At 73.3% G+C, this 57,102-nt stretch carries 48 protein-coding genes (2 of these 48 running past the window's edge); 21 read left to right on the top strand and 27 right to left on the bottom strand.

Annotation, left to right across the window (positions count from 1 at the left end; translation table 11 throughout):
* The 4 genes from AB0G16_RS07515 to AB0G16_RS07500 all read right to left on the bottom strand — a co-directional run.
* Nucleotides 1–441: the 5' portion of an ABC transporter ATP-binding protein gene (locus tag AB0G16_RS07515; RefSeq protein ID WP_362800155.1), read on the bottom strand. Its footprint begins 468 nt before the window's first position; the window shows 441 of its 909 coding nt (coding positions 1–441); it begins with the start codon at nt 439–441; its stop codon lies beyond the left edge, outside the window.
* A gap of 423 nt (nt 442–864) precedes the next feature.
* The gene (locus AB0G16_RS07510) at nt 865–1,050 is read right to left on the bottom strand and encodes a hypothetical protein (protein ID WP_362800152.1); all 186 of its coding nucleotides are present in this window, start codon (nt 1,048–1,050) and stop codon (nt 865–867) included.
* On the bottom strand, nt 1,047–2,036 hold the full coding sequence (locus tag AB0G16_RS07505) for a methyltransferase domain-containing protein (RefSeq protein ID WP_362800149.1): 990 nt from the start codon (nt 2,034–2,036) through the stop codon (nt 1,047–1,049). Before AB0G16_RS07505 ends, AB0G16_RS07510 begins: the two co-directional genes overlap by 4 nt.
* Entirely contained in the window at nt 2,033–3,295 is a 1,263-nt protein-coding gene (locus tag AB0G16_RS07500; protein ID WP_362800146.1) for a cytochrome P450, read from the bottom strand. Before AB0G16_RS07500 ends, AB0G16_RS07505 begins: the two co-directional genes overlap by 4 nt.
* 298 nt (nt 3,296–3,593) lie before the next feature.
* On the opposite strand from AB0G16_RS07500, the gene AB0G16_RS07495 reads away from it, so the two are divergent.
* From AB0G16_RS07495 to AB0G16_RS07465, 7 genes are all read left to right on the top strand, one after another.
* Nucleotides 3,594–3,983: a hypothetical protein gene (locus AB0G16_RS07495; RefSeq protein WP_362800143.1), complete on the top strand. Its 390-nt coding sequence runs from the start codon at nt 3,594–3,596 to the stop codon at nt 3,981–3,983.
* A gap of 196 nt (nt 3,984–4,179) precedes the next feature.
* Nucleotides 4,180–5,388 carry a cytochrome P450 gene (locus AB0G16_RS07490; RefSeq protein WP_362800140.1) on the top strand — a complete coding sequence of 403 codons (1,209 nt, stop codon included), beginning with the start codon at nt 4,180–4,182 and terminating at the stop codon, nt 5,386–5,388.
* Nucleotides 5,378–6,592, top strand: a complete 1,215-nt coding sequence (locus tag AB0G16_RS07485; RefSeq protein WP_362800137.1) for an NAD(P)/FAD-dependent oxidoreductase — start codon at nt 5,378–5,380, stop codon at nt 6,590–6,592. The genes AB0G16_RS07490 and AB0G16_RS07485 overlap by 11 nt, the downstream gene beginning before the upstream one ends.
* Nucleotides 6,589–7,485, top strand: coding sequence for a Rieske 2Fe-2S domain-containing protein (locus AB0G16_RS07480; protein ID WP_362800134.1), 897 nt, complete (start codon nt 6,589–6,591; stop codon nt 7,483–7,485). Before AB0G16_RS07485 ends, AB0G16_RS07480 begins: the two co-directional genes overlap by 4 nt.
* The gene (locus AB0G16_RS07475) at nt 7,482–8,279 is read left to right on the top strand and encodes an alpha/beta hydrolase (RefSeq protein ID WP_362800131.1); all 798 of its coding nucleotides are present in this window, start codon (nt 7,482–7,484) and stop codon (nt 8,277–8,279) included. Before AB0G16_RS07480 ends, AB0G16_RS07475 begins: the two co-directional genes overlap by 4 nt.
* Nucleotides 8,280–9,126: 847 nt before the next feature.
* Nucleotides 9,127–9,948, top strand: coding sequence for a VOC family protein (locus tag AB0G16_RS07470; RefSeq protein WP_362800128.1), 822 nt, complete (start codon nt 9,127–9,129; stop codon nt 9,946–9,948).
* 100 nt (nt 9,949–10,048) lie between these two features.
* Nucleotides 10,049–11,464, top strand: coding sequence for an NAD(P)/FAD-dependent oxidoreductase (locus tag AB0G16_RS07465; RefSeq protein WP_362800125.1), 1,416 nt, complete (start codon nt 10,049–10,051; stop codon nt 11,462–11,464).
* Nucleotides 11,465–11,618: 154 nt separating this feature from the next.
* Here the strand turns inward: AB0G16_RS07465 and AB0G16_RS07460 are convergent, their stop codons facing one another.
* Nucleotides 11,619–14,129, bottom strand: coding sequence for an AAA family ATPase (locus tag AB0G16_RS07460; protein ID WP_362800122.1), 2,511 nt, complete (start codon nt 14,127–14,129; stop codon nt 11,619–11,621).
* A 586-nt stretch (nt 14,130–14,715) separates the two neighbouring features.
* Between AB0G16_RS07460 and AB0G16_RS07455 the strand changes: the two genes are divergently transcribed.
* Genes AB0G16_RS07455 through AB0G16_RS07435 form a run of 5 tightly spaced genes read left to right on the top strand, consistent with a single transcriptional unit; the run spans nt 14,716 to nt 24,348 of the window.
* On the top strand, nt 14,716–16,944 hold the full coding sequence (locus AB0G16_RS07455; RefSeq protein ID WP_362800119.1) for a TOMM precursor leader peptide-binding protein: 2,229 nt from the start codon (nt 14,716–14,718) through the stop codon (nt 16,942–16,944).
* Between the two features lie 17 nt (nt 16,945–16,961).
* On the top strand, nt 16,962–18,368 hold the full coding sequence (locus AB0G16_RS07450; RefSeq protein ID WP_362800116.1) for a SagB family peptide dehydrogenase: 1,407 nt from the start codon (nt 16,962–16,964) through the stop codon (nt 18,366–18,368).
* Nucleotides 18,369–18,374: 6 nt separating this feature from the next.
* Nucleotides 18,375–19,187 carry an HlyD family efflux transporter periplasmic adaptor subunit gene (locus AB0G16_RS07445; RefSeq protein ID WP_362800113.1) on the top strand — a complete coding sequence of 271 codons (813 nt, stop codon included), beginning with the start codon at nt 18,375–18,377 and terminating at the stop codon, nt 19,185–19,187.
* A gap of 14 nt (nt 19,188–19,201) precedes the next feature.
* On the top strand, nt 19,202–21,466 hold the full coding sequence (locus AB0G16_RS07440; protein ID WP_362800110.1) for an NHLP family bacteriocin export ABC transporter peptidase/permease/ATPase subunit: 2,265 nt from the start codon (nt 19,202–19,204) through the stop codon (nt 21,464–21,466).
* Complete coding sequence (locus AB0G16_RS07435; RefSeq protein WP_362800108.1) at nt 21,463–24,348, top strand: NHLP bacteriocin export ABC transporter permease/ATPase subunit; 2,886 nt, start codon at nt 21,463–21,465, stop codon at nt 24,346–24,348. Before AB0G16_RS07440 ends, AB0G16_RS07435 begins: the two co-directional genes overlap by 4 nt.
* Nucleotides 24,349–24,400: 52 nt before the next feature.
* On the opposite strand, the gene AB0G16_RS07430 is transcribed toward AB0G16_RS07435, so the two are convergent.
* The 3 genes from AB0G16_RS07430 to AB0G16_RS07420 form a co-directional block, all read right to left on the bottom strand.
* Nucleotides 24,401–25,486, bottom strand: a complete 1,086-nt coding sequence (locus tag AB0G16_RS07430; protein WP_362800105.1) for a polysaccharide deacetylase family protein — start codon at nt 25,484–25,486, stop codon at nt 24,401–24,403.
* A 235-nt stretch (nt 25,487–25,721) separates the two neighbouring features.
* On the bottom strand, nt 25,722–26,876 hold the full coding sequence (locus AB0G16_RS07425; protein WP_362800102.1) for a HAMP domain-containing sensor histidine kinase: 1,155 nt from the start codon (nt 26,874–26,876) through the stop codon (nt 25,722–25,724).
* Between the two features lie 125 nt (nt 26,877–27,001).
* On the bottom strand, nt 27,002–27,658 hold the full coding sequence (locus tag AB0G16_RS07420; RefSeq protein WP_362800099.1) for a response regulator transcription factor: 657 nt from the start codon (nt 27,656–27,658) through the stop codon (nt 27,002–27,004).
* Nucleotides 27,659–27,804: 146 nt separating this feature from the next.
* Here AB0G16_RS07420 and AB0G16_RS07415 point away from each other — a divergent pair, with 146 nt between their 5' ends.
* On the top strand, nt 27,805–29,283 hold the full coding sequence (locus tag AB0G16_RS07415) for a phospholipid carrier-dependent glycosyltransferase (protein ID WP_362800096.1): 1,479 nt from the start codon (nt 27,805–27,807) through the stop codon (nt 29,281–29,283).
* On the opposite strand, the gene AB0G16_RS07410 is transcribed toward AB0G16_RS07415, so the two are convergent.
* Nucleotides 29,252–29,827, bottom strand: coding sequence for an XRE family transcriptional regulator (locus AB0G16_RS07410; protein ID WP_362800093.1), 576 nt, complete (start codon nt 29,825–29,827; stop codon nt 29,252–29,254). The two genes, AB0G16_RS07415 and AB0G16_RS07410, sit on opposite strands and share 32 nt — an antisense overlap.
* An 86-nt stretch (nt 29,828–29,913) precedes the next feature.
* Here AB0G16_RS07410 and AB0G16_RS07405 point away from each other — a divergent pair, with 86 nt between their 5' ends.
* Nucleotides 29,914–30,750, top strand: a complete 837-nt coding sequence (locus AB0G16_RS07405; RefSeq protein WP_362800091.1) for an EamA family transporter — start codon at nt 29,914–29,916, stop codon at nt 30,748–30,750.
* 144 nt (nt 30,751–30,894) lie between these two features.
* Here the strand turns inward: AB0G16_RS07405 and AB0G16_RS07400 are convergent, their stop codons facing one another.
* On the bottom strand, nt 30,895–31,491 hold the full coding sequence (locus tag AB0G16_RS07400) for a sigma-70 family RNA polymerase sigma factor (RefSeq protein WP_362800089.1): 597 nt from the start codon (nt 31,489–31,491) through the stop codon (nt 30,895–30,897).
* A 729-nt stretch (nt 31,492–32,220) separates the two neighbouring features.
* On the bottom strand, nt 32,221–33,240 hold the full coding sequence (locus AB0G16_RS07395) for an iron-siderophore ABC transporter substrate-binding protein (protein WP_362800086.1): 1,020 nt from the start codon (nt 33,238–33,240) through the stop codon (nt 32,221–32,223).
* 99 nt (nt 33,241–33,339) lie between these two features.
* Between AB0G16_RS07395 and AB0G16_RS07390 the strand changes: the two genes are divergently transcribed.
* Genes AB0G16_RS07390 through AB0G16_RS07380 form a run of 3 tightly spaced genes read left to right on the top strand, consistent with a single transcriptional unit; the run spans nt 33,340 to nt 36,295 of the window.
* Entirely contained in the window at nt 33,340–34,392 is a 1,053-nt protein-coding gene (locus AB0G16_RS07390; protein ID WP_362800083.1) for an iron ABC transporter permease, read from the top strand.
* Nucleotides 34,393–34,400: 8 nt separating this feature from the next.
* Nucleotides 34,401–35,489, top strand: coding sequence for an iron chelate uptake ABC transporter family permease subunit (locus AB0G16_RS07385; protein ID WP_362800080.1), 1,089 nt, complete (start codon nt 34,401–34,403; stop codon nt 35,487–35,489).
* Complete coding sequence (locus tag AB0G16_RS07380) at nt 35,486–36,295, top strand: ABC transporter ATP-binding protein (RefSeq protein WP_362800078.1); 810 nt, start codon at nt 35,486–35,488, stop codon at nt 36,293–36,295. Before AB0G16_RS07385 ends, AB0G16_RS07380 begins: the two co-directional genes overlap by 4 nt.
* 4 nt (nt 36,296–36,299) lie before the next feature.
* On the opposite strand, the gene ftsY is transcribed toward AB0G16_RS07380, so the two are convergent.
* On the bottom strand, nt 36,300–37,484 hold the full coding sequence (gene ftsY, locus AB0G16_RS07375; protein WP_362800075.1) for a signal recognition particle-docking protein FtsY: 1,185 nt from the start codon (nt 37,482–37,484) through the stop codon (nt 36,300–36,302).
* Nucleotides 37,485–37,542: 58 nt separating this feature from the next.
* Nucleotides 37,543–41,226: a chromosome segregation protein SMC gene (gene smc / locus AB0G16_RS07370; RefSeq protein ID WP_362800072.1), complete on the bottom strand. Its 3,684-nt coding sequence runs from the start codon at nt 41,224–41,226 to the stop codon at nt 37,543–37,545.
* Between the two features lie 650 nt (nt 41,227–41,876).
* On the opposite strand from smc, the gene AB0G16_RS07365 reads away from it, so the two are divergent.
* Nucleotides 41,877–42,485, top strand: coding sequence for an alpha/beta hydrolase-fold protein (locus AB0G16_RS07365; protein WP_362800069.1), 609 nt, complete (start codon nt 41,877–41,879; stop codon nt 42,483–42,485).
* Between the two features lie 84 nt (nt 42,486–42,569).
* On the opposite strand, the gene AB0G16_RS07360 is transcribed toward AB0G16_RS07365, so the two are convergent.
* The 10 genes from AB0G16_RS07360 to AB0G16_RS07315 form a co-directional block, all read right to left on the bottom strand.
* Nucleotides 42,570–42,764, bottom strand: a complete 195-nt coding sequence (locus AB0G16_RS07360; RefSeq protein WP_344894261.1) for a hypothetical protein — start codon at nt 42,762–42,764, stop codon at nt 42,570–42,572.
* A 191-nt stretch (nt 42,765–42,955) separates the two neighbouring features.
* The gene (locus AB0G16_RS07355) at nt 42,956–43,222 is read right to left on the bottom strand and encodes an acylphosphatase (RefSeq protein ID WP_362800213.1); all 267 of its coding nucleotides are present in this window, start codon (nt 43,220–43,222) and stop codon (nt 42,956–42,958) included.
* Nucleotides 43,223–43,377: 155 nt separating this feature from the next.
* On the bottom strand, nt 43,378–44,244 hold the full coding sequence (gene mutM / locus AB0G16_RS07350) for a bifunctional DNA-formamidopyrimidine glycosylase/DNA-(apurinic or apyrimidinic site) lyase (protein WP_362800065.1): 867 nt from the start codon (nt 44,242–44,244) through the stop codon (nt 43,378–43,380).
* A 55-nt stretch (nt 44,245–44,299) separates the two neighbouring features.
* Nucleotides 44,300–45,031 carry a ribonuclease III gene (rnc, locus tag AB0G16_RS07345; RefSeq protein ID WP_362800062.1) on the bottom strand — a complete coding sequence of 244 codons (732 nt, stop codon included), beginning with the start codon at nt 45,029–45,031 and terminating at the stop codon, nt 44,300–44,302.
* Between the two features lie 228 nt (nt 45,032–45,259).
* On the bottom strand, nt 45,260–45,439 hold the full coding sequence (gene rpmF / locus AB0G16_RS07340) for a 50S ribosomal protein L32 (RefSeq protein ID WP_012894381.1): 180 nt from the start codon (nt 45,437–45,439) through the stop codon (nt 45,260–45,262).
* Between the two features lies 1 nt (nt 45,440).
* Entirely contained in the window at nt 45,441–45,995 is a 555-nt protein-coding gene (locus tag AB0G16_RS07335) for a YceD family protein (RefSeq protein ID WP_362800059.1), read from the bottom strand.
* 66 nt (nt 45,996–46,061) lie between these two features.
* Nucleotides 46,062–46,538 carry a pantetheine-phosphate adenylyltransferase gene (gene coaD / locus AB0G16_RS07330; protein ID WP_344967716.1) on the bottom strand — a complete coding sequence of 159 codons (477 nt, stop codon included), beginning with the start codon at nt 46,536–46,538 and terminating at the stop codon, nt 46,062–46,064.
* A gap of 18 nt (nt 46,539–46,556) precedes the next feature.
* A complete protein-coding gene (locus AB0G16_RS07325; protein ID WP_362800055.1) occupies nt 46,557–47,243 on the bottom strand; it encodes an RsmD family RNA methyltransferase in 687 nt (228 codons plus the stop codon).
* Between the two features lie 618 nt (nt 47,244–47,861).
* Nucleotides 47,862–50,033, bottom strand: a complete 2,172-nt coding sequence (gene recG, locus AB0G16_RS07320) for an ATP-dependent DNA helicase RecG (RefSeq protein ID WP_362800052.1) — start codon at nt 50,031–50,033, stop codon at nt 47,862–47,864.
* 46 nt (nt 50,034–50,079) lie between these two features.
* Nucleotides 50,080–51,759: a DAK2 domain-containing protein gene (locus AB0G16_RS07315; protein ID WP_362800049.1), complete on the bottom strand. Its 1,680-nt coding sequence runs from the start codon at nt 51,757–51,759 to the stop codon at nt 50,080–50,082.
* A gap of 256 nt (nt 51,760–52,015) precedes the next feature.
* On the opposite strand from AB0G16_RS07315, the gene rpmB reads away from it, so the two are divergent.
* Nucleotides 52,016–52,201 (top strand): 50S ribosomal protein L28, encoded by a 186-nt coding sequence (gene rpmB, locus AB0G16_RS07310; protein WP_362800046.1) that lies wholly within the window; start codon nt 52,016–52,018, stop codon nt 52,199–52,201.
* Nucleotides 52,202–52,264: 63 nt separating this feature from the next.
* On the opposite strand, the gene thiD is transcribed toward rpmB, so the two are convergent.
* From thiD to AB0G16_RS07295, 3 genes are all read right to left on the bottom strand, one after another.
* On the bottom strand, nt 52,265–53,074 hold the full coding sequence (thiD, locus tag AB0G16_RS07305) for a bifunctional hydroxymethylpyrimidine kinase/phosphomethylpyrimidine kinase (RefSeq protein WP_362800043.1): 810 nt from the start codon (nt 53,072–53,074) through the stop codon (nt 52,265–52,267).
* 200 nt (nt 53,075–53,274) lie between these two features.
* The gene (locus tag AB0G16_RS07300; RefSeq protein ID WP_362800039.1) at nt 53,275–54,231 is read right to left on the bottom strand and encodes a hypothetical protein; all 957 of its coding nucleotides are present in this window, start codon (nt 54,229–54,231) and stop codon (nt 53,275–53,277) included.
* Between the two features lie 236 nt (nt 54,232–54,467).
* Nucleotides 54,468–55,487, bottom strand: coding sequence for a thiamine-phosphate kinase (locus AB0G16_RS07295; RefSeq protein ID WP_362800036.1), 1,020 nt, complete (start codon nt 55,485–55,487; stop codon nt 54,468–54,470).
* A 51-nt stretch (nt 55,488–55,538) separates the two neighbouring features.
* On the opposite strand from AB0G16_RS07295, the gene AB0G16_RS07290 reads away from it, so the two are divergent.
* A complete protein-coding gene (locus AB0G16_RS07290; RefSeq protein ID WP_362800033.1) occupies nt 55,539–55,772 on the top strand; it encodes an Lrp/AsnC ligand binding domain-containing protein in 234 nt (77 codons plus the stop codon).
* A gap of 16 nt (nt 55,773–55,788) precedes the next feature.
* The gene (locus AB0G16_RS07285) at nt 55,789–56,241 is read left to right on the top strand and encodes a DUF3515 family protein (RefSeq protein ID WP_362800030.1); all 453 of its coding nucleotides are present in this window, start codon (nt 55,789–55,791) and stop codon (nt 56,239–56,241) included.
* Nucleotides 56,242–56,335: 94 nt separating this feature from the next.
* Here AB0G16_RS07285 and AB0G16_RS07280 read toward each other — a convergent pair whose 3' ends face one another.
* Nucleotides 56,336–57,102, bottom strand: the 3' portion of a protein-coding gene (locus AB0G16_RS07280; RefSeq protein ID WP_362800027.1) for a D-alanine--D-alanine ligase family protein. Its footprint extends 343 nt past the window's final position; 767 of the gene's 1,110 nt are visible here — the last part of the coding sequence; the start codon falls outside the window, past its right edge — the gene reads right to left on this strand; it ends in the stop codon at nt 56,336–56,338.

The raw sequence follows: 57,102 nt of genomic DNA, 5'->3' as shown, positions 1-57,102 counted from the left end.
GAAGATGAGATCGGGGTCGCCGACCACTCCCACGGCCACGTCCAGCCTGCGCAACTGGCCGCCGGAGAGCTGCTGCGCCTGCTTGCGCCGCTGGGACGTCAGCCCGACCATGTCGATGACCTCGTCGGGCGGGAGCGGCGCCGGGTAGAAGGCGGCGAAGTGCTCGACCACCTCGCGTACCGTGAGGTCGAGGTAGGCGCCGGTCGTCTGCGGCACCACCCCGATCCGTGCCCGCCAGGAGGGGTCGTCCTCGGCGGGGTCGTACCCCAGCACCCGGACGTCTCCGCCGGTCCGGCGGCGCACCCCCTCGAGGATCTCGACCGTGGTGGTCTTGCCCGCGCCGTTCGGCCCGAGCAGCGCGAAGACCTCGCCGGAACGTACCTCGAAATCGATGCCGTCCACGACGACCGTCGAGCCGTACTTCTTTTTCAATGCATTCACATAAATTGGGCTATCAGCCTCAACAGCGGACACGGCTTACCTCTCGAACTCGACGCGCTTCCGGCGCAGCAGCAAGATCAGAACAGCAGGATTCGCCATCGTCGCCCTCATCAACGCCACTCCCTGTCGAATCGCATCTTTCGGCCCGCGTCCCCTCGTGAACCCCCGAAGTGCCCGATCGTCGCGACACGCCGGCCCCGTTCCCGGAAATCCGGCGATTCCGATTCCGATTCCGATTCCGGTTTCGTGCCGCCGCGCCGTGACCGGCGCGGCGGACGGGGACGGGCGCCCACCGCGGACCCACCGGAACGGCCCGGTCCGTGACGGGCGGGTCCGTGACGGGCGGGTCCGTGACGGGTGCCCGCCGCGGACCCGTGATGGGCCCGGCGGGGGATCCGGACGCGGAGCCCTGCCGGTCGCGGGTCAGTACCGGGGCCTGCGGCTGAGGGCCACCCCCGCCACCAGGAACAGAGCGCCGATGACCCCGGCGATCAGCGCCGCGGTGCTGTTGGCGGGGGTGGCGCTGGCCTGCATGACGGCGGTGACGACGCCCATCACCCCGCTGATGTAGCAGAAGATCGTGATGAAGATCTTGACGTTGGTGCTCATGTGCTTCCTTCGGTGGGGGGACGTCCCTCGGGGAGGGGGCCGGGAGCGGTGCCGGCTGCGGTGAAGCCCAGGAGCATCACCCAGGCGTCTGGGTCTGACCGGAACCTGTTCCAGCGATCGGCGGCGAGAGCCACCTCCTGAAAGGACAGCACACCGGAGGCCAGGAGCGGTTGCAGCCGCCCCGGGCCGAGGTGGGGGGCGAAGTCGTCCGTCGGCCGGGTGTCGTTGGTGGTGGCGAAGGGGCGGATGGTGACGTCGGTGAAACCCGCGCCGCGGAGCAGGCGGGTGAGGCGGCGGCCGATCGCGCGGTCGCCGCCGGCGGCCTGCTGGGTGACCGCGATCTTGGCGTGGATGCCGGCCAGCTCCGGGTGGACCGGGTCGGCCAGCCCCCAGCAGGAGGCGTCCACCTCGGTGATCATGATGCGGCCCCCCGGGCGGAGGATCCTGCGTGCCTCGGCCAGGGCGGGGGCCGGGTCGGAGAGGTGCTGCAGGACATACCTAAGCAGTACGTAACCCGCGCTCCCCGTCTCCATCGGCAGGTCGGCGGCGTCGGCGACGACCAGTTCCGCGCCCGCGCCCCCGGCGTGGGCGAGCAGGCCGGGATCGATGTCCACCGCGACCAGCGACAGGTCGGGAAGGGCCCGCCGCAGCCGCCTGGTGATCGCGCCCGAACCCGCGCCGACCTCGACCAGCGGACCCTTCGACGGGGTCAGGCCCAGCTCGCGGAGCAGGCACAGCTCCTCCTCGAAGGAGAGCTCCGCCTGCGCCTCCAGCCGCGCCAGCTCTCCCGCCAGGCCGCCCGCCGTGGTCGTGGCGGGATCGTACGAACCTGCGTCCGGCCTCGTGGCCGCGGAGGACGCCGGCGCGGCGAAGGACGCCGGGACCGAGGAGGTCGCCGGGATGTCGGAGGTCGCCCCGGCGGAGGAGGGCGCCGGGGCGGAGGAGGGCGCCGGGGCGGAGGAGGGCGCCGGGGTGTCGAGGGTCATCGGGGGCTCACCACCATGCGCATGCCGTGCTTGGGGCGCAGCGTCACCAGCGCCTCGGGCTCCACCGGGAAACCGGGTTCCAGCTCCAGCCGTACCGACTGCGAGACCGTCGCCAGGACCAGCGTCGCCTCGATGAGCGCCAGGTGCTGGCCGATGCAGATGCGCTCGCCGCCGCCGAACGGCAGGTACAGGTGGCTGGGCAGGTCGGCGTTCTCGAAACGGTCGGGTACGTACTCCTCGGGCCGGTCCCAGTAGCGGGGATGGCGGTGCAGCACCCACTGGCTGACGCAGACCAGCGCGCCGGGCGGTACGTGGTGGCCGTCGATCTCGTCGGCGCCGGTGGCCCGGCGCGAGATCAGCCAGACCGGCGGGTAGAGCCGCATCGCCTCCTGCACGGCCCGCCGGCAGAGCGGCAGGTCGGGCAGGTCCGCGGCCGTCGGCGGGCGGCCGCCCAGGACCCGGTCCACCTCGGCGCGGATCCTCCCGGCCTCCCCGGGGTGGCGGTCCAGCAGGTAGAAGGTCCAGGTCAGGCTCTTGGCGGTGGTCTCGTGACCCGCCATGATCAGGGTCAGCACCTGGTCGCGGAGGTCGGTGTCGCCGAGCTCACCGAGCATGCTGTCGAGCAGGGTCCCGGTGGCCTGCGGGCAGGAGCGGCGGGAGGCGATGACGGTGCGCGTGACCATGTCCAGCAGGGCGCGGGCACGTACGTAACCCCGCCGCCGGCTCTCCGTGTCCGCCGGGTCCGGGTCGGGGTCGGGGACGTAGTGGCCGATGTGACGGTTGACCGCGTCCACCGCGCGGCCGAACCCGTCACCGGCCGCGCCGAGGTCCACGTCCAGCACCGCGCGGGTCAGGATCGACAGGGTCAGCGAGGTGAGCTGGTGGTCGATCGGCTGGGACACGCCCGTCCCGGCGGCGCGCCACCGCGCCAGCAGGGCCTCGGTCTCCTCGACGATGATCCCGTCGAAGGAGGCCACCTCGCTGCGGCGGAAGGCCGGCGCGCACAGCCTGCGCTGCCGCGCCCACTCCTCGCCGTCGCTGGTGAGCAACCCGTTTCCCAGCAGCGGGCGCAGCATGTGGTCGTCGGGCGTGTTCTCCTTCGTGTAGTTCCCCACGTTGTCCTTGAGGACGTACCGGGCGAGGTCCGGGCGGTGCAGCATGAACACGGTCTCGCCGTCCGCGTCGTGCACGCTGACGTCGCCGTGGTCGCGTGCCAGGCCGGTGACGAACCCCAGCGGGTCGTTACGCATGCGTTCCATGTCCACCGGGCCCGGCGGCCCGGGGGGTGCTTTCGTGCTGACGGTCGTCACCGACACCTCCGGATGGCGTACGTAAGTATTTTCAATACGTATTCACAGGCGTCGGACATACGTATTTCTCGTCATTGATGGGACGATCCCGACCATGGGATGCTCGCAATGTAACACCACGTCGGCGACGGTATCAATGCTTACATTAATTGCCGCAAAATTAAGTCTTGGTATGCGGCGCAGGTCATGCGACAGTTCAATCAGTCACCGGCACGGAGAGCGCCGGTGAAAAACAAAGGAGAACGACATGGCACTTGCGCAGCAGGAGCGAGCGGAATTCATCAACTCCTACACCCGCACCCTGATCAACGCGTGGTCCGACGAGGGCTACTCCACCAGGCTGAGCGAGAACCCGCGTGAGGCGCTGGCCGAGTCGGGCCTGACGATCCCCTCGGGCAGCGAGGTCGTCATCGTGCGCAACATCCCCGACGGGCACGAGGAGGGCAACATGGACGTCCAGGTCGCCCTCTGGGAGAAGGGGATGGAGAGCGGCGTCTTCGAGCTCCACATCCCCGAGACCCCGGTGGTCGACGCGACCGAGCTGAGCGAGGGCGACCTGGCCGCCGTCACGGCCGGCGTGCAGGCGCCCTCCGAGTCCTGCTACTACTGCTGCTGCCCCTGCTGCTGCTGCACCTGATCGGCGGCACGGCCGGCACGGCCGGCAGAGCCGGCATCGCCGGCGGAGCGTGAGAGAAGCGTTGAAGAGGTACGGGTCCTCGGCCAGAGTCCGGTCAGGGACCCGCGAGGACGACGGGCGCCGGTCGGGGGGGTGGCCGCCCGTCGCGGGCGTGGACCCCGGTGCCGTCCGTGCATATCGAAGGAGAGTTCCACGCGTGACGGTCAGCACCCAGGTCCGCCTTCCCGCCCACATCCCCCACCCGTTCTCCCCGGCGGGGCGGGCCGACCCCTACCCCGCCTACGACTGGCTGCGTTCCCGCTCCCCGGTCCACCACGACCCCATGGCGCGGCTGTGGCTGGTGACCGGGCACGCCGACTGCGCCGCCGTCCTGCGTGACCGGGCCTTCTCCGCGAGCGCGGGCCAGCAGGGACGGGCGCGCGACGAGGACCTGCCGCCGTCGATGCTCACCACGGACCCGCCCGACCACACCAGGTTGCGCACGCCGGGCCTGCTCCTGCTGGGCCCCGCCGCGATCGCCTCGGTGGCCGAGGGGATCGCCGCCGACGTGGACGACCTCCTCGACGGCCTGGCGGCCGAGACCGTGGTCGACGCGATCGAGCGGATCGGGAGCCCGCTGGCCACCTCGGTCTTCCTGCGGCTGTTCGGGCTGGCCGAGAGCGACCGGAAGGTCTTCTCACAGCTCGCCCAGGCGGCCTCGATCAATCTGGACCCGCTGGCCGGACCGCAGGTGGCGGCACTGGGCCGGTCCGCCATGAAGGAGCTGACCCGGTTCCTCCAGGCGCACTGCGCCGCCCTGTCCTCGGACGCGGCCGGCCCGCCGAGCCCGCTGGCCGGTCTGGTCGCCGACGACCGGCTGACCGACGCCGAGACGCTCGGGGTGCTCGGGCTGGCGGTGGTCGGCGGGTGGCAGCCGCTGGCCGAGGCGATCGGCAACGCGATGTACTGGCTGCTGCCCCGGCCCGAGGCGCTGGCCGCGCTCCGTACCGGCGGGCAGGAGCTGGCGCGCACCGCCGTGGACGAGCTGCTGCGGCTGGAGGCGCCGATCCCGTTCACCGCCAGGGTCGCGCTCACGGACGTGACGCTGCCCGGCGGCGAGGTGCCCCGGGGCTCCCGGGTGCTGGCGATCGTGGCCGCGGCCAACCGGGACCCGGCCGTCTTCGACAGACCCGGCGACCTGGTGCTCGACCGTTCGCCCAACCCGCACATGGCCTTCGGCGGCGGGCCGCACTTCTGCCTGGCGGCGCAGCTCGTCCGGCAGACCGGAGCGGTGCTGCTGTCCCGGCTGGCCGAACGGTTCCCGGCCGCGTCGCTGGCCGACCCGCGGCCCGCCTGGGCCTCGACGCTGATCCCCCGGCGGCTCCGCGCCCTTCCGGTGGACCTGGGAGGCGGGGATGCGCGCTGACGTCGCCGACGTCCTCGTCATCGGAGCCGGGGTCAGCGGGCTGACCTGCGCCTCCATCCTGGACCGGGCCGGGGTGCGCACCGTCGTCCTGGAGGCCAGGCCGCGGATCGGGGGGCGGGTGCGTACCTTCCGTCCCGCGGACGGCGGGCCGTCGCTGGAGCTGGGCGCGCAGGTCGTGCACGGCGACCGCAACCCCGCCCGCGCGCTCGTGGAGACCGAGACCGCGCCGCGCCCCACCGCCGCGCGGGTGATCAGCGGCCGGGTCGGCCGCCCCATGGGGACGCTGGCCCGTACGCCGTGCCCGCCGTGGACGATGGAGGCCAGGCTGAACGCCGAGGGGGCCGCCGACGGCGTTTCCGTGAACGACTGGCTCCGCGACAACGGCGGGCCCGCGCCGGTGGCGAGCGAGTGGCTCCGCCAGATCTGGGCGACCGACCCCGACCGGCTCAGTGCCCGGGGCGTGTCCTCGGCCCAGCGGGGCGACACCGCCGGGCACGGGGAGTTCGTCGTCCCCGACGGCTTCGACCGCCTGCCGCGACGGCTCGCGCGGGGCCTTCAGGTGCACGTCGGCCGCCCCGTCGAGGTGCTCGGCTGGTCGCCGGGACGGGTCGGCGCGCGAACGGCCGGCGGGACCGTGGAGGCCGGCCGGGTGGTCGTGACCGTCCCGCCCGCCGTCGTGGCCTGCGGCACGCTCACCATCGAGGACCTTCCCGCGCACAAGGCCGAGGCCGCGCGGGAGCTGACGCCCGGGGACGGCTGCTGCGTGGTCGCGACCCTGTCCGCCCCGGCGCCGGAGACGGCGTCGGTGTTCGACGCCGACGGCGTCAGCGGCTTCGTGAGCTGCCGCGAGGGACGCCCCGAGGTGCTGATCGTGGCCAGGGACGCGGCCGCCGCCTGCGTACGGGCCGCCACCGGCCCCGACCTGGCGGCCATGCTCGTCGTGGCCCTGCCCTGGACGGCGGGGGCCCGGGTGCTGGATACCGAGGTCGCCGACTGGGGAAGCGACCCGTGGAGCCGGGGCGCGTTCACCGCGCCGCGGCTCGGCGCCGAGGGGGCTTCGGCCCGCTGGGCCGAACCGGTCGAGGACACGCTCTTCTTCGCGGGAGAGGCGACGGTCTCGGGAACGCGGCCGCCGTGGGTCCAGGGAGCGATCGTCAGCGGGACGAACGCCGCCGAACGGCTACTGAAGGCGATGGGCAGATGACGGCACCGCACTCCGGCTGGCACCTGCCGGTCTTCACCTCCGAACTGAACGCCGAGGTGACCCCCCTGGAGCTAGGGACCCGGCGGCTGGTGGCCGTGCGGGACGGGACCGGGATACGGGTCTTCGACGCCGACTGCCCGCACCGGGGCGCGCACCTGGGCTACGGGGGCCGGCTCGCCGACGGCTGCCTGGTCTGCCCCTTCCACGGCCGGCGGATCGGGCTGGGCGACACCTCCAGGCGGTTGTCGGTGGCCGAGCACCACGTGCTCGTCTCCGGCGAGGCCGTGTTCGTACGGCTCTCCGACGGCCCCGACGACGACCGCGGGTTCACCCGGGCGATCAAGGAGCTGGCCGACGGCCACCCGCTGACCGCGGCCGTGAGCAGGCCGATGGAGGCCGACCCCCTGCTGGTCGTGGAGAACGCCTTCGACATCGACCACTTCACCGAGGTGCACAAGGTGCCGAGGGTGCGGGCGATGGCGCACCGCGACGGGGACGAGGGCGAGCTGGTCATGGAGGGCGAGTTCGTCATGGGCGCCCGGCCGGGGGCGGACACCGGCGGCCCCCGGATCATCCGCTCCCGTTTCCTGGCCCGCGCCTACAGCCCCGGCGTGGTCGTCACCCTGTTCGGGCCACCGGGCCGGGAACAGGTGATCGTCACCGCGGCCGTGCCGCGGGAGAGGGGCGGGTGCGCGGTGCGGGTGGCGATCGGGGTCGGCGCCGAGCAGCGGGGGGAACTGCCGCTGCTCGTCCAGGGCAGCGAGCGGGCGCTGGACGAGGACGCGGTCATCTGGGAACGGCTGAACCCGCGGGCGGTGCCGCGCCTGGACGTCAGGGACGCGGCGGTCGTGGCCTACCGGGAGTTCTGCGCGACCTTCCGGGAGCAGGCGTGAACGGGCTGCGCGTCATCGAGTCGGGAACGGGTCCCGCGGTGCTGTGGGTGCACGGCTACACCATGGACTCCACGCTGTGGCGACCCCTGTGGGAGCTGCTCCCCGGCTGGCGTCACCTGGGTGTGGACCTTCCCGGTCACGGCGGGTCCGAGCCGCTGCGGCGCGGCCAGACGCTGCCCGCGCTCGCCCTGCGGCTGGCCGCCTTCGCCGAGGCCGAGGGGGCGCACCGGGTCGTGGGGCTCTCCTTCGGTTCCAGCGTCACGCTGCAGATGGCCCTGGAGGCGCCCGGGGTGGTGCGGAACCTGGTGCTCGCGGCGCCGACGCTCGGCGGCGCGCCCCCCGACCCCGCGGCCCGGCGCCGGTACCTGGAGCTGATGACGCTGCGCCGGGCCCGCGGCGCGCCCGAGCAGATGGCCGAGCTGTGGATGGACTCCCCTCCCGACATCTTCCGCGGCACCGAGGCGCGTCCCGCGCTGCGGGCCCGGCTGCGGGAGGTGATCGGCAGGCACTCCTGGGCCGAGCTGGACACCGGGGCGATGGCGATGCTCGGCATGCACCGGCACCCGCCCGAGGACCTCGCGCGGGTCAGGGCCAGGACGACGGTGATCGTCGGTGACTCCGACATGCCGGCCTTCACGGCCAACGCCGAGACCCTGCGCCGTAACGTCCCTGGATGCGAGGTGCGAGTGATCCCCGATTCGGCACATCTCCCCCTACTGGAACGCCCAGAAATAGCATCTGCTGCCGTATTTCAAGGGCTGTCACTACCTGAGATGGTAGGGAAAGTCAGCTGATCGTACGGGTCGAACGAGAAGTGGTAAGGGGAAGTAGCTTGTCCCTGTTGTTGGAGTTCTTCGGCCTGACAGTCCTCGCCGTGACGCACATGGACACGTCCGAGATGGCCTTCCTGTTCGGCTCCCACATGGTGAAGGCCGGTAAGCCGCATCTGGCGGTGAAGCTCCTCAGCAACGAGGCGTCCGGCGGGGAGCTGCTGGTCCACCGGGAGGACGGGATGCTGCTGCAGCGCCGCGCGTTCCGGGGGTGGGGCACCATGCCCCCGCCCGTCCCCCCGTTCGCCGTGCTGGAGGATCACTTCCTGGTGATGCGCGCCGTCGTCCTGGCCAAGGGTGACGCCACGGTGGCACTGATCGGCAGCGCCTGCTCGCCCTGCGCCGAGGTCGCGGTCTCGCTGGCCGCGCAGTCCTGGCGGCCGGTCTCGGGCCAGCTCCTCGTGGTCGACCGGGCCACCGGCCACACCCTCCCCTTCCTCACCCCGCTGGACCTGCGCGGCGACGCCCTGGACGCGGCCCGCGCGAGCGGGCTGATCGGCCTGGAGGCCGACCCCGCTCTCTGGCGCCCGGCCCGGCCGACGCTGGCCGGGCAGTCCGTCCTGGTCCGCCCGGAGCGGCTGGGCACGCCGGTGCCGATCACCGCCAGGCTCGCCCCGCCCACGCTGATCAGGCTCTGCCAGGGAGACAGCGACCGCTGCAGGCTGGAGCCGTCGGACTTCCAGGCGCACGTCTGGCCCCCGACCGCCACGGAGCTGGCCGGCGTGCCCCGCTACCGGCTGCGCATGCCCGAGTCCGGCGGCGCCGAGGCGGCCGCGGCGCTCATCGACGACCGGCTCCTGAAGGAGTTCTCATGCCCCGGCGGCTCTCGTACGGCCCTGGAACACCCTGCTGGGTCGATCACGTCACCGTCGATCCGACCGGCGCGAAACGGTTCTACGGCGACCTCTTCGGCTGGGAGTTCGTCAAGGAGAACGGCCGCGGCTACCACCTGATCACCCTGCGGGGAGAGATCATCGGCGGGCTCGGCCCCAGCCCGATGGGCCCGGCCTTCGGCTCGTCCTGGAACGTCTACCTGGCCTCCAAGGACCTCGCCCGCACCCGGGAGGAGGTCGGGCGCCTGGGCGGTCGCGTGCTGGTGGGCCCGGTTCCCGCGGGCGGCGACGGCCGCCTCTGCCTGGCCGTCGACGCCACCGGCGCGGCGGTCGGCTTCTGGGAGGGCGGCAGGGACGAGGGCGTGGTCCTGGTCGACGAGCCCGGCGCCCTGTGCGCGGCCGAGCTGCACACCCCCGCCCCGGACGCCGCCGAGGAGTTCTACCGGAACCTGTACGGCGGGACGACCCCGGTGATCCGCTCCTCTCCCCGGGGTGCCTGGGTGCCCTTCTTCGGCGCCGGGGACCCGGCGCCGGACCGGGCGGACCGGACCGACCAGGCGGACCGGGCGGACCGGACGGACCGGGCCGACCGGATGGACCGGGTCACCCGGGCGGCTCGGGCGGCCGGGGCCCGCCCGCTGGGGGACGGCCTGTTCGCCGATCCGCTGGGCGCGGTCTTCGGCCTCGCCGCGGCCCTCTCCTCCGGCGGCTCCGTCTCCTCGGTCACCGGCACCGGCACCGCCACCGATCCCGCCACCGGCCCCGCGGCCGGTTCCATCGCTCCCCGCATCGGCGGCTGAAGGAAAATGCGCATCAAAATGCGTATAAATGCGTATTAACTAATTTCATCCCTTTCTGCGAAAATTCGCTGCAGTGGTCATCGCGTGGGAAGGGAATTTCATGGCGCCTGACGTAGTGGTGATAGGCGGGGGTCCCGCCGGATCGATATCCTCGGCCCTGCTGGCGCGAGCCGGTGCCAGGGTCCGTCTCCTGGAAAGGGATTCGTTCCCGCGCTACCACGTCGGCGAGTCCATCTCCTCCTCCTGCCGCGCCATCATCGACCTCGTCGGCGTACGGGAGAAGATCGAGGCCCGCGGCTACACCGTCAAGGAGGGCCTGCTGCTGCGCTGGGGCGCCGAGCGGGACTGGACCATCAACTGGCCGGACCTCTTCGGCGACAAGGTGCGCTCCTGGCAGGTCGACCGGGCCGACTTCGACGACGTCCTGCTCAAGCACGCCGCCGAGCAGGGCGTCGAGGTGGTCCACGGGGCCCACGTGAAGAAGGTGCGTTTCGACGAGGGCCGCGCGGTGGGCGTGGACTGGGTGCTCGACGGACAGGCCCGCCGGAGCACGGCCGACTACGTGGTGGACGCCTCCGGCCGCGCCGGGGTGCTCTCCGCCCAGCACTTCCGCGACCGGACCCAGCTCGACGTCTTCCGCAACGTCGCCATCTGGGGGTACTACCAGGGCGGCGGCCTGCTGCCCAGGACCCCCCGGGGCGGCATCAACGTGATCTCCTCCCCGCACGGCTGGTACTGGGTCATCCCGCTCAGCGGCGACGTCTACAGCGTGGGCTTCGTCACCCACCAGGACAACTTCCTGGCCCGCAGGCCCGAGTTCCCCACCTCGAACGAGATGTTCCTGGCGCTGGTCGCGGAGTCGGAGACGGTCTCGGAGCTGATCTCGGGCGGCCGTTTCAAGGGCAAGGCCCGCATCGAGCAGGACTTCTCGTACTCGGCCGCCAGCTTCTGCGGCCCCGGCTACTTCCTGGCGGGCGACTCGGCGTGCTTCCTGGACCCCCTCCTGTCCACCGGCGTGCACCTGGCCATGTACAGCGGCACGCTGGCCGCGGCGTCCATCCTGTCCGCGCACGCCGGGGAGGTCACCGAGTCCGAGGCGCTGGGGTTCTACGAGTCCCTGTACCGCAACGCCTACGGCCGGATGTTCTCCATGGTGGCCGGGTTCTACGAGCAGTACCGCGGCAAGGCCGAGTACTTCTGGCTGGCACAGCGCCTGGCCAGGGGCCAGTACCCGAAGCTGATGCGCAAGAGGGGCGTCGAGGTGGCCCCGGACAGCGCCTTCGCCTCGATCACCTCCGGCCTGACCGACCTGGACGACGCCACCCGCTCCGGCGGCGCGACCCCGCTGGACGCGATGGTGCTGGCCACCGAGCTGACCGCGCGGGACGCCGTGGCCGCGGAGACGCCCGAGCCGGACCTCGGTGTCCGCCAGGACCCCGACGCCGCCGGGTTGTACCTGGTCACCGAGCCCAGGCTGGGCATCGGGCGCGCCGCCGAACCGGCGACGCCGCGCTGAACGAACCCCCCACCTGACGAGGACCGCGCCGAACGGCGCGGTCCTCGTCAGGCCGGTCGCCCTTCGGGGCCGTCCGGTCAAGGGCCTTCACGGTCTTCCGGCCGTTCACGGTCGTCCGGCGGGACGCCCGCCTCTCGTCCGATCGACCGGCCGGTCAGACGCCGAGGGCGGCGGCGAGCTGGTGCCGCCCCCGGATGCCGAGCTTGCGGTAGATGCGGCCCAGGTGAGTGTCGATGGTGCGCTTGCTCAGGCAGAGCCGCTCGGCGACCTCCAGGCTGCTCATGCCCTGGCGTACCAGCTCGACGACGCGCTGCTCGGCGGGGGTGAGCAGGATCTGGCCCCGCGTCCGCTCCTGCGTCCGGTCGTGCATCTGGATCTGTGCCGGTTCCTGTGCCCGCGTCTCCCCCTGGACCCGCGCGTGCGAGGCGTCCGGCGCGTGGCCGGTGGCCGCCGGCGGCTCGGCGGCGATCGTCCGGGCCGCGGCGTGCTCGCCCAGCGCGCTGTACGCCTTGGCCGCGTGCGCGCGCCAGGGCAGGCAGGTGGGGTTGGTGACGCCGCGCGCCGAGAGCCGTTGCCCGCAGTCGAGGAACAGGCTCAGCGCGGTGACGTGATCGTCCGCCGCCGCGGCGATCATTCCCTGGGCCTCCCGGATCAGGCTCTTGATCAGCGGATGGGCGTCCACCGGGATCGTCATCTCGCGCATCAGCACGGTGGCGTCCTGCGTCTCGCCCATCTGGATCAGGGCGCGCGCGCCGCAGGCGCGGGCCGCCGCGGTCAGCGCGCTCGCGCCGATCCGCTCGGCCCCGTCCCGCGCGTCGATCGCGTCCCGCAGGCTGTCGGCCGAGTCCCCCCGCCGGTAGGCGACGTCCGAGCGGATCAGCAGCCCGAGCACGCGCAGTTCCGGCTGCTGCCAGGCGCGGGCGTGCTCCAGGATCCTTGAGCACGTCGCCATGGCCTCCTCCGGCTGCCCGGTCCAGGCGAACGCCAGCGCGGCGCCCACCAGCCCGCTCCCGGCGGAACGGCCCAGGTGGGAGCTGGACAGTGTGGCGCGCGCCGCCAGCCGCCCGGCGGTGCCCGGGTGCCGTCCGCCCGCCGCGACCATCGCCGCGAGCGCGCCGGAGAACTCCCTGGAGGCGGCGTCCGGGGCGCCCGTCACGGCCATCCGGGCCGCCCTGCGCAACCCGGCGCGGTGTCCCGAGAGCAGGACCTGCGCGCCCAGCCGGAGCAGCGACTCACGCGGCGGGTCCGGCGCGGTCGCCAGTTCCTGCACCACGGTGACGAACGGCCGGGCCCCCACCGTGCTGGCGGCCAGCGCGGGACTGGCCAGGTACAGCAGCGACCTGGACGGCTGGACGGTGTCGGGGGCGCCGGTGACCAGCGCCTCGGCGTGCCGGGCACAGGAGTCGAGGTCGTGGTGGAGCTCTGTCCTGCCCAGTTGCAGGGTCAGCTCGTGCACGACGGCGGGGTCGTCGGAGCAGGACAGCGCGCGGCGCAGGTAGCGGGCCGCGTCGGCGTACCTGCGGGCCGTGACCGCCTCAGTGGCCGCGGCGCGCAGCACCGGGACCCCCCAGGCCGAGGTGGTGAGCATCAGGTGCTCGGCGGTCTGGGCCGCCGGCGCGCCCATCCTGGCCAGCAGCGCGGCCACCCGCTCGTGCAGGTCGAGCCGGGTCCGGGTGTCGAGGCGCGACAGGGCCGCCGCCCGGACCAGGGTGCTGCTGAACCGTACGGGCGGCTCCGCGGTGATGAGACCCGCCTGGACGAGCGTCCGGCGGGCCTTCTGGAGCTCCAGCTCTCCCTGGCCGGAGAGCATCGCCGCCACGTCGACGTCGGTGTCGGGCCCCATGACGGCGAGCTGGGTGAGCAGGTCGGAGGCCACCGCGTCGTCGTCGTGCAGCCATTCGAGCACGGTGTCGGACAGGGCCGCCGCGCCGATCTCCAGCACCCGGTCGAGGTCGGGCAGGCCCGGGATGACCCTGGCGTGCCGCATCCGGGTGGTGAGCTCGCGCAGCACGCGCGGGTTGCCCTGGGAGAGCGTGTGGCAGAACGCCGACAGCTCCTCGTCGGGCGGCGCGCCCAGCGTCTGCCCGACGAAGTCGGCCGTGCAGGTGGCGCAGATCGGCCGGAGCTGGATGAACCGCGCGTACGGCAGCCGGGACAGCTCGGCGAGCGGCCCCGACGGGGCGCCCTCGCGCAACGTGGCGACCATCATGACCGGCAGGTCGTCCAGACGGCGGGCGATGTAGGAGAACCAGCGCAGCGACGGCAGGTCGGCGAAGGACAGGTCGTCGATCGCGATGACCACCGGCTGCTCGGCGACCAGGTCGCGGGTGATGTGGAACAGATCCGTCAGCAGATCGTAGGTGGCGACGCCGTCGTCGGTGGCGGCGCGGTCGAACTGCCTGCGGGGGCGCCCGCCGGCGGACAGGACCGGGTCGAAGAGCTGGCGGACCATGCCGTAGGCGAAACGGCTCTCGCTGGGATGACAGCGGGCCCGCAGCACCAGGCTGCGGGAGGGCAGCAGGTCGGTCACGGCACTGAGCAGGGCGCTCTTGCCGATTCCGTTCTCCCCCAGGATCGTCGCGACGGTCGGCCGGCCGATACGGAGCTCGTCGATAGCCTCACGAAATACAGCCAGTTCTCTGTCCCTGTGGAGAAGGGGGGCCATGCGTCCATCGTCCATTACCTCGATCTGGATCTCAACGATCTCTTTCTTAATGACTGGAAAGCGTACGCTTTGTTGACAGGCGCGAGTCGCGGCGCGTGAGGACGTCTCCGGGCCCGCGCGCGGGGTCCGCGGCGCCCTCCCCCAGGCCGGGCCCGTTTTTTCCCGGCGCACGACCCGCGCCGCCGCTCCGCGCCGCGCCGCCGCGGCCTCGCTCCCCGCCGCGTTCGCGCCGGGTCGGCGCCGGAACGCGCCGCCTCCCCCCTTGAGAGCCGTCATCACCAGCGAAAACGCCGTTCCCGGTCATCCGGGGGCCCGCCCGCGCCGCCGGAGGACCCCGGACGGGACCGGCCCGCGCCCGGGCGGACCCGGCACGTGCCCCCGTCCGGCGGCGCTCCCTCCGGAGCGCCACGAACCCTCACCGGCCGTGCCGATACTGACGCCGGACCGTCGATACCTAAGTATCGGGCCGGACGATGCGTATGGTTTTTTTACGCATTCTCCCACCCCGTACCGCCGTGTTTAAATTCGCGTGAAGCCGGTTGTCCGGAAGCGTGGAAAAAGGGGAATGCCGATGGAGAGCCCGCGATTGAAAGCTCATTTCCATGTGGACGTCGTGGACGGCGAGCGGGTCTTCCTGTTCGCCGAGGGCAAGGATTTCCTGGTGCCGGGAAAGGCCGCCGTGGCGGTGCTGCCCTACCTCGACGGCCGCAGGACGGTCAGTGAGATCGTCCAGGAGCTGACCGGGACCCTGCCGTTCACCACCGTGCTGGCCACGCTGCGCCGCTACGAGGCGGCCGGGCACCTCGCCGAGGGCAGGCCCGACCTGCCGGAGGAGGTGCTGGCCTACTGGGACGCGCTGAACGTCGACCCGGCCGCCGTCGCCGCGGGCGCGCCGGTCACCGTCTCCGCCGCCGAGGGGGTCGACCCCGCCCCCGTCGTGGACGCCCTGGCCGCGCTGGGACTGACGGTGCGCTCCGGCCCGATCGACGAGGTGCCCGGCGAGGGCGTGTCGGTGGTGCTCGTCGACGACTACCTCGACCGTGCCCTGGAGCACCGCAACACGCTGCAGCTCGCGGCCGGACGGCCCTGGCTGCTGGCCAGGCCGGGCGGCGTCAGCCCCTGGCTCGGCCCCTTCTTCGACCCCGACCACACCGGGTGCTGGTCGTGCCTGGAGCAGCGGCTCGCCGGCAACCGCCAGCTCGAGCGCTACCTGGCCGGCAAGCGCGGCGAGCGGGTGCCGTACAGCCCGGCCCGCGCGCGGACCGCGGCGGGACCGCTGGCGCTGTCCGGGATGCTCGCGTCCGAGATCGCCCGCATCGTGGCGACCGGCGAGCCCGGGGCGATCTGCGGCACCATGGTCACCCTCGACATGAGCACCCTGGAGACCGCCAGGCACTCCCTCGTCCGCCAGCCGCAGTGCCCCTCGTGCGGCGTGCCGGTCGAGCGCAACCCCAAGATCGTGCTCGCCCCCCGGCAGGCGAGCCACACCACCGACGGCGGCTACCGCGTCGACAAGCCGCAGCAGACCCTGGACAGGCTGCAGAAGCACATCAGCCCCCTGCTGGGCGCGATCACCAAGCTGATGCCGATCGGCGACGAGGCCAACGGCCTGACCTACAGCTACGCCGCCGGCCACAACTTCGCCATGGTCAACGACAGCATGGACCTGCTCCGCCGCAACCTGCGCGGGCAGAGCGGCGGCAAGGGACGCTCGGAGATCCAGGCGAAGGTCAGCGCGGTCTGCGAGGCGATCGAGCGCTACTCGGGGGTGTGGCGGGGGGACGAGCCGGTCGTCCGGGCCGCCTTCGCCGACCTGGACCCGGCGACGGCCGTGCACCCGGACCGGCTGCTGCTCTTCTCCGACGAGCAGCGGGCCGGGCGCAAGGAGTGGAACGCCGACCCGGCGCACCGGCTGCAGCTCGTGCCCGACCCCTTCGACGAGACCGCGCCGTTCGACTGGTCGCGGGCCTGGTCGCTGACCCGCGACGAGGAGCGGCTGGTCCCGGCCGCCTACGCCTGGTACGGCCACCCCGACCTCAACGAGCACTTCTTCTGCATCGGCGACTCCAACGGCAGCGCGGCCGGCAACACCCTGGAGGAGGCGATCCTGCAGGGCCTGTGCGAGCTGGTGGAGCGCGACTCCGTGGCGCTGTGGTGGTACAACCGGGCGCGCGTCCGCGGCTTCGACCTCGACTCCCTGAACGACCCCTACGTGGGCGAGCTGCGGGCCTTCTACGACGGCATGGACCGCGACCTGTGGATGCTCGACCTCACCACCGACCTGGGCATCCCGGTGTACGCCGCGCTCTCGCGCCGCCGCCACGAGGTGGAGGACATCATGGTGGGCTTCGGCGCCCACCCCGACTCGCGCATCGCGGCCTTCCGCGCGCTCACCGAGCTCAACCAGTTCCTGCCGACGATCGAGGGACGCGACGAGCAGGGCAACACGAGGTACCGCGCCGACGACCCGGGGTTGCTGACCTGGTGCAAGGAGGCCAAGCTCGCCTCCGAGCCCTGGCTTCTGCCCCACCCCGACCTCCCGCCGGTCACGGTCGGCCCGCCGGCCCCCAACGAGCTCGCCGCCGTCGTGCGCCGGTGCGTGGACACGATCGCCGAGGCCGGTTCCGAGGTGATCGTCGTCGACCAGACCCGCCCCGACCTGGAGCTGAGCGTCGTCAAGGTGATGGCGCCCGGCCTGCGGCACTTCTGGCGCCGGCTCGGCCCCGGCCGCATCTACGACACGCCGGTGAGACTCGGCTGGCTCGACCGTCCCACACCCCAGGAGGAGATGAACTCCTGGAACGTGTTCTTCTGAGACGGGCGGCCGGACACATGAACCCCACCATCGTCTCCCGGTTCCGCCGTGACGTGTCGTTCACCGGCGAGCACCTCGACCTGGCCGGTACGGCCGTCCCGCTCAAGGCGCTGACGCCGGGTCAGGGCGCGGCCCTGAAGCTCCTGGCCGACGGCGACCGCGACGACGCCGAGCTGGCCGCCGCGGTGACCGCGCTGGACGGCGAGACCGGACTGCTCCGCTGGCACATGCTGTTCCGCGGCCTGAACACCTCGGGGCTGGTCGAGCACGCCGTACGCGAGGACCGCGAGGACCGCGCGGACGGCGAGGACGGCGGGACCCGCGAGAGCCGTGAGGTCATCGCCAGGCTCCGCCTGGTCGGCCGGGGGACGACGCTGCTCGCCCCGGCCCCGGCCGGACCCGCGCGGCTGTCGCGCTTCGCCGAGGCCCGGGTCGTCGACGGCACGCTGACCCTTCAGGCGCCGGGCCGTCACCTGGCCGTCGAGCTGGCGCCGCGGGCCGCCGGCCTGCTCGGCGAACTGGCGGCCTGGAGCACCGGCGTCCCCGCCCCGATCCTGCGGCTGCTGGCCACGGCCGGCCTGCTGGCCCCGGGCGGACCCGGGGAGGACGTGGAGACCGCCGAGCGTTCCCACGCCCAGTGGCACCCCGGCGACCTGGCCTTCCACGCCCGTACCCGCACCCCCGCCTCGGCCTCCGGCTACGGCGGCACCCACCCCCTGGGCGACCGCTTCCCGCCGGAGCCGGTCTCCCCGCCGCCGGCGGGCACCCGGACGGTCGCGTTGCCCGTACCGGACCTGGAGCGGATCGCCGCCGCCGACCCCTCCCTCACCGAGGTGCTGGAGCGGCGCCGCTCGATCCGCGCCCAGGACACGGAGGCGCCGATCACCCTCGACCAGCTCGGCGAGCTGCTCTACCGGTCCCTGCGCAGGCGGGGCACCATGACGGGCGGCGACGGCCAGGAGCTGGCCGACCGGCCCTACCCCAGCGGCGGGGCCGTGCACGAGCTTGAGGTCTACCCGCTGGTGACGGCGTGCGAGGGGGTGCCGCCGGGGCTGTGGCACTACGCGACCGACCGCCACGAGCTGGAGCTCGTCGCCGAGCCGGGCAGGGCCACGGCGGCGCTGGTCTCCGAGGCGCGCGGCGCGGCCATGCTGGAGGCCGACCCGCAGGTGGTGCTGCTGGTGGCGGCCCGGTTCGGCCGGGTGATGTGGAAGTACGAGACCGTCGCCTACCCCCTGGTGCTCAAACACGTGGGCGTGCTCTACCAGACCCTCTACCTGGTCGCCACCGCGATGAACCTGGCCGTGTGCGGCCTGGGCGGCGGCGACGCCGCGGCCTTCGCCACCGCCTCGGGGCGCGACCCGCTCCTCGAGGGCACCGTCGGGGAGCTCGTCCTCGGCTCCCGCCCCCGCATGGAAGGGTGAACCGCGTTGCAATTCCGATACAAGGCCCTGCAACGGGCCCGCGAACCCGATGAGCTGGACTCCCCCACGCTGCTGGTGACCCCGCGCGGCTGGATCGCGGTGTTCGTGGTGATGATCACCATGGCGGGCGGACTGTTCTGGTCGTTCGCCGACGAGCTGCGCATCTCGGTCAGCGCGCCGGGCCTTCTCACCCACCCCGGCGGTACGGCCCGTATCCAGAGCCTGCACACCGGCATGGCCCGCCGCGTCCTGGTGAGGCCGGGCGAATCGGTGACCGTCGGCCAGGGCATCGTGGAGCTGCAGGACGCCGAGGGCGAGCTGCGGACGGTGGCCAGCCCGTTCGCCGGCCAGGTGGTCGACACCACGATCAGCGACGGCCAGGTCGTCCCGGTCGGCACCACGGTGGCCACGGTCGAGCGGACCGACGTCGCCGGTGACCGCCTGGTCGCCATGCTGTTCGTTCCCGCGGACCGGACGGCGCTGATCTCCCCCGGCCGCCTGGTCGACCTGTCGGTCGCCACCGCGCCCGCCGCCGTCTTCGGGCTGCTGCGCGGCAAGGTCACCTCGGTCAGCCGCTACCCGCTGACCGAGGAGGCGCTGGCCGGACTGGTGGGCGGCGAGCTGGCCGCCAGGAAGTACAGCGCCGGCCACGCCCCCCTGATGATCATCGTGGACCTGATCCCCGACTCCGGAACGCGCTCGGGGTACGCCTGGTCGACCGCGCAGGGCCCGCCCGTGCGTCTCGACTCCCAGGTGAGCGTGACGGCCTCCATCCACCTGGGTGAGCAGAGGCCGTTCGACCTGCTGCTCGGGCGCTGACGAAGGAGCCACCGATGACGAACACCACCCTGCCCGCCCCGCCACCGCCCACCCCCGCCACCGCGCCCGAACGGGGGCGGGGGCGGCGGCCCTCACGTCCGCGCGGCAGGCGCCCCCACCGGGTACCGACCGTGATGCAGATGGAGGCCGTCGAGTGCGGGGCGGCCGCGCTGGCGATGGTCCTGGCCCACTACGGCAGGCACGTGCCCCTGGAGGAGCTGCGCGGCCGGTGCGGGGTGTCCAGGGACGGCTCCAGGGCGTCCTCGGTGATGGCCGCGGCACGTTCCTACGGGCTGGTCGCCCGGGGCTTCCAGGTCGAGGCCGAGCACGTGCGCAAGCAGACCGGACCGGTGATCATCTTCTGGGCGTTCAACCACTTCCTGGTGGTCGAGGGGGTGACGACCCGGTTCGGCCGCACCATGGTCGCGGTCAACGACCCCTCCGGGGGACCCCGGCTGATGGAGTGGTCGGACTTCGACTCCGGCTTCACCGGCATCATGCTGACGTTCGAGCGCGGACCGGACTTCACGCCCGGCGGCGAGCGCAGCAGGCTGGGCGCGGCGCTGCTGCGGTGGCGGCTGCCGAGCGGGCGGGCGCTGCCGCTGGTGCTGCTGGCCAGCGCGCTGCTGGTGATCCCCGGCATCGCCGGGCCCGCCTACTCCCGGGTCTTCATCGACCAGGTGCTCAGCGGCCACGCGCCGGGCTACCTGCCGGCGCTGCTGGTCGCCATGGCGTTCACCGCGCTGGTCGTCTTCGTCCTGACCTCGGTGCAGCAGTTCTACCTGCTGCGGCTGGAGATCAGGATCGGGCTGGCCGGTTCCGCCCGCTTCTTCCGCCACCTGCTCCGGCTGCCCATCGAGTTCTTCCTGCAACGCCGCCCGGCCGAGGTGTCGCGGCGGGTCTCCACCAACGACACCGTGGCCGAGGTGCTCTCCCGCGACCTCACGCTGACGGTCATCAACCTGGTGCTGGTGGTGTTCTACGCCGCCCTGCTGGTCCGCTACGACGTGCTGCTCGGCGTCATCGGCGTCGGCATGGCGGCGCTGAACATGGTGGTGCTGCGCTGGGTCTCCCGGGTGCGCAAGGACGCGGTCGCCACGCTCCGCAACGACCGGGGCAACCTCACCGGCACCACCTTCGCCACGCTCAGCATGATCGAGACGGTGAAGGCCACCGGCGGCGAGCCCGACGCCTTCACCCGCTGGGCGGGCTTCCTGGCCAAGGCCGTGACCGCGCAGCAGCGGCTCGGCGTGCCCACCGCCCTGCTGATCGTCGTCCCTCCGCTGCTGGCCACGGTCAACACCGGGCTGATGCTGCTGGTCGGCGGGCTGCGGGTGGTGGAGGGCGTGCTCAGCATCGGCATCCTGGTGTCCTTCCAGACCCTGCTGGCCGCGCTCAGCAGGCCGGTCACCCAGCTCACCAACCTCGGCGGCCGCCTGCAGGACCTCACCATCGACATCAAGCGCATCCAGGACGTGGAGCGCTACCCGATCGCCCGCTGCTTCGAGCGCGCGGAAGGCGCCGAGGACGGTGTCGCGCTCGGCACCCGCCTGGAGGGGCGCCTCGACCTGCAGGACATCACCTTCGGGTACGGCCCGCTGTCCGCCCCCATGATCCACGGTCTCTCGCTGACCGTGATGCCGGGCAGCAGGATCGCGATCGTGGGCGGCTCGGGCAGCGGCAAGTCCACCCTGGGCCGCCTGCTGACCGGCCTGTACGAGCCGCGCTCGGGACGGATCCTGCTGGACGGACGCCCGGTGGAGGAGATCCCGCGCACCGTGCTGGCGGCCTCGATGGCCTACGTCGACCAGGAGATCGCCCTGTTCTCCGGGACCGTGCGCGACAACCTGACGCTGTGGAACGACGCCGTCCCCGACGAGGTGGTGGTCGCCGCGCTGCGCGACGCCGCCGTCTTCGACACCGTCCAGGCCCGCGCCGGCGGGATCAACTCCTTCGTCCGCGAGGACGGCCGCAACTTCAGCGGCGGTCAGCGGCAGCGGCTGGAGCTGGCCCGCGCCCTGGCCGCCGAACCGACCCTGCTGATCCTCGACGAGGCCACCAGCGCCCTGGACCCAGAGACGGAACGTGTCATCATGGACAACCTGCGCCGCCGCGGCTGCGCCTGCCTGCTGATGGCCCACCGGCTGTCCACCGTCCGCGACGCGGACGAGATCATCGTCCTGGACCGCGGCCGGATCGCCGAGCGCGGCACCCACGAGGAACTGCTCGCCGCCGACGGCCCCTACGCCCGGCTGTTCGAGACCGGGGGCGGCGCGTGATCCCCGCCGGCCTCCTGGGGGCCACCACCCGGGTGGACCTCGGCACCGAACGATTCATGATCCTCGACGATCCCCGGCGGCTGCTGCTGGTCGAGGCCGGCGCGGTCGACCTGTTCGCGGTACGGACGGCCGGCGGCGAGCTGGAGGGGCGCTGGAACTTCCTGGGCCGGGCCGAGACGGGCACGGTCCTGGCCTGGGGGGTGCGTTCGGGACCGCGGCACGTGATCGTGGCCCGCCCGGTGCCCGGCGCCGTGCTCTCCGGCGTCCCGATCGCGGAGACGGGCGGGCTGCCCGCCGAGGCGACCGACTGGCTGATGAAGGGGCTCGGTCACGGCGTCGAACTGCTCGCGGGCGCGCTGCGCGGAACCCTGCCGCCCCGCCAGTTCGTCCCGCTGCCCGCCGACGGGACGGCCGAGCTGGACGCGGACACCACCGTGCGGTCGGTCGACGGTGTCCTGTGCGTGCGCGTCGAGGCCGGCGAGCTGGAGATCGGCGACAGCGACGGCACGCTGCTCGGCGCGGGCGACGACGTCTGCCTGACCGAGGGGGAGTGGCTGGTCGCCCGCACCGGCACCCGGCTGCGGGCCCGCACGCTGCGTTCCGTCTCCGGCGAGGGCGAGGGGGCGCTCGGCGAGCTGCTGAGCTCCCACGCCGTCCGCCTGCTGACCCGCATCGACGCGCGCATCGACCGCCGGCGCGACGAGGAGCGCGCCACCCTGGCCGCGCTCAGCGAACACGACGGCACCGTGCTGACGCAGGCCGTGCGGAGCTTCGACGCCGTGCTGCGGGACACCGACTCCCAGGTACGGCTGGCCGACGTGGCCGCCGACCCGCCCTCGCTGGCCTCGGCCCGGCTGGTGGGCGCGCACCTGGGTTTCGAGGTCCGGCCGCCGGTGCGGCACGGCGGCCAGGGCCGTACCGTGGACGACCTGCAGGCCATCGCGCTGGCCTCCGGCGTGCGGACCCGCGTCGTACGGCTGGAGGGCCCGTGGTGGAAGAAGGACCTGGGGCCGATGGTGGGCACCCACTCCACGGGCCGCCACGTGGCGCTGCTCCCGCTGAGCCGCGGCTACGTCATGGTGGACGACGGCGTGGTCACCCCGGTCACCGCCGTCGTCGCCCGCAACGTGACCGAACGGGCGCACGTGCTGTACCGCCCGCTGCCCGCCTCGGTCAGGTCGGTCGGCGCGCTGCTGCGCCTGGGCCTGTTCAGCGGCAGCCGCGGTGACCTGCTGCGGTTCGCGGCCATGGGGGTGCTGGTCGCCCTGCTCGGACTGATCGTCCCGATCATGACGGGCCAGGTGCTCGGCGTGTTCACGGTCCGCGCCGAGGTCGACCTCATCGTGCACGGCTCCCTGGTGGTCATCGCCTCCGGGATGGTGATCGCGGCCCTGTCGGTGGTGCAGAACATCGCCGTGCTCAGGATCGAGAGCCGCTCCACCTCGGCCATGCAGTCGGGCCTGTGGACCCGGCTGCTCTCCCTGCCCGCCGGGTTCTTCACCCGCTACTCCACCGGCGAGCTGGGCACCACCGTGCTGGGCATCAGCTCGGCGCAGGAGATGCTGTCGGGCATGCTGACCACGGCCACGCTGGGCCTGCTCACCGGGTCGGCCAACCTGGTCCTGGTGTTCTTCTACGACGTGCGGCTGGCCCTGATCGCCATGGCGCTCACACTGTTCGGGGTCGGGTTCGCCCTCGGCGCCGGGCGGGCGCAGCTGCGCTGGCAGCGGGAGGCGTACCGGCACGAGCAGACCCTGTCGGCCCGGGTCTTCCAGATGCTCACCGCGATGCCGAAGCTGCGGGCCGCCGCCGCCGAGGAGCGGGCGTTCGCCGAGTGGACGCGCGAGGTCACCAGGGGCCGCGCGCTGATCGCCTCGGCCCGCCGCGTGCAGAACGTGGTGACCACGTTCAACGCCGGGTTCCCGCTGGTGTGCACGGCGATCGTGTTCGCGGTGGTGGCGGGCCCGCTGAAGGGCGAGGTCCCGATCGCGGCGTTCCTGCCGTTCTTCACCGCGTTCAGCCTGCTGCTGGCCTCCAGCCTGCAGTTCACCGCCGCCGCCGTCACCGCCATGGGCGTGGTGCCGATGATGGAGAACATCAAACCCATCCTGGAGGCCCGGCCGGAGACCGACGGCACCAAGGCCGACCCCGGCGACCTGTCGGGACGGCTCGCGCTCAGCCGGGTGTCGTTCCGCTACGGCACCGACGGACCGCTGACCCTGGACGACATCGCCCTGTCGATCGAGCCCGGCGAGTTCGTGGCCCTGGTCGGCCCCTCGGGCAGCGGCAAGTCCACGGTGCTGCGCCTGCTGCTCGGCTTCGAGACGCCCCTGTCCGGCACCGTCCTGTACGACGGCCAGGACCTCGCCGAGCTCGACGTCTCCGCCGTCCGCCGCCAGTGCGGGGTGGTGCTGCAGAACGGCGCGCTGCAGGCGGGCAGCATCCAGGCCAACATCATCGGCAGCAGCACCTACACCGTGGACGACGCGTGGGCCGCCGCCGAGATGGCCGGGCTCGCCGCCGACATCAAGGCCATGCCGATGGGCATGCACACCGTGCTCTCGGAGGGCACCACCACGTTCTCCGGCGGCCAGCGGCAGCGCATCATGATCGCCCGCGCGCTGATCGCCAGGCCTCGTATCGTGTTCTTCGACGAGGCCACCAGCGCGCTGGACAACCCCACGCAGAGCCTGGTCGCCGAGAGCACCCACCGGCTCAACGCCACCCGGGTGGTGATCGCCCACCGGCTCTCCACCGTGGTGGACGCCGACCGCATCGTGGTGATGGACGAGGGGCGGATCGTCCAGCAGGGCACCTACGAGGAGCTGCTGGCCGTGCCGGACGGGCTCTTCGCCCGGCTGGCCGCCCGCCAGCTCTGCTGACCGGCGGGCGCCCCGTCCCCGGGGAGGACCTGACCGCGGCCGGGCGTGGCGGTCAGGGGTTGTGGTAGTGCCTCCTCCCCGGCGCGGGGCGCCGCCCGTACAGCTCCGACAGCGTCACGAAGCGGTAGCCCCGGCCCGCCAGGTCGTCCAGGAGGCGCGGGACGGCCCTGACCGTGGAGGGGTGGATGTCGTGCAGCAGCACGATGGAGCCCGGTCCGGCCCCGGCCGCGCGGTGGGCGACGACCGAGACGTCCCGGTCGTGCCAGTCGCGCGTGTCGACGTTCCACAGGATCTGGGCGAGCCCCAGGTGGCGGCTCTCCGCGGCCACCCGCGGGTCGGTCAGCCCGTACGGCGGGCGCATCAGGTTCATCGTCACCCCGGTCACCCGCTTGACCAGCCACTGGGTGCGGCCCAGCTCCTGCCTGATGTCCCCGTACGGCAGCCGGGTCAGCTGCGGATGGTTCCAGGTGTGGTTCCCCAGCTCGTGCCCCTCGGCCACCATCCTGCGCAGGACGGCCTCGTCCTCCCCGGACACCATCCGCCCGACGACGAAGAAGCTCGCCCTGACCCGGCGCTCGGCGAGGATGTCGAGCAACCACCCGGTGTAGGGTCCCGGGCCGTCGTCGAAGGTGAGCGCCACGCACCTGACCCGCTCGCAGTCGACGCGACGGGGCGGGCGCGGCACGGGCGGCACGAGCGTCCCGGACGGCTCTGGCGGCTCGGACGGCGCGAGCGTCTCGGGTGTGTCGGGCGGCTCGGGACCTCGTCGGGGCGTCCGGTCCTCGGCCCGCCGCGTCACGACGTCCCACGGCGCCCCGGCCCGGACCGATCCCGCACCCGGCAGCGGCCCGGGGACCGGCGCGGACCCGGCGCGGGCCTCTGTCCCGGCGCCGGTCCCGGCGCCGGTACCGGTGGCAGACCCCGGCACGGTGGTGGGCACAGTGGTGGGCACGGTGGTCGACACGGTGGTGGGCACGGTGGTCGACACGGCCTCCGGCACCGGCACGGGCACCGCTGATACGGCGGACACCGCGGACACGGTGGTCGTCGCCGGTTCCACCGATCCCACCAGGCTGATCGGAGAGGGACCCCCCGTGACCGCGATCAGCATCACCATGGGCACCGTCCAGACCCGCATGCTTCCCCCCGAAAGCGGCGCGGAGGCGACGATCGATCCCGGCCGGCTCCCCCGCGTGATCTTGGCCGGGCACATCACCAGGATGGGACATCGACCGCCGGTTCACCGCGCCGACGCGCCACCACGACGCCACGACGGCACCGGCCGTCACCCGTTCCCGGCCCTCAGGACCCCGCGCGCGGCGGCTCGACGCCGTCAGGACTCCTCAACGCGACGGCTCGACGGCCCGGCGGCGTCAGGGCTCCTCGCGCGGCAGCTCGACGGCGATCGTCAGACCGCCCTCCTCCCGTGAGCTCGCGGTCACGGTGCCGCCGTGGGCCTCGGCGACGACCCTGACGATCGACAGTCCCAGGCCGCTGCCGCGATCGGAGCGCAGCCGGTCCCCGTGGAGCCGCCGGAACGGCTCGAAGATCGTCTCGATCTCGTAGGGCGGGACGGGCAACCCGGTGTTCGCCACCACCAGCTCCACGCGGTCGGCGCGCTGCCGGGTGGACACCCACACCTGGCCGCCGTCGTGGTTGTGCCGGATCGCGTTCTCCACGAGGTTCTGCACGAGCCTCTCGACCAGCACCGGCTCACCGGCGGTCGGCGCCGGGTCCAGCAGCCGGTGCATGACCACCTCGCGTTCCCCGGCCTCCTTGCCCGCCAGGTCGAGCACGTGCTCGACCACGTCGGTCAGGTCGAAGGGACGGCGGTGGAGGACGGCCTGCTCCCCCTCGGTCAGCGCGAGCAGGCCGTCGATCAGCCGCTCGTGCCGGGCGTTGACCAGCAGCAGCGACTCGCCGAGCCGCCTGACGTCCTCGGTCGCGTCGGGACGCCGGACCGCCACGTCCACCAGGGTGCGGTTGATGGTGAGCGGGGTGCGCAGTTCGTGGGAGGCGTTGGCGACGAAGCGCCGCTGGCCGTCGAAGGAACGGGCCAGGCGGGCCAGGACGGTGTCGACGGTGTCGGCGAGCTCCTTGACCTCGTCCTGCGGACCGTCGTGGGCGATGCGCCCGGTGAGATCGTGGCTCTGGGCGATGCTCCGGGCGCTCACGGCCACCGACCGCACGGGGCGGAGCGTCCAGCCCGCGAACAACCGCCACCCGGCCGCCGTGGCCACCCCGGCGGTCACGAGGAGGGCGAGGCCGCCCACGGTGAGGACGTTCTGGACCGTGTCGGCCTGGTAGACGCGCCTGACCTGCGCGACCCGCTGCTCGGCCACCCGGTACTCGTGGTTCCACTCCATGTAGCGGACGTAGGCGACATCGATGTACCGGGGGTGCCGCAGCCCGTCGCGAGGCTCCAGGTTGTGCCGTACGACGAGGGCGACCGTGGCGAGCAGCAGGGCGCCGGCGAGGAGGAACACCATGCCGCAGGCCAGGGCCACCCTCAGGCGCACGCTCGCCACCGCCGGCCACCTCGAACCCCTCGTCCCCCTCGAACCCCTCGAATCCCCTGCCCTCTTCGGCCCGGCGGACCCCGGAGCACCCTCGGACCCCGCGGAGACCGGGGAGACCGCGGAGGTTCGGTCGCTCATGGGATGCGGTACCCGGCGCCCGTGACGGTCTCGATGACCGGCGGGTCACCGAGCTTGCGGCGCAGCTTCATCATCGTGGTCCTCACGGTGTTGGTGAACGGGTCGGTGTGCTCGTCCCACACCTTCTCCAGCAGCGTCTCGCTGGAGACCACCGCCCCGCCGGCGCGCAGCAGCTCGGCCAGCACGCCGAACTCCTTACGGGCGAGCGGTACGTAGAGCCCGTCGCGGAACACCTGCCGGTGCGCCCGGTCCAGGCTGATGCCCGCCCGTTTCAGCAACGGCGGATCGGCGGGCCGCGCCCGGCGCCCCAGCGCGTGCACGCGGGCCGTCAGCTCCTCGAACGCGAACGGCTTGGGCAGGTAGTCGTCGGCGCCGAGGGACAGGCCCGTCACCCGCGAGCGGACGTCGCCCGCCGCGGTGAGCATGATGATCCGCACGTGGGCCCCGTCGGCGACCACGGTCCTGCACACCTCGTCGCCGTGCACGCCCGGCAGGTCCCGGTCGAGGACGAGCACGTCGTAGTCGTGGAGCCGCAGCCGTTCCAGCGCGGCCTCCCCGTCGTAGGCGACGTCGACGGCGAGCGCCTCCCCGCGCAGTCCCTCCGCGATCGAGTCGGCGAGCATCGGCTCGTCCTCGACGACCAGTACCCGCATGACACCCCCGGCTCCGAGTCGCGTCAGCGTCGCACAGACGGCATAACGCGGGCATAACCGAACTTGGTGACGGCAAGATTATCGGTCGATCGCTGGACTGCTCCCACCGTGCCGGGAATCCCCCGGCCCCGTGACGGGGGACGTCCATGCTCATCCCACCCGGCGAGGTCCGGCCCGCACCCGCCCCGCGCGAAGGGAGCGGACGGCGTGGCGCCCCCGGCGCCCGCGCCACCCGTGCCGCCCGTGCCGCCCGCGCCGCCCTCGGTGCTTCCGGCGCCCACCGGCCGTTCATCGTGGTGGCCGTCCTGGCGGCGGGACTGCGCGTCCTCGTCATGCTCGGCTACGACACCGCGCAGCTCTACTGGTACGACTCCTTCACCTACCTGGACACGGCCGTCCACCTGGCGCCCTCCGGCGCGTTCCATCCGGCCGGCTACCCCTTCCTGCTGAGGCTGCTGCTGCCCTTCCACAGCGTGGAGCTCGTCGCGGGCGTCCAGCACGCCATGGGCCTCGGCACCGGAGTGATGATCTACCTGCTGCTGCGCCGTCACACGCTCCCCCGGTGGGGGGCGACCCTGGCGACCCTGCCCGTGCTGTTCAACCCCGCCTTCCTGCGGCTCGAACACGCCGTGCTCTCCGACACCCAGCTCATCTTCCTCATCACCGCCGCCCTGACGGTCCTGATGTGGCGGGCCCGGCCGTCCACGCGGACGGTCGCCGTGGCGGGCCTGCTGCTGGCGCTGGCCGGCCTCACCCGTACGGTCGCGGTGCCGCTGCTGGGGCTGGTCCTGCTCCACCTGCTCCTGCGGCGCGCCGGCCGGCGGCGGGTGGTGGCGCTGGCCGTCGCCGGGCTGGTCCCGCTGGCCGCGTACGCGGGCTGGTACCAGCAGCACCACGGGCGGTTCGCGCTCAGCGGCTCCGACGGCGTGGCGCTGTGGGCGCGCACGATGACGTTCGCCGACTGCTCGGTGATCAGGCCTCCGGCCGGGGAGGCGGTCCTCTGCCCGAACGGCACCGTCGTCGACGCCGCGTCCGAGTACGTCTGGACCGCCGGCGCCTCGCTCAACAGGCTGCCGGGAGGCCGGTTCGCCCACAACGACCTGGCCAGGTCCTTCGCGCTGCGCGCCATCGCCGCCCAGCCGCTGGACTACCTGCGCGAGGTGGCCCGCGACACCGCGCTCACCTTCTCGCCGACCCCCGTCCGCCACCCCCTGCGCGTCTCCCCCGCCCTGACGTTCCCGGTCGGCTCCTGGCCGTTGCCGTCCTTCCCGCTGATCGACAAGGTGCGCCGGGACTACGACGGCGACATCCGGGGGATGTCGTCGGTCCAGCCGTACGGGAACCTCCTGGGCGCGTACCCCTATCCCGAGGTCCTGCACGGCCCGCTGCTCGGGGCGCTCCTGCTGCTCGGCGCGGCCGGGGCGGCCGGGCGGCGCCGGGCGGCCCTGCTGCCGTGGGCGGCGGCCGTCTTCCTGCTCGTCGCCCCGGTCGCCGCGCTGGACTTCGACCACCGGTACGTGCTGCCCTCGATCCCCGTGGCCTGCCTCGCCGCGGCCCTGTCCGGGGCGGCCCTGGCCCGCCGGGCCCGCGTCCTCAGCGGTCGGGGGTCTCCCGCGGCTCGGTGACCACCATCATGAACCGCAGCGGGTCGTCGCCCTCGTTGGCGTAGCGGTGCGGGCGGTCGGCGCTGAACACGACGGCGTCGCCGGTGTGCACGAGGTGGCTCCTGCCGTACACCGAGAGGGTGAGCGTCCCCTCCAGCACGGTCAGCATCTCGCGGGTGCCGGGCGGGTGGGCGTCGCCGTCGTGGTGGTCGCCGGGCGCCAGCCGCCAGTCCCACAGCTCCAGGATGGCGGGGGCGTCGGTGCCGACCAGCAGCCGCGCCGTGCTGGACCGGCCGTGCGGGAACGTGATGACGTCGGCGCCGTTGACCACCCTGACCACGGGGGTGTCGGACACCTCGACCATCCGCGCGACCGTCACCCCGAGCGCGTCGGCGATGCGGGTCAGCGTGCTGATGCTCGGGTTGGTCCTGGCCTGCTCGACCTGGACCAGCATGCCCCGGCTCACCCCCGAGCGGGCGGCGAGCTCGTCGAGGGTCATCTGCCGGTGCGCCCGCTGGGCCCTCACGTTGTTGGCGACCGCCGCGGTGATCGTCTCTGGGTCCATGGGTTCATTGTAGTGAACTCATTTGGCACTCTATTGCACTTCGTATATTGTCCGGAAAGTTCACTGTATTGAACTAGGGGGACGGCATGACGGCAGTGATCCTCGCGACGGCCTGCGCGGCGGTGTACGGCACCGCCGACTTCCTCGGCGGCCTGGCGACCCGCCGGGCGCGGGTGTTCGCGGTGGTGGTGCTCTCCCAGGCCGCCGGGCTGGTGCTGGCCCTCGCCCTGCTGCCGGTCCTGCCGGGGACGCCCACCCTCGCGACCCTGGCCTGGGGTGCGGCCTCCGGGATCTCCGGCGCGCTGGCGGTGCTGCTGTTCTACCAGGCGCTGGCCACCGGGGTGATGTCGGTGGTGGCGCCGATCACTGCCACGGTCTCGGCGGTGCTGCCGGTGCTGTTCGGGCTCGCCGTCGGCGAGCGCCCGTCACCGGTGGCGCTCGGCGGGGTGGCCCTGGCGCTGCTGGCGGTGCTGCTGGTGAGCCGCGCCTCCTCCGACGGGAAGGCGAGCGGGGGATACCGCCCGGTCCTGACCTCGATGGCCGCGGGAGCGGGTTTCGGCGGCTTCTTCATCCTGCTCGCCCAGGTTCCCGAGGGGGGCGGCATCTGGCCCCTGATCGGCGCCCGCGTGGCCTCGGTCGCCGCCATCGGGCTGCTGGCCCTGGCCACCGGCCGTGCCCTGCGCCCGGAATCGGGGGCGCTGCCCTTCATCATCGGGGCCGGGGTCCTCGACATGACGGCGAACGTGCTCTTCATGCTCGCCCAGCAGCGCGGGATGCTGAGCCTGGTCGGCGTCCTCGTCTCGCTGTACCCGGCGAGCACCCTGCTGCTGGCCCGTCAGGTGCTCGGGGAACGGCTCAACACCGTGCAGGTGGTGGGGGTGGGCTTCACCCTGGGCGCGGTCGCGCTGATCGCGGCCGGGTGACCGGGTGCCGGCGGCGCGTCCGGCCGATCACGTTCCGCCGGCGCGTCCGGACACGTCCCGCGGATCACGCTTCACCGGCGCGTGCGGCCACGGTGACCGGACGGGCGACGGGCCCTGGTCGCCGGGATCCGGGCGGACGGCGGCTCAGGCCGCCTGGATCTGGGCGGACGACCGGAAGCCGCCCTCCTCGCGGGCGTACTCCTCGAGCATGGTGCGGAGCTGGCGGCGGCCACGGTGCAGGCGCGACATGACCGTGCCGATGGGGGTGCCCATCCGCTCGGCGATCTCCTTGTAGGCGAAGCCCTCGACGTCGGCCAGGTAGACGGCCACCCGGAAGTCCTCCGGCAGGGCGCGCAGGGCGTTCATCACCGCGCTGTCGGGAAGCTGGTCCAGCGCCTCGGTCTCGGCGGACTTCAGCCCGGTGGAGGTGTGGGACTCGGCGGCGGCGAGCTGCCAGTCCTCGATCTCCTCGGTGGCCGAGAGCTTGGGCGAACGCTGCTTCTTGCGGTAGTCGTTGATGAAGTTGTTGGTCAGGATGCGGTGGAGCCACGCCTTGAGGTTGGTCCCCTCACGGAACTGGTGGTACGAGGTGAACGCCTTGGTGACGGTCTCCTGGACCAGGTCCTCGGCATCGGCGGTGTTGCGGGTCAGACGCATCGCGGACGCGTAAAGCTGGCTGGTCACCGGCACGACGTCACGCTCGAACCAGTCCTGGCGCTGCTCTTCCGTCATCGTGATCATTCGATCCCCCTCGCGCTCTTCCCCCCACTACCGCCCGGCACAGTCGCGATCCACTCTTCCTTGCGGCGTACTCGATGCTCGCAGACACCCCGTAAGGGGGCCGTTAAAAGCTTCACGAGGCCAGGGGGATCATCGATGACTGCGTCCACGGCGGGTGCGACACGCCCTACAGCCGAACAAGTCTCAGTAGCGTAACATCGTTCTCTTGCTTTGGTAGGAGATGTGTCCATCATCACATAACCGCTGGTAGATCCGCTTTTCGGGGTCCTCGGCGGGACGGATCGCACGGCAGCCGAGCCGGACCGGGCCCGTACCGCCACCGGACGCGCCGGCACACGGCCGTGAGCGCCCGCCGGGACGTGCCCCGCGTTCACAGAAGCTGTGACACCCGTATTCACGTCTCCCCGCTTCCCGTGCGCCGAGGACTTAATCTCCTCTTCAGGAGACGACGAGCAAGGCCCGTCGGTTCATCCCCCGGGCGCCCTTTTCCGGTTCTTCGGTGGTACGTCTCAGAAAGATGCCGGTTTTATCCTTTTTCTCGCGGTCGCGAGCGCCCGGTCCCGTGGGCGCGGGCATCCGGGGGAGCCTGCGCCACGCCCGCGGCCGGTGCCCGGCCGGGGTCGTGAGGACCGTGGCACGGACCGGCCGCGGGCGGGCCGGGGTGTGAGGGGACGGGCCCGGTCATGTGGGGGACGGGCCGCGAGAGGGACGGGCCGGGGCGCCGAAGGGTCAGGAGGCCTTCGCCGGGTCGACCTTGAAGATCTCGGCGACGTCGTCCAGCAGGGCGTGCGCGCCCTGCATGCCGACGGCGCTCATCCAGACGGTGTCGTCGACGTCGTGCCGGGCCCCCTTGAGCTTCCCCCACAGCGGATTGGACTCGAACTTCTTCTTGACCGCCCCGACCGCCGGGTCGGGATAGGCCGCGACGAAGATGTGGTCGGCGTCGAGCTGGGAGATGTTCTCCTGGCTGATCGGCACGATGATGGTGTCGGTGACGGTCGGCTGGTCCTCGGGCCGCGGGAAGCCGACGTCCTTCAGCACCAGGCCCGAGTAGGAGTTCTCCACGTACAGGCGGACGGTCGGCTCGCCCGCGAAGCGGACCACGGAGACGGTGGGCAGCTCGCCGTCCCTGGCCTTGATCGACTCGCCGATCGCGGCGGCGCGGTCCCCGTACTCCTTGATCTTCGTCGCGGCGAGCTCCTCCTTGCCCAGGGCCCGGCCCACGAGCGTGAGGTTGTCCTTCCAGAGGGCGCCGGTGGTCTCGCTGAACACGGTCGGCGCGATCTGCGAGAGCTTCTCGTACAGCGCCTCGTGGCGGACCTTGGCCGAGACGATCAGGTCGGGCTTGAGCGCGACGATCCGCTCCAGGCTGGGCTGCTCCAGGGTGCCGACCGACGTGGCCTGCGCGGCGTGGCCGAGGACCGGGGTCAGGTACTCGGGGAGCTTCTCCTCGATCGCCCGGTAGGTGGTGTAGCCGACCACGTCCGTCTCCAGGGTCAGCACCGCGTCGACGAAGCTCTGGTCGAGGGCGACGACCCGCCTGGGCTGGACCGGGATCTCGGCCTTGCCCATCGCGTGCTCGACCGTGCGGGGGAACGCCGCCGTGGAGCCCGTCGCCGGAGCGGCGGAGGAGCCCAAGGAGCCGGAGGTGCCCGCCACGGGGCCGGAGGTGTTCGAACCGCAGGCGGCGAGACCGGCGGACAGCACCGCTCCCGCCACTCCGACGGCCAGGACGCGCAGCGCTCTCATCTGGATGGTCTCCTCGAAAAGATTAGGTAAGCCTTATTTAGCTTAGCGTTACCTAAGGTGGCATACTCGACCGGGTCCGGCAACAAAAGGGGAGCTCAGGTGATCGCGACGACGGCCGCCGCCGACCGCGCGTCGTTTCCGGCCGGCCGAAACGTCCGTCGCCGGCGGCTCCTCGTGCTCGGCGGCCTGTTCGCCGCGCTCGCGGTGGCGGTCGCGCTGAGCGTCACCGTCGGCGCCAGACCGGTCCCCGTGGCCGACGTCTGGCACGCGCTCACCGCCCCCACCGGCACCGAGAACGACATCGTCGTCCGCTCCCTGCGCCTGCCCAGGACCGCCATCGGCGTCATGGCCGGCGTCGCCCTCGGCGTCGCGGGCGCCCTCATGCAGGGCCACACCCGCAACCCGCTGGCCGATCCCGGCCTGCTCGGCGTCACCCAGGGCGCGGCGTTCGCCATGGTCCTCGCCATCCTGGCGCTGGGCGTCACCAGCCCGTACGGCTACATCTGGTTCGGCCTCGCCGGAGCCCTCCTGGCCAGCGCGGGCGTGTTCGCCCTCGGCATGGTCGGCGGGCGGGGCGGGCCCACACCGGTGACCCTGGCCCTGGCCGGCACCGCCGTCAGCGCCTTCCTGTACGCGCTCACCTCGGCCCTGGTGCTCCTGGACGAGCAGACCATGGACATCTTCCGCTTCTGGCAGGCGGGCTCCATCGCCGCCAAGGGACCGGACGTGGCCTGGCAGGTGCTCCCCTTCATCGTCGCCGGCCTCGTCGTGGCGCTGGTCAACGCGCCCGGCCTGAACGCGCTCTCGCTGGGCGAGGACGTCGCCCGCTCGCTCGGCCAGAACGTCACCCTGACCCGCGCCGTGGGCATCACCGCGATCACCCTGCTCACCGGCGCCTCGGTGGCCGCCTGCGGGTCGCTGGCCTTCATCGGCCTGATCGTCCCGCACCTGGTCCGGCCGCTCTCCGGCCCCGACCATCGCTGGCTGCTGCCGTACGCCGGCCTCGCCGGGGCCGCGACCCTGCTCCTGGCCGACGTGGTCGGCCGCGTGGTCGCCCACCCGGGCGAGCTGGAGGTCGGCGTGGTCCTCGCGCTCGCCGGCGCCCCGTTCTTCATCGTCCTGGTACGACGCAGGAAGCCGGTGCGGTTGTGATCGGCGCCGTGTCCCCGCAGACACCCCGGAAGCCGGGGGCCTCGCCGGGCGGGCGGGCGCTGCGCGCCGGGCCCGTCTCCTGGGTCCTGCGGCCGCGCTCCGTCACCGCGACGCTGGTCCTGCTGGCGCTCACGCTGCTGTTCATGGCGCTCAGCATGCGTCTCGGCGACATCCCGATGGGCGTCCTGGACGTCCTCGCCGCGATCGCCGGCGACGGCCCCGACCACTTCGTCGTCATGGAGCTCCGCCTCCCCCGCGCGCTGACCGGCGCCCTCGTCGGCGCGGCGTTCGCCCTGGCCGGCGCGATCACCCAGGCCGTCGCCCGCAACCCGCTGGCCAGCCCCGACATCCTGGGCGTCACCGGGGGCGCCAGCGTCACCGTGGTGGCGATCATCGTGGCGGCCGGGAACACCTGGGGCGGCACGAGCGGCGCCCTCGCCGGGGTGGGCGTCCCGGTCATGGCCCTGGCGGGCGGCCTCGCCGGCGCGCTGACCGTCTACCTGCTGGCCTGGCGGCGGGGCCTGGACGGCTACCGGCTCGTCCTGATCGGCATCGGCGTCTCGGCGGTCTGCGTCAACCTCAAGTACTGGCTGCTGACCGTCGGCGACGTCAACGACAGCGGCCGGGCCATGGTCTGGATCAGCGGCTCGCTGCACGGCAGGGGCTGGGAACACGTCCTGCCGGTCGCGCTCGCGCTCGCCGTGCTCGTCCCGCCGACGCTGATCGGCACCCGCTCGCTGGGCGCGCTGCGCTTCGGCGACGACACCGTGACCGGTCTGGGCGTCCGGATGAACCTGGCCAGGAGCCTGATGATCCTCGCCGCCGTGCTGCTGGCCGCCACGGCGACGGCGTCGGCCGGGCCGATCTCGTTCGTGGCCCTGGCCGCCCCGCAGATCGCGCTCCGCCTGGCCGGGGTGGCACAGCCCCCGCTGATCGTGTCGGCCCTGACCGGCGCGGTCCTCACCAGCGGCGCCGACCTGGTCTCCCGCACCGCCTTCAGCCCCGTGGAGCTGCCGGTGGGCGTGGTCACCGCGGTCCTCGGCGCCCCCTACCTGATCTATCTCCTCGTCCGTGTGCGCAGAAGGGGCCGTACGTGAGACTGCGAGCCGTCGACGTCAGGCTGGGGTACGGCGAGCGCGTGGTCGTCGACGGCCTCGACCTCGGGATCGAGAGCGGGACGGTGACCGCCGTCATCGGGCCCAACGGGTGCGGCAAGTCCACCCTGCTGCGCGCCCTGGGCCGGCTGCTCAAGCCCTCGGGCGGCGAGGTGCTGCTGGACGGCAAGCGCATCGACCGGATGCCCAGCAGGGAGGTCGCCAGGATCCTGGGCGTGCTGCCGCAGGCGCCGTCGGCCCCCGAGGGACTGACGGTCTCCGACCTCGTGGCCAGGGGGCGGCACCCGCACCAGACCTGGTACCGGCAGTGGTCCTCCGACGACGAGTCCGCGATCGGCGAGGCCCTCGCCATGACCGGCCTGCTCGACCTGGGCGACCGCCCGCTGGACGAGCTGTCCGGCGGGCAGCGCCAGCGGGCCTGGATCTCCATGGCCCTCGCGCAGGGCACCGACCTGCTGCTGCTCGACGAGCCGACGACCTTCCTGGACCTGGCCCACCAGATCGAGGTGCTGGAGCTCGTGCGCAGGCTCCACCGCGAGCTGGGCCGCACCGTGGTGATGGTCCTGCACGACCTCAACCTCGCCGCCCGCTACGCCGACCGCCTGGTGGCCATGCGCGGCGGCGAGATCGTCGCCGCGGGGACCCCCGCCGAGGTCCTCACCGAGGCCCTGCTGGCCGAGGTGTTCGAGCTGGAGGCCAGGGTCATCGAGGACCCGGTGGCCGGCACCCCCCTGGTGATCCCCGTCGCCACCCTCTCCCCGGGACGGGCCCGGGGAGAGGAGGGCTAGGGGGTCACTCGCCCAGGAGCGCGTCCACGAAGACCTCGGGGTCGAAGGGGGCCAGGTCGTCCGGGCCCTCGCCGAGACCGACCAGCTTGACCGGGACGCCCAGCTCGCGCTGGACGGAGATGATGATCCCGCCCTTGGCGGTGCCGTCGAGCTTGGTCAGCGCGATGCCGGTGATGTTGACCACCTCGGCGAACACCCGGGCCTGGCGCATGCCGTTCTGGCCGGTGGTCGCGTCCAGGACGAGCAGCACCTCGTCGACCGTGGCCTTCTTCTCGATGACGCGCTTGACCTTGCCGAGCTCGTCCATCAGGCCGGTCTTGGTGTGCAGCCGCCCGGCGGTGTCGACGATCACCACGTCGGCCTTCTCCCTGATGCCCTCGGCGACGGCGTCGAAGGCCACCGAGGCCGGGTCGCCGCCCTCGGGGCCGCGCACCACCCCGGCCCCGACCCGGTCGCCCCAGGTCTGGAGCTGGTCGGCGGCGGCGGCGCGGAAGGTGTCGGCCGCCCCCAGCACGACCTTGCCGCCGTCGCCGATGAGGACGCGCGCCAGCTTGCCGGTCGTGGTGGTCTTGCCGGTGCCGTTGACGCCGACCACCAGGACCACCGCCGGGCGCTCGCCGTGCGGGGAGACGTGCAGCGTACGGTCCATGTCGGTGCCGATCTGGGCGAGCAGCTGCTCCCGCAGCAGGGCGCGCGCCTCCTCGGGCGTCCGGCTGCCCAGCACCTTGACGCGGGTGCGCAGCTCCTCGACCATCGCCCGGGTCGGCGCCACGCCGACGTCGGCGGTGATCAGGGTCTCCTCGATCTCGTCCCAGGCGTCGTCGTCGAGGCGGTCGCGGGAGAGCAGCTCCAGCAGGCCCTTGCCCAGGGTGCTCTGCGAGCGGGCCAGGCGGGCGCGCAGCCGCACCATCCGGCCGGCCGACGGCGGCGGGACCTCGACCGGCGGCAGGACGGTGACGTCCGCGGGGTCGATCGGCCTGGCCGGCGGCGGCACGGTGGTCGTCGCCGCGTCCTCGTCCACGGCCGTGCCGCCCCCGGGCGCCTGCGGCTGCCCGGAGACCGGCGGCGCCTGGGGCGGTTCGACCCGCGGCGGCGTCCTGCGCACCGACCGGAACAGCAGGAGCATGCCGCCGCCCGTCAGCAGGGCGATGACGGCGATGATCGCGATTATGCCGAGATAGGCTTCCACAAGACCACAGTTTTCCAGACGTCCCGGGATGCTCGCTCCCCGGTGTACGCGCCCACGCTCAGGCGGGCTCGTGTTCCCGCAGGCGCTGGCTGATGACCTGGGTGACGCCGTCCCCGCGCATCGACACCCCGTAGAGCGCGTCGGCGATCTCCATCGTGCGCTTCTGGTGGGTGATGATGATGATCTGCGAGGTCTGCCGCAGCTCCTCGAAGAGCGTCAGCAGGCGCTGGGTGTTGGTGTCGTCCAGCGCGGCCTCCACCTCGTCCATCACGTAGAACGGCGAGGGCCGGGCCTTGAAGATGGACACCAGGAACGCCACCGCGGTCAGCGACCGCTCGCCGCCCGACAGCAGCGAGAGCCGCTTGACCTTCTTGCCCGGCGGGCGGGCCTCGACCTCGACGCCGGTGGTCAGCATGTCCTCCGGATCGGTGAGCAGCAGCCTGCCCTCCCCGCCGGGGAACACCCGCGTGAAGATCGTCTCGAACTCGCGGGCCACGTCGGCGAAGGCCGCCCCGAAGACCTGCTCGACCCGCTCGTCGACCTCCTTGACCACCAGCAGCAGGTCACGGCGGGTCTTCTTGAGGTCCTCCAGCTGCGAGGTGAGGAAGGAGTGGCGCTCCTCCAGGGCCGCGAACTCCTCCAGCGCGAGCGGGTTGACCTTGCCGAGCTGGGCCATCTGGCGGTCGGCCGCCTTGGCGCGCCTGAGCTGCTCGTCGCGGTCGTAGGGCACGGGGTCGCCGTCGGCGACCGGCACCGGTTCGTCCGGGCCGTACTCGGCGACGAGGGTCTCGGTCTCGACCCCGTACTCCTCCACCGCCCGCGCCTGGAGCTGCTCCAGGCGCAGGCGCTGCTCGGTGCGCGCCATCTCGCTGCCGTGCGCCCGGTTGACGAGCTTGTCCAGCTCCCCGGAGAGCTCGCGCACGCGGACCCGGACGGCCTTGAGCGAGGCGTCGATCCGGCCGCGCGCCAGCTCCGCCTCGTCGCGCTCGGCGGCGGCGGCCGTCAGCGAGGACTCCAGCGCGCGCAACGTCAGCTCGGTGCCCCGCACGACCGCCTGGGCCGTACGGGCCTGCTCGCGGCGGCGCATCCGGCGCTCGGCCGCCCTGGCGCGCTCCTCGCGCTCGCGCTCGGCGGCGCGCGTCAGCTCCTCGGCCCTGCCCTCGATGCCCCGGACCCGCTCCTCGGCGGTCCGTACGGCGAGGCGGGCCTCCATCTCCTCCTGCCGGGCCGTCGCGCAGATCGCGGCGAGCTCGTCGCGCAGGTCGGTGGCGGGCTCGGTCTCGACCTCCTCGGCCCCGAGGGCCGCGGCGAGCCGCTCCTCCAGCTCGGCGAGGCCGGCCGCGTCCCGGTCGCGCGCCTCCTCGGCGGCCCGTACGCCCCGGGCGAGCCGCTCGCACTCGTCGCGGGCGGCCTTGGCGGCGGCGCCGAGCTGGGCGAGCCGCCTGGCCACCGCGGCCACCTGCTGGTCGGCCTCGCGCTGCCTGGCCCGCAGGCGGTCCAGCGCGGCCTGGGCGGCGTCGAGGCCGCCCTGGGCGTTCTGCACGCCGGTCTGGGCCTCGGCGACCCGGGCCCGCGCGGTCTCGACCGCCCCCTGCGCCTCGGCCTCGACCTCGGCCGCCTCCTCCAGCCCGTCCGCGGCGAGCTCGGCCGCGGTCCGGGCCCCGGCCAGGTCGGCGGCGGCCTCGTCCAGCGCGGCCCGCATCTGCAGGGCGGAGGTGCCGCCGGGCGAGCCTCCCCTGGCGGCGTGGGCGCCCAGCAGGTCGCCCGAGCGGGTGACGGCCCGCAGGCCGGGCAGCTGCTCCACCGCCTTCCTGGCGGCCGCGAGGTCGTCCACCACCAGCACGCCCCCCAGCAGGGCGGCGACGGCCGCGCGGAGCTCGGCGGGGACGACGACCAGGTCGGCGGCCCACTCGGTGCCCTCCAGCGGCACCCGGCCCGCCGGGGCCGCCGCCTCGCCCGAGGTGACGACCAGGGACGCCTGGCCCGCCTCGCGGCTCCTGAGGAACTCCAGCGCGTCGGCCGCGTCCTGCAGCGACCCGACCGCGACGGCCTCGGCCGCCGCGCCGAGCACGGCGGCGACGGCCACCTCGGCGCCGGGCCGTACCGAGAGCATGGTGGCCAGCGGGCCGATCACACCGGCCGGTCCCTCGGCGAGCAGCGCCGCGGCCCCGTCGGCGCCCTGGGCCAGGCCCATCTCCAGCGCCTCGAACCTGGCCTCCAGCGCGGCCACCTGGCGCTGCGCCCGCTGGTCGGCCTCCCGGGCCGCGGTCAGGGCGGCCCTGGCCGCGCCGAGCGCGCCGTCCGGGCCGGCGACCGCCGCGCGGGCGGCCTCGACCCCGGCCCTGGCCGCCTCGACCGACTCCCTGGCCTGCTCGACGGTCTCCAGAGCGATCTCCAGCTCCTCGGCGAGGGCGGGATCGGCGGCCGGCTCGGCGCGTTCCTGACCGTCGTGCTCGGCCCGGGCCGCCTCGGCGCGCTGCTCGGCCTCCTCCAGCGAGCGGCGCAGCCTGCCGATCTCCTCCTCGGCCGCGGTGGCGCGGCTGCGCGCGGCCCCGGCCTGCCCCCTGAGCCTGGCCAGGCCCTCGCGCCGGTCGGCGGCGGCCCTGGCCTCGGCGGCGAGCCGCCGTTCCTCCGCGGCGAGCGCCCCCTCGGTCTCGGTACGCGCGGCCACGGCCGTGGCGAGCGTCTCCTGCTCCTGGGCCAGGAGCTCGGCCAGGACGCGTTCCTGCTCGCGCGCCTCCTCGGCCTCGCGCTCCAGGTCCTCCGGGTCGCGCCCGCGCCGCTCCACGGCGGTGTCGGAGGCGTTCCGGTGTCGCTCGGCGGCGAGACCGGCCAGGCCTCGCAGGCGCTCACGCAGGGAGGAGAGCCGGAAGAAGGTCTCCTGGGCGGCGGCCAGCCGCGGCTGGGCCTGGGCCTCGGCGGCCTCCAGCTCGGCCTCGGCGACCTGGCCCTGTTCGAGCTCGGTCTCCACCGCGGCGCGGCGGGCCAGCACGGCGGCCTCGTCGGCCATCTCCCGCTCCAGCGCGGTGCGCAGGGTGAGCACGTCGTCGGCGAGCAGGCGGAGCCTGGCGTCGCGCAGGTCGGCCTGGATGACCGCGGCCTTCCTGGCGATCTCGGCCTGGCGGCCCAGCGGCTTGAGCTGGCGGCGCAGCTCGGTGGTCAGGTCCTGCACCCGGGTCATGTTGGCCTGCATGGCGTCCAGCTTCCGCAGCGCCTTCTCCTTGCGCTTGCGGTGCTTCAGGACGCCCGCGGCCTCCTCGATGAACGCCCGGCGCTCCTCGGGACCGGCGTGCAGCACCTGGTCGAGCTGGCCCTGGCCGACGATGACGTGCATCTCGCGGCCGATGCCGGAGTCGGAGAGCAGCTCCTGGATGTCGAGCAGGCGGCAGGTGTCACCGTTGATCGCGTACTCGCTCTGGCCGGCCCGGAACATCAGCCTGCTGATCGTCACCTCGGTGTAGTCGATCGGGAGCATGCCGTCGGTGTTGTCGATGGTCAGGGTGACCTCGGCCCGGCCCAGCGGCGCCCGCGAGGAGGTGCCGGCGAAGATGACGTCCTCCATCTTGCCGCCGCGCAGCGACTTGGCGCTGTGCTCGCCCATCACCCAGGCCAGGGCGTCGACCACGTTGGACTTGCCCGACCCGTTGGGGCCGACGACCGCGGTGATGCCCGGCTCGAACCGGAGCGTGGTGGCCGAGGCGAAGGACTTGAACCCGCGCAGGGTGAGGGTCTTCAGATACACCCCGGCACCCCCTCCCCGGTCCGGCCGCGCCCCCCGGCGGGGCGCGCCCTGTGCCATCGGCCGCCCTCGGCCGTCCCCGGCCCGCTCCCGGCCGGCCTGCTCCCGGTCTGCTCCCGGCGGCGACGAGCGTGTCCTCCCTCGTCAGCCCGCGGCTCCGTTCACGCGGGGAAGACTACCGTTCTTCACCCCCGCCCGCCCGCGCACCGCCTATCGTGCCCTGCATGGACGCGGAACGCGGTGAGAGCGAGGCTCCGTCACACCCGCCGAGACCACACCCGCCGAGGTCGTGCCCCCCGGGGTCCCGGCCGCCCGGGTACGAGCCGCCCGGGACCGGATCACCGGGCTCCCGGCCCGCCGGAGCGGGGCTTCCCGGCCCTCGGACGACCGGATCCCAGACGTCGGACCTCAGGACGGCCGGATCCCGGACGTCGGGACCCCCCACGGCCGGCCCCGAGGCTCCGGGACCCCGGACGGCCGGTTCGCGGGAGGCGGGAGCGGCGGGCGGTGAGCGCGGGCCGGGGCGGCGCGCCTTCCTGGCGGGCGCCGGGCTGACCACGCTGAGCCTGGGAGCGGCCGCGCTGGCGCTCGGCCCCGAGGGCATCCGGAGCGCGTACGCCCAGATCGTCTGCGGGCCGCTCCCCCGGCCTCCGGTGACGTCCCCTGGAACGCTCCAGCGCAGCCGCGTGGACCGGCGACGGGTGATCGTCGGGTTGCCGCCGGGGGCCGGGGACGGGCTCCCCGTCGTGATCATGCTTCACGGGGCCGCCGGTGACGCGCGCACGCCGTTCGGCACCTACGCCGTCCATCGTTACCTGGCCGCGGGCGGCGGGCGCTTCGCGGTCGTCTCGATCGACGACTGGCCGTCCGCCGACATCCCGGGCGCGCTGCTGCCGTACCTGACCTCGAACGGGATGGACACCGCGAAGATCGGCCTGATGGGGTGGTCGTCGGGGGGCGCGGGGGCGCTGAGGCTGGCCGCCGAGCTCGGTCCCGAGCAGGTGGGAGCGGTCGTCGCGGCGTCGCCCGCGGTGAGCGCGGCCCAGGCCCCGCTGCGCGAGCTCGTGGACATCCCGGTCTGGCTGGGGTGCGGCGAGCACGACGCGTGGGCCCGGCAGACCCAGACCATGCTCAAGGCCCTCAAGGCGCTGGGCGCCACGGCCGAGGGTGGGATCGCCGACGGGTGCCAGGACACGGCCTACCGCCGCAGGGTGTTACCCGAGCAGCTCGCCTTCCTGGCACGACATATAGGACGCTTATGACCCACATAAGGCCATATACAGCGTCATATGACAAGGGACGCCCCGATGAGGCGTCCCTGGACAGTTCCTTCCGCCCCGGCCCCGTTAGGTGAGAGCCGGCTCGCGATCCTGCAGACGGTTGAACTCCTCATCGCGACTGCCTGCCGCGAGTTCGTCGTTCTGGGCCTGGAGCCGGGTGAGCTCTCCCTCGAGATCACGGATGCGCTGCTGAAGGCGACGCATTTCCGAGACCATCCGAGGGTCGGGACCGCCGACGTGGCCGAGTAGAGCCTTCGCCATAGTAAAGGGTCCTCCACGCTGAGTGACCAGACTGGTTCGCGCACTTCTTTGCCGCGGGAGGGGTGCGCGTGGTTCTTTATCAAGAGTCGCACCGGTGAGGGAGACGGTCAAGTTGAACGCTCCGTATGGATGCACCGATGGGCACTCTCGACGGTCAAATATACCTTATTTTGGGTGGTTTAGGGAAGTGGTCAGCGCTCGACGAACCCCTCGGGACTACCTTTGGGCTCGCTCCAGCGCTCGACGACCCCGTCGACCCGCCCGGGCGTGTCGCCCCCGCGCAGGAGCCCCAGCAGATCGGCGCACGCCCGCCGCGGCCCCTGGGCGACCACCTCGACCCGGCCGTCGGCCGTGTTGCGCGCCCAGCCGGCCAGGCCGAGCTCCAGGGCGCGGGACCGCGTCCACCAGCGGAAGCCCACCCCCTGCACGCGTCCCCGCACCCAGGCCGTGAGCCGCACCCGCGCCGTGTCCGCCGTCCCGGCCGCGCCCGTCCCGGCCGTGCCCGTTCCGGTCGCGTCCGTCCTCGGCGTGCCCGTCCGCGCGCCGGCCGTCGCGGTCGTGTCCGTCCCGGCGCCGGTCACCCCGGCCTCCTCCGGACCGTCCCCGGCCCGCGTCACCGCGCCGTCCTTCTCGGCCTGGGCTGGCAGCGGGGGCAGCTGTAGGAGGAGCGGTTCATGAACGCCTCGCGGACGATCGGCGCCCCGCACCGGGAACAGGGCAGGTCACGCCTGCCGTAGACGGCCAGGGACCGGTCGAAGTAGCCGCTCTCCCCGTTGACGTTCACGTACAGGCTGTCGAAGGAGGTGCCGCCCTCGGACAGCGCCGCGGCCATCACCTGCCGGGCCGCCGCCAGCAACTCGGCGATCTTCGGCCCGGTCAGCGCCCCGGTGGGCCTGGCGCCGTGCAGCCTGGCCCGCCAGAGCGCCTCGTCGGCGTAGATGTTGCCGACACCGCTGATCAGCGACTGGTCCAGCAGCGCCCGTTTGATCTCGGTCTGGCGGAGTCGCAGCCGCCGGGCGAACCCCGCCTCGTCGAAGTGCTCCTCGAACGGGTCGGCCGCGATGTGCGCGATCGGCTCGGGAACCGCCCGGCCGCTCGCGTGCGCCATCGGGGTGACCAGCACGTGGCCGAAGGTCCGCTGGTCGACGAAGCGCAGCTCCGGGCCGCCGTCGGTGAAGGACATCCGGACGCGCAGGTGCTTCTCCGGCGGGGAACCGGGCTCCACGACCAGCAGCTGGCCGCTCATCCCCAGGTGCGCCAGGACCGCGTCGGATCCGTCCAGGGGCAGCCAGAGGTACTTGCCCCGGCGCTCGGCGACCCCGACGGTGCGGCCCCTGAGACGGAAGGAGAACTCCTCGGCGCCGGGCAGGTGCCGCCTGATCGCCCGGGGGTGGAGCACCTCGGCGTGGGCGACCACCCGTCCTGAGACCCACCGCTCCAGGCCGCGGCGGACCACCTCGACCTCGGGCAGCTCGGGCATGGCCCCTCCTCCGTCGGATCGGCAGCGTCGGCAGCGTCGGAACGGCAGCGCCGGATCAGCCGGCGTCGCGTCGTTCGCGGTCCTGGCGGATCCGGTTCCAGGCCGCCTCGGCGGCCTGCTGCTCCGCCTCCTTCTTCGAACGCCCCGAGCCCGCGCCGTATGCCTCCCCGCCGACCCTGACGACCGCCGTGAAGGACTTGGCGTGGTCGGGCCCGCTCTCCTCGACGTGGTACTCGGGCACGCCGAGCGACTCCGAGGCGGTGAGCTCCTGCAGGGAGGTCTTCCAGTCGAGCCCGGCGCCGAGCGAGGCCGAACGGGTGATGAGCGGGTCGAAGAGCAGGTGGACGACGCGGAACGCCTCGTCCAGGCCCCTGTTCACGTAGACCGCGCCGATCAGCGCCTCGAGGGTGTCGGCGAGGATCGAGGACTTGTCGCGTCCCCCGGTGCCCTCCTCGCCCCGGCCCAGCCGCAGGAACCGGCCCAGGCCCAGCGAGCGGGCCACGTCGGCCAGGGCGCGCATGTTGACCACTGCGGCCCTGAGCTTGGCGAGCTGGCCCTCGGGCAGGTCGGGGTGGTTGCGGTAGAGGGTGTCGGTGACGACCAGGCCCAGCACCGAGTCGCCCAGGAACTCCAGGCGCTCGTTGGTGGGCAGCCCGCCGTTCTCGTACGCGTAGGAGCGGTGGGTCAGCGCCCGCTCCAGGATGGCGACGTCCAGGTGGACCGCCAGCAGGCGCTCCAGCTCGTCCTTGACGAACTCGACGGCGACCGGCTTGACGCTCGTGGCCATGACTTCTCCTCGCACGTTCTGTGATCGAATGCGCGATGGCGAAGATGAGGACCGAAGAGATGCCCGAAGACCCCGAAGACGTGGTGGGCGCCGGGAAAGAGGGTACGCGTTCTACCGCGAACCCCGGCGTCCACCACAGCCGCGGGCGGACCGCCATCGCAGGGGTGAGCACGGTGGCGCCGGCCGGATCCGTGAGGACCCGGCCGGCGACCGTCGGTCAGCGTGCGATCAGGCGGAGGGCTCGATCACCTGACGGCGGTTGTACGTGCCGCAGGTCGGACATGCCACGTGCGGACGCTTCGGCGAGCGGCACTGGGGGCAGCTCACGAGCGAAACCGCGGCGGCCTTCCACTGCGACCTGCGGGAGCGAGTGTTGCTCCGCGACATCTTGCGCTTTGGGACAGCCACGTCAGCTCTCCTGATCGTTGTTATGTTCCGGAACCAGGCCCTGCAGCTTGGCCCAGCGGGCGTCGATGACTTCGTGGCCGTGGTCGGGCTCGGCGTCCGCCAGCCTGACCCCGCACTCCACGCAGAGCCCGGCGCAGTCCTCACTGCAGACCGGGCTCAGCGGAAGCGTGAGCACGACCGCGTCGCGAAACGCGGGTTCGAGATCGAGAAGTTCACCGTCGAGAAGCGAGTCACCCTCGGCAGCATCCTCTGCCGAGTAGAAGAACAGCTCCTGGAACTCCACCTCGGTGTGCGAGGTGACCGGTTCCAGGCAGCGTGCGCACTCCCCCCGCAGCGGGGACCGCGCAGTGCCCGTGACGAGCACACCCTCCATGACCGCCTCAAGCCGGATCTCCAGCTCGACGTCGGCGTCCTTGGGGACGCCGATCATGTCGACGCCGATGTCCGCCGGTGCCGGGAGGGTGAGACTCATCCGGCGCATCGACCCTGGCCGCCGCCCCAGGTCATGGGTAGAGATCACCCATGGGGCTCGGGGGTCAAGGGTACGCTGGTTCATTTCACTCTCATCAGGCATGGCGCATCACCGCCGTCGTGCAAGGCCGAAACAAGAGAATACCAGTGCCTAGCCCCTGAGCCGTTCGACCAGGAGTTCCTGCACGAGGTCCGGGACCAGTCCGGCCACGTTGCCGCCGTACTTGGCGATCTCCTTGATGCGGCTGGACGACAGGAAGGAGACCTCGGGGCCGGTGGCCATGAACAGGGTCTCCACCCCCGACATCCGGTAGTTGAGCTGGGCCATCTGGAGCTCGTAGTCGAAGTCGCTGACCGCGCGCAGCCCCTTGACGATGGCCGGGATCTCCTGCTGTCTGCAGTAGTCGACCAGCAGGCCGTGGAACTTGTCCACGCGGACGTTCCCGTACTCCTTGGTGACGGTCTGGAGCATCTGGATGCGCTCCTCCACCGTGAAGAGGCTCTTCTTCTCGATGTTGATCAGCACCGCCACGACGACCTCGTCGTACTGCCGGGAGGCCCGGCCGATGATGTCGAGATGACCGTTCGTGACGGGATCGAACGATCCCGGACAGACAACGCGACGCAAGGTGGACCCCCTGCTGCTCTAAGGATTCCCGGCGGCGCGACCGTACCAAACGGACGCTTCGCCATAACGACGGCCCCTCTCCTCTTCGTACCCGTCCGGCCAGACAAGGGCGCCGCCCCTGGTCTCCCGCTCCACCGCGATCAGGGCGTCCGGCGCCAGCCAGCCCCGGTCGCGCAGCAGTTCCAGCACCGTCCGAACCTCCTTCTCCCCCAGCGCGTACGGCGGATCGGCGAGAACGAGGTCGTACGCGCGCACGGAGTCACCGGCCTCACCGGAGCTCGCGGAGCTCGCGGAATCCGGCCCGGTCCCGGCGTCCGGCCCCGTCCCCCGCCCCGGCCGGGCCCCGGCGTCCCGTCCGGGGGCGGGGGCCGCGGGGCCCCTGTCCAGCAGGCGCTCCACGCGGTCGGCGACGACGCGCGCCCCGGCCAGGCCCAGGGACGCGACGTTCTGCCTGATCGTCCGTACCGCGCGGGCGTCCGACTCCACGAGCGTCACGTGAGCGGCTCCCCGGGAGAGCGCCTCCAGCCCGAGCGCGCCCGAGCCCGCGTACAGGTCGAGCACCGCGCATCCGTCCAGCGGCCCGATCAGCGACCCGACGGTGGAGAAGATCCCCTCCCTGGCCCGGTCGCTCGTGGGGCGGGTCCCCCGCCCCGGCGGGACGGCCAGCCGCCGCCCTCCTGCGCTTCCCGCGATGACTCGGCTCACCCGGTCATCCTCTCAGCGCGCCGCGCTCCCCGCCCCCGCCGGTCCGGGCTCCCAGCACCGCCCACCCGGGCTCCGGACACCGCCGATCCGGGTTCTGGACGCCGCCGGTCCGGGCTCCGGACACCGCCGGCGCGGCGCGCGACCGGTGCCCCGCGGCGCCGCGCACGCAGCACGGCGTGTCGCGGCGCATCACATAACCGCAGGTCAAAAGGGTCCTGGCAGGTGATCTAGGTCAAGAGTGGGCAAGGAGTGGCGACGAAAGCGCAAGGGTCGTTCCGTCCGGTGCCCGTCCCTTGCATGATGTTTCCTGCGGCCTCCAAGTGACCCAGGGGGAGGCCGACCGGCGTGATCGTGAGCCCTTCCGCACGCCGGTGCTCTCGGCACCTGACCCGGGAGTGGGCCCAGGCGGGGACGGCATTCGGGGGGAGGCCGTCCCCGCAGTTGGGCTTCTCGGCCCGAGGCGGGAGACCGGGTGCGGACCCCGAGCCCCGGGACCGCGCGAGCGCGCGAGACGTCCCGGACACACGGAAGGCCCGGGACGCTCGAGATATCCCGGGTACGTGAGACATCCCAGGCGCGGAAGACGTCCCGGGCGCGTGAGACGTCCCGGACGGGGTGTCACGCCTTCTCCAGGTACTCGGCGCGCTCGTCCGCGAGGAGCCTGTCGATCTCGGCGCGGAGCACCGGGTGGCCCGCGAGCCCGGGGTCGGCCTCCAGCATGGCCTCGGCGTCCAGGCGTGCGGCGTGGATGACCTCCTCGTCGCGCAGCAGCGCGAGCATCTTCAGCGACGATCTGCGCCCGGACTGCGCCACTCCGAGCACATCACCCTCCCTGCGCTGTTCCAGGTCCACACGGGACAGCTCGAAGCCGTCCAGGGTGGCCGCCACCGCGTCGAGCCTGGCCCGGGCGGGAGTGCCGCCCGGCGCGTCGGTCACCAGCAGGCACAGGCCCGGCAGCCCGCCCCGGCCGACCCGGCCGCGGAGCTGGTGGAGCTGGGACACGCCGAACCGGTCGGCGTCCATGATGACCATGACCGAGGAGTTGGGGACGTCGACGCCGACCTCGATGACCGTGGTCGCCACCAGGACGTCGATCTCCCCGCGGGTGAAGGCCCTCATCACCGCGTCCTTGTCCTCGGGCGGGAGCTTGCCGTGCAGCACCTCGACGCGCAGCCCCTCCAGCGGGCCCGCCGACAGGGTCTCGGCCACCTCCGTCACCGCCAGCGGCGGCCTGCGCTCGTCGTCGGCCTTGGACATGTCGCCCTCGTCGCCCTCCAGGTCGCCGATGCGCGGGCAGACCACGTACGCCTGGCGGCCCAGGCCGATCTCCTCGCGCAGCCGCGTCCAGGCCCGGTCGAGGAAGTGCGGCTTCTCCGCCGCGGGGACCACGTGCGTGGTGATCGGGGCGCGCCCGGAGGGGAGCTGGGAGAGCGTGGAGACGGCCAGGTCGCCGAAGACCGTCATCGCGACCGTGCGCGGGATGGGCGTGGCGGTCATGACCAGCACGTGCGGGCGGCCCTCCCCCGCCTTCTCCCGCAGGGCGTCGCGCTGCTGCACGCCGAACCGGTGCTGCTCGTCCACCACGACCAGGCCGAGGTCGGCGAACTGGACGCGCTCCTGCAGGACGGCGTGGGTGCCGACGACGATGCCGGCCGTGCCCGAGGCGGCGTCGAGCATGGCCGAGCGGCGGGCCGCGGCCCCCAGCGAGCCGGTGAGCAGGGCGACCGCGGTGCCGCCGAACATGCCGCCGGCGGCCAGGTCCCCGAGCATGGCCGAGATCGACCGGTGGTGCTGCTGGGCGAGGACCTCGGTGGGGGCCAGCAGCACGGCCTGCCCGCCCGCGTCGACCACCTGGAGCATCGCCCGCAGCGCCACGACGGTCTTGCCCGCGCCGACCTCGCCCTGGAGCAGCCGGTGCATGGGGTGGGGCAGGGACAGGTCGGCGGCGATCTCCTCGCCGACCTCGCGCTGCCCCTCGGTGAGCTCGAACGGCAGCCGCTCGTCGAACGCCGCGAGCAGCCCGCCCTCGATCGCGGGCCGGGGCGTGGTCGCCCAGGCGGCCGCCGCCATCTTGCGCTGCAGCAGCACCGCCTGGAGCAGGAACGCCTCGTCGAACCTGAGCCGCTTGCGCGCCCTGCCCACGTCGGCGTGGTCGCGGGGGCGGTGGATCGCCAGCAGCGCGTCCGACAGACCGGGGAGCCGGTGCCGGGCGCGCAGCGCGGCCGGGAGCGGATCGTCCAGCTCGCCCATGGTGTCGAGGACGACGCCCAGCGCCCTGCGGATCGCCCAGGGCGTCACGTCCTTGCCCGCCGGGTAGATCGGCACGAGCGCGGCGGCGAACTCCTCGGCCCCGGTCTCGTTCTCCTCGATCATCTCGAACTCGGGGTGGGAGAGCTGCCACTTGCGCTTCTCGCCCTGGCCGAAGGCGCCGACCTTGCCGGCGAACATGCCCCGCCTGCCGGGCCGCAGCCGCGTCTCGGCGATGTGCGAGGTCTTCCCGAAGAAGGACAGGTAGATCTTGCTGCCGCGGGCGTCGGCCACCTCGACCTCCAGCCAGGTGCCGCCCTTGTTGCGCATCGGCCTGCGCATGGCCCTGGTGACCTCGCCCACCACGGTGACGTGCTCGTCGACCTGCAGGTCGACGAGGTCGGTGAGCTCGCCACGCTCGGCGTAGCGGCGCGGGTAGTGCCGCAGCAGGTCGCCGACGGTGCGCAGATCGAGAACGCTCTCCAGCAGCTTGGCCGTCTTTGGGTCCAGCGCCTTCGCCAGCGGCTCGTCGAAGCTCGTCACCCGAGTTTTCTACCGTGCCCGGGCGACAGAATTCACCTCGCCCGGCTCACTCGACGCCGATGAGCAGCGGATAGCCCCCCTGCCCGCCCTCGTAGCGCACCACCTCGACGTCCGGCCTGGTGGTGGCCAGGTACTCCTGCACGGCGCGGGCCGGCCCGCCGGAGGTCCCGGCGCCCTCCAGGAGGGTGACCAGCTCGCTGCCCGAGGACACCAGCCGGCGGGCCACCTCCAGGGCGGTGCCGGCCAGGTCCGCGCCGATCACCGCGGCCTCCCCGTCGACCACCCCCAGCACGTCGCCGGGCACGACCAGGCCCGCGCTGGTCATCACCTCGCGGTCGGCCGCCCAGACGTGGCCGTGGCGGGTGTGCGCGGCGGCCTCGGTCATGGCCACCACGTCGTCGTCGAAACGGCGCAGCGGGTCGTGCACGGCCAGCGCCGACAGTCCCTGCACCGAGGCCCTGGTCGGGATCACGCCGACCGTCAGGCCCTCCTCGCGGGCGATCTCGGCGGCGGCCACCGCGACCTCGCGGACGCCGCTGTCGTTGGGCAGGACCACGACCTGCGCCCCGGCCTTCCTGATCGCGGCCAGCACCGCCGCCAGCGGCGGGGTCGAGCCGGGTTCGCGGCGTACGACCACGGCGCCCGCCTCCTCGAACACCGCGGCCAGCCCCGGCCCCGCGGCCACCGCGACCACGCCCCGCCCCCGGGTGGCCGGGTGGGTCCTGCCGTGGCCGGCCAGGTACGTCACCATGATCCGGTGGGGCCGTCCCCGCCGCACGGCCGCCTCGATCGCGGCGCCGGCGTCGTCGGTGTGGACGTGCACGTTCCACAGGCCGTCGCCGCCCACGACCACGAGCGAGTCGCCGAGCGCGTCGAGCTCCTCGCGCAGCGCCGCGACCTCGGCCTCGGTGGCGTCGAGGAGGTACATGACCTCGTAGCCGGGCCCGCCGGCGCTCTCCCCGGCGTCCCCGGTGTCCCGTCGCGCGGCCTCCCCGGACGGGCGGACCGGGGCGGGGACGTCCACCCGTCCGGTGTAGGAGTCGGTGACGACGGCGGCGAGGCTCTCCAGGATGAGGGCCAGGCCGGCGGCGCCGGCGTCGACCACCCCGTTGCGGGCCAGGACGTCGAGCTGGTCGGGGGTACGGCGGAGCGCTGCGCGCGCCTCCCGCGCGGCGCTCCGCGCGACCGAGGCGAGATCGTTCCCCATGACGGGGGCCGGGTCGCCGCATGCGACGGAGGCCGGGGCGTTCCGCGCGGCCGGGCCCGGGTGCCCGGCCTCGGTCGCCGGCTCGCCGCGTACCGCCGCGGCCACGGCCGTCAGGACGCTCAGGATCGTGCCCTCGACCGGCCTGGAGACCGCGGCGCGGGCCAGCTCGGCGGCCCGCACCAGGCCGCGTCCGAGATCCGGCCCGTCCCCACGGGCCTTTCCGAGCACCTCGGCGAGGCCGCGCAACGCCTGGCTGACGATCACTCCGGAGTTGCCCCGGGCCCCCAGCAGCGCCCCCTGCGCGAGCGCCTGCCAGGTGCGGGCCGCGTCCGCGTCGCCGGGCAGCCCGTCGAGCGCCTCGGCCGCCGACAGCATGGTCAGGTGCAGGTTGGTGCCGGTGTCGCCGTCGGGCACCGGGAAGACGTTGAGGGCGTCGATCTCCTCGCGTCCCCTGCCCAGGGTCTCCGCGGCCAGCCGCGACCACCTGCGGACCGCGGGCGGGTCGAGAACCTGCAACATCCCTGACCTCCTGCTCGCGGCCGCGTCCACACCGCGTCCGTACCGTTCTCCGTACGCGACCAGCGGTGGCGTGTCCCGTGATGCGCTACGGTTGCCTCCGGAGATTATCCCCGTCCGGCCGCTCACGGCGGCTCGCGTTCGCGTGCACGACCGGACATCGGATATTCTCGTATGGCCAGCCGGTCGTCCCGGCATGCCCGATGACCGCCCGGCAGTGCGGCGGATCGAGCCTCTCGACTGATCTAAGGAGCGAACCGTGGCTTCCGTTTGCGACGTTTGCGCTAAGAAGCCGACTTTCGGCAACAACGTCTCCCACTCGCACCGCCGCACCCGCCGCCGCTGGAACCCGAACATCCAGCCCGTGCGCGCAGTGGTGAACGGCACGCCGAAGCGGCTGAACGTTTGCACCTCCTGCATCAAGGCGGGCAAGGTCGCTCGCTGACCCGAGCCTTCGCGAAGCCCGTCGTCCCCATCGGGGCGGCGGGCTCCGTCGTTCCCGGGGACCTCAGGAGGGGCGCAGCCGCCAGGCGTGGTCCACCGGGCCGATGCCCGCCCCCAGGGGGAACCCGCGCGCGATCGCGCCGGTGACGTACTCCTTGGCCTTCTCCACCGCGCAGGGCACGTCCTCGCCGAGGGCCAGGTGGGAGGCGATCGCCGAGGCCAGGGTGCAGCCGGTGCCGTGGGTGTGGCGGTTGTCGTGGCGTTCGGCGGTGAAGCGGAACTCCCGGCTCCCGTCGGTCAGCAGGTCCACCGGCGCTCCCGGCAGGTGGCCGCCCTTGACGAGCGCCCAGGCGGGGCCGAGCTCCAGGACGGCGTCGGCGGCGCGTCGCAGGTCGGACTCGTCCTCGACCTTCACACCGGTGAGCTGGAGGACCTCCCACAGGTTGGGGGTGACCACGGTGGCCGTGGGCAGCAGGCGCGACCTCATCGTCTCCACGGCCTCGGGAGCCAGGAGGGAGTCGCCGTGCTTGGAGACGCCGACCGGGTCCACGACCACGGGCACGTCCAGCCCCGCCAGCACCTCGGCCACCGTCTCGACCAGCACGGGTGAGGCGAGCATGCCGGTCTTGACCGCCTGGGCGCCGATGTCGCCGAGCACCGAGTCGAGCTGGGCGCGGACCGCCTCCGCCGGGAGCTCCCAGTAGCCCTGGACCCCCGTCGAGTTCTGGGCGGTCACGGCGGCGATCACGCTCATGCCGTGCACGCCCAGCGCCAGCATGGTCTTCAGGTCGGCCTGGATGCCCGCGCCGCCTCCGGAGTCGGAACCGGCGACGGTCAGGACGCGAGGGGGGGTCGAATCGGTCATGTCTCCCATCCAACCAGCTCGGGCCGGGACCTCGGCTCGGGCGGCGATCCTCGGGACGCCCCCGGCGAGGGTCCGGGAGCGCCGGTTCGGACGGCGAGGATCACGGTCCGGGCCACGGCCCCGGGATCACGCCTCAGGCCACGGCCCCGGGATCACGGCCCGGGCCGCGGTCACGGGCCCCGGGGTCACGGGGTGAGGGGTTCACGGGGTCAGGCGACGGCGCACTCGCCCTGGTCGCTCCGGCAACTGCGTGGAACGGTCGCGTCCCCGCGCGCGGTGTAGGTGACCACGAGCCGATCACCGGCCTTCAGGCCGGCCGGCGACTCGATCACCAGGTCCTCGCCGATCTGATCCCACGTGGCCCCCTCCAGCGAGGAGACCTCGCCGCCGACCGGCAGGCTCACCGTGAGGCCGTCGACGCTCTCGTCCGCGGCGACCTCCAGCCGGACGGTGTAGGTGCGGACCTCCTGGTCCACGACCTCGGCGCCGACCGTGACCGCGGCGCCTCCGGTGAGCGGCGCGGGACGTTCCAGGGAGTCGTCGCCGCTGGGGACGGGTTCGGGGGTGGGCGCGGCGGTGCTCGGGGCCTGCGTGGGCGCCCCGGTGGGAGCCGGGTCGGGGTCGTCGTTGACCAGGGGCTCGGCGGTGGTGGCGCCGGGCTCGGGCTTGCTCGTGGACGACGGCCTGCGGGCGTCCGGCGTGTCCTCGTCGCCCCTGGGGGCGCGGGTGGCCCTGCGCGTCGTGGTGGGACGCGGCGCGGAGGTGGCCTCGCCGCCCCTGCGGGTGGTGACGGGGGCCGGGGAAGGACTGGGCCCGGCGGTCTCGTCGCCCGCCTCGGAGGGGTCCTCGGACGGCGCGGCGTCGCCGGTGCCGTCGGGGTCACCGCCGTCGGGGTCGGCGGACTCGTCGGCCGGGACGGGCTGGTTCGACGCCGCCGTGACGCAACCGGCGGGCGGGCAGGCGGGCTTCTCCGAGCCGGTCATCACGCGGACACCGGCCACGGTGCCGCCGAGCAGCACGACCACGGCGGCGACGACCAGCAGCGTCATCCTGACCCGCCCGCCGGGCTTCTCGTCGTCCTCGGGCCACGGGGCGGCCGAGACGGACGGCTCGGACTCCGACGTCCACCCCGATCCCAGGAAACCCGTCCGGGGCTCGGTGACCACCGACTCCTCGGGGCGGAGCCTGCGCCCGACCGGCTCGTTCCGCGGGCCCAGCTCCGGAGCGGGTCCCGGAGCGGGCTCCGACCCGTGTTCACCCCGGTCCGGGGGTGTCTCGTCCCCGTTTCCACCGTGGCGGCCCATACAGCCCCTTCCTAGAGGGAATCACGACCGCCCATCTTCATACCAGTTCGGTAAACGTTTGTCGCAATTTTCACAAATGTCGCACAGGGTGAGGAACGTCACTCCCGGAAGTGGTCCCACCCGCCGCGATCCAGTGAGACGCCGTTGACCTGCACTCCCGCCCCTCCGGCCGCCCGGCCGACCACGGTCCACCCCTCGGGCAGGTCCAGCCCGGCGGGGAAGGTGGCGGCGAGCGCGTGGTCCTCCCCTCCGGCGAGCACCCACTCCAGCGGGTCGGTGCCGGTCAGCCGGGCGGCCTCGCGCATCACCGGCGGGACGGTGAACGCCTCCGCCTCCAGCAGCAGCGCCACCCCGGACGCGGCGGCCACGTGGCCCAGGTCCTGGACCAGCCCGTCGCTGACGTCGAGCATGGCGGTGGCGCCCAGGACGGCGGCCTGGGGGCCGCGCGCGTAGGGGGGAGCCGGGCGGCGGTGGGCATCGATCAACTCGGCCAACTCGGCCAACTCGGTCGGCGTGGTCGGCCCGGTCGGCGTGGTCGGCGTGGTCGGCCCGGTGGGCTCGGTCGGCCTCGCGCCGAGCAGGGCGAGCCCCGCCGCGGCGTACCCGAGACGGCCCGCGACCGCGACCACGTCCCCGGCCCGGGCCCCCGACCGGGTGACCGGCGGCCGTCCGCCCAGGTCGCCCAGGGCGGTGACGGAGATCACCACGAGGTCGGAGCGGGTGATGTCGCCTCCCGCCACACTCGCGCCGACCAGGTGGCACTCGTCCCGGAAGCCGTCGGTGAGGTCGTCCAGCCAGCCGGTGGCGGCGCCGGCGGGCAGCCCCAGGCCGACCACGATGGCGGTGGGGTGGGCCCCCATGGCGGCCACGTCCGAGAGGTTCTGCGCCGCGGCCTTGCGCCCGATGTCGTAGCCGCTGGACCAGTCGCGGCGGAAGTGCCTACCCTCGAGCAACAGGTCCGTCGTGACGACGACCCGCGCGTCGGGAGCGCTCACCACCGCGGCGTCGTCCCCGGGGCCGAGAAGTACCGTCCCTCCCTGGGGCAGGCGTCCGGCAATACGTGCAACAACCCCGAATTCGCCGAGATCTCCTACTGTGATGACACACCTCCCGTTCATCACAGGGTACGGTGGCCCTTCGGCACTGATCCAATCGCCCGGGAGGTCGTGATGGTGCAGGCCTACATCCTTATTCAGACCGAGGTCGGCAAGGCCGCGAGCGTGGCTCAGGAGATCTCCAGGATCTCCGGTGTCACGCAGGCCGAGGACGTCACCGGTCCGTACGATGTGATCGTGCGAGCGGAGGCGCATAACGTCGATGAGCTGGGCAAGCTCGTGGTGGCTCAGATCCAGGGCGTGGAGGGGATCACGCGTACCCTCACGTGCCCCATCGTCCACATCTGACCCGTCGAACCCTGTCATGGCGCGCCGGCCCGCCCGGCGGGCCGTGTACGCCTGCGTCCTGCTGATCCTGGCCGGATGCGGCGGCGCCGTGCGGGTCGAGCCGCCCGTGCCCGAGGGGCCCGCCGTCGCGGGGTGCCGGTCGCTCGCCGAGCGGCTCCCGCGCACCCTCGACGGCCAGGAGCGGGCCGAGTCCGACCCGGTCTCACCGTACGTCGCGGTGTGGGGGGCGGGCCGCATCGCGCTGCGCTGCGGGGTTCCGCGCCCGGCGACGATGTCGCCCACCGACCAGGTGCCCGAGATCGACGGGGTGGCCTGGTACGCCGACCCGGCCAGGCCGGCGCTCTTCACGGCGATCGGCAGGCAGGCCTACGTCGAGGTGACGGTCGCGCGGGAGCACGTCCCGCAGAACGTGCTGGTCGACCTGGCGGTGCCGATCAAGGCGGCCCTGCCGGAGCCCGCCCTGCGGTGACCGGCCCCGCCGCGGCGTCCCGTCCGCCGTGATCCGACCGCCCGCCGACCGGTGCGGACCGGCCGACGCGGGCCGGAGCGGATCGGCCGGGTGTCTAGCGCAGGCCTGCCGGGCGGGCCAGCGCGAGCCGGATCAGCCGGTCGACCAGCTCGGCGTAGGGCACCCCGGTGGCGGCCCAGAGCTGCGGCGCGACCGACATGGCGGTGAAGCCCGGCATGGTGTTGATCTCGTTGACGATCAGCCGTCCGTCGGGGGTGTGGAAGAAGTCGACCCGTGACAGGCCCTCGCAGCCCAGCGCCTCGAAGGCGCGCACGGCCATCGCGCGCAGCTCCTCGGAGGTCTCCTCGGGGATGTCGGCGGGCACCGCGAGCGACATGTCGCTCCCGACGTACTTGGCGTCGAAGTCGAAGAACTCGTGGTCGCCGTGGACCAGCACCTCACCGGGCAGGCTGGCCCGGGGCGCCTCGTCACCCGGCGACTCCAGCACCGCGCACTCGATCTCGCGGCCGACGATGGCCGCCTCCACCAGCACCTTGGGGTCGTGCTCGCGGGCGAACTCGATGGCCCGCTCCAGCTCCTCCAGGTCGGCCGCCTTGGAGATGCCCTGGCTGGACCCGGCGCGGGCGGGCTTGACGAAGACCGGCCAGCCGAGCTCCTGGACCTCCTTGAGGACCCGCTCCCGCTCGGTCCGCCAGTCGCGGTCGCGGATCGCCACGTACGGGCCGACGGGCAGCCCCGCGGCGGCGAGGATCGTCTTCATGTACGCCTTGTCCATGCCGACCGAACTGGCCAGCACCCCGGAGCCGACGTAGCGGACCCCGGCCATCTCCAGCAGCCCCTGGATCGTGCCGTCCTCGGCGA

This window comes from Streptosporangium sp. NPDC023615, from assembly GCF_040640155.1.
Classification (GTDB): domain Bacteria; phylum Actinomycetota; class Actinomycetes; order Streptosporangiales; family Streptosporangiaceae; genus Streptosporangium.
The sequence above is the reverse complement of the archived record's forward strand: the minus strand, read 5'-3'. Positions and strand labels throughout refer to the sequence as shown.

Bases quoted from the DNA above. Each gene is read 5' to 3' on its own strand.
- AB0G16_RS07430 (WP_362800105.1), bottom strand. From the start codon at position 25,486: ATGCGGGTCTGGACGGTGCCCATGGTGATGCTGATCGCGGTCACGGGG.
- AB0G16_RS07415 (WP_362800096.1), top strand. From the start codon at position 27,805: ATGCTCATCCCACCCGGCGAGGTCCGGCCCGCACCCGCCCCGCGCGAA.
- AB0G16_RS07450 (WP_362800116.1), top strand. From the start codon at position 16,962: ATGAACCCCACCATCGTCTCCCGGTTCCGCCGTGACGTGTCGTTCACC.
- AB0G16_RS07290 (WP_362800033.1), top strand. From the start codon at position 55,539: ATGGTGCAGGCCTACATCCTTATTCAGACCGAGGTCGGCAAGGCCGCG.
- rnc (WP_362800062.1), bottom strand. From the start codon at position 45,031: ATGGCCACGAGCGTCAAGCCGGTCGCCGTCGAGTTCGTCAAGGACGAG.
- AB0G16_RS07405 (WP_362800091.1), top strand. From the start codon at position 29,914: ATGACGGCAGTGATCCTCGCGACGGCCTGCGCGGCGGTGTACGGCACC.
- AB0G16_RS07420 (WP_362800099.1), bottom strand. From the start codon at position 27,658: ATGCGGGTACTGGTCGTCGAGGACGAGCCGATGCTCGCCGACTCGATC.
- AB0G16_RS07485 (WP_362800137.1), top strand. From the start codon at position 5,378: ATGCGCGCTGACGTCGCCGACGTCCTCGTCATCGGAGCCGGGGTCAGC.
- AB0G16_RS07470 (WP_362800128.1), top strand. From the start codon at position 9,127: ATGCCCCGGCGGCTCTCGTACGGCCCTGGAACACCCTGCTGGGTCGAT.
- AB0G16_RS07335 (WP_362800059.1), bottom strand. From the start codon at position 45,995: ATGAACCAGCGTACCCTTGACCCCCGAGCCCCATGGGTGATCTCTACC.
- AB0G16_RS07465 (WP_362800125.1), top strand. From the start codon at position 10,049: ATGGCGCCTGACGTAGTGGTGATAGGCGGGGGTCCCGCCGGATCGATA.
- AB0G16_RS07495 (WP_362800143.1), top strand. From the start codon at position 3,594: ATGGCACTTGCGCAGCAGGAGCGAGCGGAATTCATCAACTCCTACACC.
- AB0G16_RS07460 (WP_362800122.1), bottom strand. From the start codon at position 14,129: ATGGCCCCCCTTCTCCACAGGGACAGAGAACTGGCTGTATTTCGTGAG.
- AB0G16_RS07410 (WP_362800093.1), bottom strand. From the start codon at position 29,827: ATGGACCCAGAGACGATCACCGCGGCGGTCGCCAACAACGTGAGGGCC.
- AB0G16_RS07395 (WP_362800086.1), bottom strand. From the start codon at position 33,240: ATGAGAGCGCTGCGCGTCCTGGCCGTCGGAGTGGCGGGAGCGGTGCTG.
- AB0G16_RS07505 (WP_362800149.1), bottom strand. From the start codon at position 2,036: ATGACCCTCGACACCCCGGCGCCCTCCTCCGCCCCGGCGCCCTCCTCC.
- AB0G16_RS07285 (WP_362800030.1), top strand. From the start codon at position 55,789: ATGGCGCGCCGGCCCGCCCGGCGGGCCGTGTACGCCTGCGTCCTGCTG.
- mutM (WP_362800065.1), bottom strand. From the start codon at position 44,244: ATGCCCGAGCTGCCCGAGGTCGAGGTGGTCCGCCGCGGCCTGGAGCGG.
- AB0G16_RS07315 (WP_362800049.1), bottom strand. From the start codon at position 51,759: ATGTTGCAGGTTCTCGACCCGCCCGCGGTCCGCAGGTGGTCGCGGCTG.
- AB0G16_RS07500 (WP_362800146.1), bottom strand. From the start codon at position 3,295: ATGGAACGCATGCGTAACGACCCGCTGGGGTTCGTCACCGGCCTGGCA.
- AB0G16_RS07440 (WP_362800110.1), top strand. From the start codon at position 19,202: ATGACGAACACCACCCTGCCCGCCCCGCCACCGCCCACCCCCGCCACC.
- AB0G16_RS07400 (WP_362800089.1), bottom strand. From the start codon at position 31,491: ATGATCACGATGACGGAAGAGCAGCGCCAGGACTGGTTCGAGCGTGAC.
- thiD (WP_362800043.1), bottom strand. From the start codon at position 53,074: ATGGGAGACATGACCGATTCGACCCCCCCTCGCGTCCTGACCGTCGCC.
- AB0G16_RS07295 (WP_362800036.1), bottom strand. From the start codon at position 55,487: ATGAACGGGAGGTGTGTCATCACAGTAGGAGATCTCGGCGAATTCGGG.
- AB0G16_RS07360 (WP_344894261.1), bottom strand. From the start codon at position 42,764: ATGGCGAAGGCTCTACTCGGCCACGTCGGCGGTCCCGACCCTCGGATG.
- AB0G16_RS07510 (WP_362800152.1), bottom strand. From the start codon at position 1,050: ATGAGCACCAACGTCAAGATCTTCATCACGATCTTCTGCTACATCAGC.
- AB0G16_RS07480 (WP_362800134.1), top strand. From the start codon at position 6,589: ATGACGGCACCGCACTCCGGCTGGCACCTGCCGGTCTTCACCTCCGAA.